Consider the following 56,879-nt stretch of genomic DNA (forward strand, 5'->3'; position numbering starts at 1 on the left):
CGCCGCCGATCACCACCACGTCGGTGACGGCCGGCGCCGCGGCGTCGCTCGCCACCGGACGCGCGCGCGCGCGGCCCGGGACCAAGGCGCCGCCGTCGCGCAGGGCCAGGGCCGCCACGCCCAGCGCCGCGCCGGCGGCCACGACGCCGCCGCCGGCCAGCGCCAGACGACGCGTCACCTGCCCCAGCCCGTTGTTGCTGTCGCCCATGTGTCTAGTCCTTCAATGTCCGTAAGGGCCACGCCCGCCCTATCGGGGGCGGCGTGATCGATTGGCAGGTCCGGCCAGGCGCCACGACGGCCGGTCGCGATCCCGTGGCCGAATTCGAGCGCTCGGTCCGGCTCAGGAGGCCGCTTCCAGGGCCGCCCGCGCGGCGGCCTCCTTCAGCGCGATGGCGGGATCGGCCAGGACCAAGGGATCGATCGTCAGCCGCCCCGCGACGAGGGGCTTGGCCTGCACGTAGTCCTTGACCGCGTTGACGCAGTCGATCGCGATGACCACGCCTTGGCGCAGGTAGATCAGGGAAAAGGACCGGGTCGCCGGATCGCCCCGCAGGACCGTCTGATCGTAGTCGGTCGACAGTCCGACCGTCTGCAGTTTGAGGTCGTACTGATTGGACCAGAACCACGGCACGGCGTGATAGGGCTCGGGCGCGCCGACGATCGCCTTGGCCGCGGTGATCGCCTGGTCCGAGGCGTTCTGGACCGACTCCAGCCGAAGGGGTTGGCCGGCCCCGAAGGCGTTGTCGTGCAGGGCGCAGTCGCCGATGGCGAAGACCGACGCCAGGCTGGTCTGGCAAAGCTCATCGACCCGCACGCCGTTGCCGCCCGCCGCGCCCGCCTCGATCAGGGGTTCGACCGCCGGTATGATGCCGACGCCGACGATCACCATGTCGGCCGCGATATGCTCACCGTCGGCCAGGCGCACGCCCGTGACCCGGCCTTGGGCCTCGGTGATGCAGTCGACGGTGACCCCCAGCCGCACATCGACGCCGTGGGCGCGGTGCTCGCCCTCGTAGAACCGCGAGATCGGCTCGGCGGCGACGCGGGCCAAGACCCGATCAAGCGACTCCAGGAGGGTGACGGGCTTGCCAAGCTTGGTCAGGACCGCCGCCGCTTCCAGGCCGATATAGCCGCCGCCGATGACCACCACGCGGGCGGCGGAGGGCAACTCCGATTGCAGGCGGTCGACATCGGCGCGATTGCGCACGGCGTGGACGCCGGCGGCGTCGTGCCCAGAACAGCTCAGGCGCCGGGGGCGACCGCCGGTCGCCCAGATCAGCGACCCGTAGGTCAGGACCGCGCCGTCATCGAGGGTCACCGACCGCGACAGCGGGTCGACCAAGACCGCCCGCCGGCCCAGACGCAGGGTCACGTCGCGCTCCCGCCAGAAGCTTTCGGGGCGGATCAGCAGGCGATCGAAAGGCTTGTCGCCGGCGAGATATTCCTTCGACAACGGTGGTCGCTCGTAGGGAAGATCCGGCTCGTCGCCCACGATCGTGATTGATCCTTCGAACCGCTGTTGGCGCAGGGCGATGGCGGCCTGGGCGCCGGCATGGCCCGCGCCGACAATCAGGACGTCGCTGGAGTTGGCCATCCTGGCGTTACCTCTTCATCAAGCCGACGCGCCGGCCGTCCACGGCCTGTCGCCGTCGGGCCATATCGAACCGGCGTGTTGAAGACCGAAATACCCTTGGGGGAGGACGTCGCCGAGGCGACGGGAGCCTGTACCCGCAGGAGGGTATCGCGCCGTGCGCGTCGCGAGCGCTTTCTGGTCGGCGATGGCGAACGTGACCCTAGACGAGCGCGACGCCCGTTCGACCTAGTTCTCCGGGGAGATGCTTGCGATGACCTACCTCTACAATGCTTGGTATGCGGCGGCGTGGAGCCACGAGATCAGCGAGACGCTCTTTTCCCGGACGTTCCTGGACATTCCGGTGGTTCTCTACCGCAACGCCGAAGCCAAGGTCATCGCGCTGCACGACCGGTGTCCCCATCGGTTCGCGCCGCTGTCGATGGGCCAGATCGTCGAGGGGCGGCTGCGCTGCGGCTACCACGGCCTGTCCTTCGACGAGGCCGGCGCCTGCGTCCACAGCCTGATGTCGACGGTGGCGCCCAAGGCGGCCAAGGTGCGGGCCTTCGCCGTTCACGAGCAGGACAAGATGGTCTGGATCTGGATGGGCGACGCCGCGCCGGGCGACACCGCCGCCATTCCCCGTCTGCCCCACCACACCGACGAGGTCATGAGCTGCAACTTTGGCCTGACGACCGCCAAGGCCGACTACCGTCTCCTGTCCGACAACCTGATGGATCTGACCCACACCGCCCTGCTCCATCCGGCGTTCGGCGGGCTGGACTACATCGCCAAGACCAAGAGCTGGGAGGAGGACGGCCAGGTGGTTTCCGACCACGTGGTCGAGGATATGCCGGCCTTCTTCGCGCCCGGCACCGACTTGAAGGTGCACAACCGCGACACCATCCGCTGGATCGCGCCCGCGACCCATATCCTCGAGAGCCGCATCACCCCGATGGATGACGCCAATTGGGAGACCTATATTCCCTCGGCGCACATCCTGACGCCGGAGTCGCGCAAGACCACGCACTACTTCTGGAGCTCGGCCAGCCACAAGGATTCGGGGGTTTCGGATGAGGCGATGATGGCCACCCTGATCCAGGCCTTCGACTTCGAGGACAAGCCGATGGTCGAGGCCGTCCAGCAGCGCATGGGCGATGCGGACCTTTGGGATCTCAATCCCGTCCTGCTGCCGGCCGACGCCGGCGGCGTGCGCGTGCGTCGGCGACTGGCGGCTCTGATCGAGTCCGAGCAGGCCGCCCGCGCCGCCGAAGCCGTTGCGACGCCCGCGGGCTGAGCTGGCGACGACCGCCATCGCCACCACTCCTCGACCGCGTCCGGGCCTGAAGGCGTCCCCCTATAGGGTGATATTTCGGCTTGGCGAAAAGGGCGAGGTTCCGATCGCAGTTTCGACCGCGCGCTGCATGCCGGTCGCCTATGTCGAGGATCACAGATGAAGACCCGCGCCGCCGTCGCCTTCGCCGCCAAGCAGCCGCTGGAGATCGTCGAGGTCGACCTGGAAGGCCCCAAGGCGGGCGAGGTTCTGATCGAGATCAAGGCCACCGGCGTCTGCCACACCGACGCCTACACCCTGGACGGCCTGGACTCAGAGGGCCTGTTCCCCTCGATCCTGGGCCACGAGGGCGCGGGCGTGGTGGTCGAGGTCGGGCCGGGCGTCACCAGCCTGGCGGTCGGCGACCACGTGATCCCGCTCTACACGCCCGAGTGCCGGCAGTGCAAAAGCTGCCTCAGCGGCAAGACCAACCTCTGCACGGCGATCCGCGCCACCCAGGGCAAGGGGCTGATGCCGGACGGCACCAGTCGGTTCTCCTACAAGGGCCAGACCATCCACCACTACATGGGCTGCTCGACCTTCTCGAACTACACCGTGCTGCCCGAGATCGCCGTGGCCCGGATCCGCAAGGACGCGCCGTTCAAGTCGGCCTGCTACTGCGGTTGCGGCGTGACCACCGGCGTGGGGGCGGTGGTCAACACCGCCAAGGTCAGGCCTGGCGACAATGTCATCGTGTTCGGCCTGGGCGGCATCGGCCTGAACGTGTTGCAGGGCGCGCGCCTGGCCGGCGCCAACATGATCGTCGGGGTGGACCTGAACCCGGACCGCGAGTCTTGGGGCCGCCAGTTCGGCATGACCCATTTCGTCAATCCCAAGACCGTCGACGGCGACCTCGTCGCCCACCTGGTGGCCCTGACCGACGGCGGCGCCGACTACACCTTCGACGCCACGGGCAACACCACGGTGATGCGCCAGGCGCTGGAGGCCTGCCACCGCGGCTGGGGCGAAAGCATCGTCATCGGCGTGGCCGAGGCCGGCAAGGAGATCGCCACCCGGCCGTTCCAGCTGGTCACCGGCCGGGTCTGGAAGGGCACGGCCTTCGGCGGCGCGCGCGGCCGCACCGACACCCCGAAGATCGTCGACTGGTACATGGACGGCAAGATCCAGATCGACCCGATGATCACCCACGTCCTGCCGCTGGAACGCATCAACGAGGCGTTCGACCTGATGCACCGGGGCGAGAGCATCCGGACGGTGGTGACGTTCTGAGGACGCGGCCGGTGACCATCAAACCAGAACTTGAGCTGCTCGAGCAGCACGTCAGCTTCGGCGGCACCCAATCGGTGTTTCGCCATCAGTCGCAGACGGTGGGCGGACCCATGACGTTTGCGGTGTTCGTGCCGCCCCAGACGGGCCCGCTGCCGGTGGTGACCTATCTGTCGGGCCTGACCTGCACGCACGCCAATGTCATGGACAAGGGCGAGTACCGGCGCGTGGCGGCTCAACTGGGCCTGATCGTCGTCTGCCCCGACACCAGCCCGCGCGGCGAAGGCGTGCCCGACGACGAGGCCTATGATCTTGGCCAGGGCGCGGGTTTCTACATCGACGCCGACGAGCGGCCGTACAAGCAGCACTATCGGATGTGGAGCTACATCACGCGCGAGCTGCCTGCCCTGATCCAGCGTCACTTCGACGTCGACCGCGCCCGCCAGGGCATTTTTGGACATTCGATGGGCGGGCACGGCGCCTTGACCATCGGCCTGACCTTTCCCGAGGTCTACCGGTCGGTCTCGGCCTTCTCGCCCATCGTCGCGCCCAGCCAGGTCCCCTGGGGACAAAAGGCCTTCACGGCCTATCTGGGCGGAGATCCGGCTCGCTGGCGCGCGCACGACGCGGTGGCGCTTATCGAGGACGGCAAACGGGTCGAGGCGCTGTTGGTGGACGTGGGTCTGGCCGATCCGTTCCTGGAGCGCGAGCTCAAACCCGAACTCCTTGAGGCCGCCTGCGCGGGGGCCGGCGTCGATCTCACGCTTCGTCGCCATCCCGGCTACGACCACTCCTACCTGTTCATCTCGACGCTGATGGAAGACCACCTGCGTTGGCATGCCGAGCGTCTCAAGCGCGCCAGCCCCGCGGGCTCGGCCGAGACCCGCCCCCTCACCTCACTCCCGGAGACCGCCAATGTCTGACACCGTAGAACTGCACCCGTCGATCGACGGCGGGCTGACGCAAGGATCGGCGAGTTTCGCCGGCGGCGTCCTGGCCTGCAAATGCGCCGAACGCACCGTCAAGGTGCGCATCGACAGCCAGGTGGCCCACAACCACGCCTGCGGTTGCAGCAAGTGCTGGAAGCCCGAAGGCGCGGTGTTCTCGGTCGTCGCGGTCGTGCCGCGCGACAGCGTCCAGGTCGCCGAGAACGGCGACAAGCTGAAGATCGTCGACGAGAGCGCCGCGATCCAGCGCCACGCTTGCGAGGCCTGTGGAACCCACCTCTTCGGCCGCATCGAGAACAAGAACCACCCGTTCTACGGCCTGGATTTCATCCACGCCGAACTGTTCGAGGAGCCGGGCGCCGCGGCCCCGCAATTCGCCGCCTTCGTCTCGTCGATTATCGAGGCGGGTTACGATCCGGCGAAGATGGACGCCGTGCGCGCGACCCTCAAGTCGCTCGGACTTGAGCCCTATGACTGCCTGTCGCCGCCCTTGATGGACGCCATCGCCACCCATCTGGGCAAGGCCAGCGGCAAGCTGGCCGCCTAGTCGATCGGCGGAGCGGGCGCTCAAGGCCCCAGGGCCCAAGCCTCCGCTCCGCCCCCTCTTCCCGCGCGCCCCGCCCGTCCGGCGCGCCTTTCTCGAAGGAGCGCCTGATGGATGCGACAGAGACGACCAAGGCCGCGATCGCCGCGCGCTCGCGACTGTTTGAACAGGCCTATGGGGCCGGCGACGCCGAGAAACTGGTCTCCGACTATTTCGTCGAGGATGGGTTGGAGCCCATCGCCTGCCCGCCTGGCGGGACGCCCCCGATCGGCGGCCGCGGGAACCTGGTGGCGATGTTCACCGGCATGTTCGCCGATGCGCCGAAGATTCGGCTTGAAACCGAAACCCTGAGGGTCTCGCCGGTCCAGGCCTTCGAAGTGGGGCGCGCGTTCCTGACCCTGGCCGACGGCTCCGGCGCCATCGGCCGCTACACCGTCTGCTGGGTCAAGTCCGGTGAGGATTGGCGCGCGGCGGTCGATTTCTTCGCCCAGGACGGCTGGGCCAACCTCTAGCCCCGCCTGGCTCGTCCAGGGCGACCCGCCCAGGCGAGCCAGGATCAGGAGATCTGCGATGGGCGAGTTGCGAACCCTCGGCGCGAGGCGGCCGCTGCGGCCCAGCAGCGCTCCACATCCCTGTCTTGCCGGTTTGGTCTTGGTCGGACTGGTCGCTCTTCTGCTGTTCGCGCTGGCGGCGACGCTCGACCTGGCCTGTCATGGGCTGAGCGCGGCGGGCGACCATGTTTGGACAAGGCTGCGCTGAGCGCGGCGGGCGCGGCGAAGGCCGGCTGGGCGCTGGCCGCCCCGCCGGCGGCGCCTTCAGGCGTCGCGCCGAGCGGCCTGTCAGGCGAGGGGCCGATCCTGCGCCGGCTTCAATCCAGGCCGCCGACGCAGACATATTTGATGTTCTGATAGTCGGCCAGGCCATAGCGCGAACCCTCGCGCCCATAGCCCGACTCCTTGACCCCGCCGAACGGGGCGACCTCGGTGGACACCGCGCCCTCGTTGATCCCGACGATCCCTACGTCCAGTCGGGCGGCGACGCGATGGGTCCGGCGCGCATCGGTCGAAAAGATGTAGGCGGCCAGACCAAACGGCGTGTCGTTGGCCAGGTCCACCGCCTGGTCCTCGTCGGAAAAGCGCCCCAGGGCCACGATCGGGCCGAAAATTTCCTGGTGGCAGAGATCCATGTCCGGGCTGACGTCGGTCAGCACCGTGGGTTGGAAAAAGGCCCCGCCGAGAGGATGGCGCTGACCGCCGGTCAGGACGCGCGCGCCCTTGGCGAGCGCGTCTTGCACCAAGCGCTCCATGGCGTTGGCCGCCGCGTCGTGGATCAACGGCCCGATATCGCGCGGACCTTCTCCCGCGGGTCCGACCGTCAGCGCCGCCACGGCGTCCACCAGCCGGGCGACGAACGGCTCGTAGATCGCGTCTTGCAGATAGATGCGGTTGGCGGCCACGCAGGCCTGGCCGCCGTTGCGAAACTTGGCTTTCATCAAGCCGTCCAGCGCAACCTCAAGATCAGCGTCGTCGAAGACGATCAGGGGCGCGTCGCCGCCAAGTTCGAGCGACAGGCGCTTGAGCGTGTCGGCGCTCTGGCGGGCCAGCGTCTTGCCCACCGCCGTCGATCCGGTGAACGACAGCTTGCGCACGCGGCTGTCGTCCATCCAGACCTGCGAGATCTCCGCGGCGCGGCGGGTCGGGACCAGGTTGATCACGCCCGGCGGGACGCCCGCCTCCTGCGCCAGGGCGCACAGGGCCAGCGCCGACAGGGGCGTTTCGGCGGCGGGCTTGGCCACCACCGTGCAGCCGGCCGCCAGGGCCGGGGCGATCTTGCGGGCGATCATCGCCACCGGAAAATTCCACGGCGTGATCACCGCGGTGACCCCGACCGGCTCCTTGACGACCTTCAACTCGCGTCCCCGGACCGGCGAGGGGATCAGGTCGCCATAGGCGCGTCGCGCCTCTTCGGCGAACCATTCCAGATAGCCGGCGCCGTAGGCGACCTCGCCCCGGGCTTCGGCCAAGGGCTTACCCTGCTCGCGCGAGACCAGACGGGCCAGGTCCTCGGCGTTGGCGCGCACCAGGTCGAACCAGCGTCGCAGGATGGCGGCGCGAGCGGCGGCCGTCGTCTCGCGCCAAGCGACAAAGGCCGCGCTCGCCGCCTCGACGGCGGCCAAGGCCATCGCCGCGTCGCAATCGGCGACCGCGGCGATCGTCGAGCCGTCGGCCGGATCGAGGACAAGGAACTGCTCGGCGGCCGATCGCCACTCGCCCCCGACCAGGGCCTGGGCGCGCAACAGGTCCGGGCGCGAAAGGGACAGGGCTTGGGGCCAGGCGCTCACGGCGATCTCCTCGAAAAGTGGGCCATCGACAACGGCGATTTCGGTTATCATGTTAAGTGATGCTCCGGAAGGCGTCTTGATGGCGCGCCACAGAACAGCGAGCAAGACGCATCCGAACCGCTTTGTTCGATGTGGTTGCATTAGTTATCATAATAAGTTTCTATGGTCGGAAAGGAGTTTTTCATGACCCCATCGACCCGCCGGGACAGCGCGCTCGCCGCGACCGCCCAATTTCGCGCCGACGGCCTGGGCCATTTCATCGCCGGCCGATCGGTCGCCGGGGAAGGGGCGCTCGTCGACGTCCATGAACCGGCCACCGGCCAGGTGCTGGGCCAGATCCGGGACGCGACGCCCGGCGAACTGGCGGCGGCCGTCGCCGCCGCCTCGACGGCGTTCCCCGCCTGGGCGGCCATGCCCGGAGAGCGGCGCAAGGCCATCCTCCACAAGCTGGCCGATCTGATCGAGGCTCGGGCCGAGGAGATCGCCGCCGTCGAGTGCCTGGACGCGGGCCAATGCTGGCGCTTCATGTCCAAGGCGGCCCTTCGCGGCGCCGAGAACTTCCGCTTCTTCGCCGACCGCGCGCCGGCCGCGGCCGATGGTCATGCGCTTCCGGCCAAGGATCACCTCAACTTCAGCACCCGTCAGCCTATCGGTCCCGTGGCGGTGATCACCCCCTGGAACACGCCGTTCATGCTGTCGACGTGGAAGATCGCCCCGGCCCTGGCGGCCGGTTGCACGGTCGTTCACAAGCCGGCGGAATGGTCGCCCTATTCGGCCCGGATCCTGGTGGAGATCGCCCACGAAGCCGGCCTGCCGCCGGGTGTGTTCAACGCCGTCAACGGACTGGGCGAGACCACCGGCAAGGCGCTGACCGAGCATCCCGACATCAAGGCCATCGCCTTCGTCGGGGAGTCCAAGACCGGCTCGGCGATCATGCGGCAAGGCTCCGAAACGCTCAAGCGCGCCCATTTCGAACTGGGCGGCAAGAACCCGGTCGTGGTCTTCGAGGACGCCGACCTGGAGCGTGCGCTCGATGCGGCGATCTTCATGATCTATTCGCTCAACGGTCAGCGCTGCACGTCGTCGTCGCGCCTGTTGGTGCAGCGGTCCATCTACCCGCAGTTCATCGCCCGGGTGGCCGAGCGGGTGAAGGCCCTGAAGGTCGGCGATCCCTTTGATCCGACGACCGAGGTGGGACCGCTGATCCACGCGCGCCATCTGGAGAAGGTCAGCGGCTACATGCCGATCGCCCGGCAGGACGGGGCCAGCATCCTGGCGGGCGGCGCGCCGCCGGCTTCGGCCGGGGGCGGGTACTTCTTCCAGCCGACCCTGCTGGCGGACGCCGAGCAGTCGATGCGCATCGCCCAGGAGGAAATCTTCGGCCCGGTTCTGACCGCCATCGCCTTCGAGGACGAGGCCGACGCCGTCGCCAAGGCCAACGACACCCAGTATGGCCTGGCCGCCTATGTCTGGACGCGGGACCTGTCGCGCGGCCTTCGGGTGTCCAAGGCGCTCGACGCCGGCATGGTCTGGGTCAACAGCGACAACGTGCGCCACCTGCCCACGCCGTTCGGCGGCATGAAGTCCAGCGGGATCGGCCGTGACGGCGGCGACTGGAGCTTCGATTTCTACATGGAGACCAAGAATGTCGCCCTGGCCTATGGGACGCACGACATCCAGCGGCTGGGCGTCTAGTGATCCTCGTCCACGCCCGTGGCCGCGCCGATCGCCGTGGTGAAGTCGGCCAGTTCCGTCCTCAGCCTGGCCAGGCGCTCGCGCCCGAAGCGCTCGGCATAGAGGTCGAGCAGGGCCAGGGTGTGGATGGCGGTCAGCTTCACCAGGGTCAGGCCCTCGGGCCGCAACGCCAGGATGATGCGCCGACGGTCATCGACGTCGGCGCGCCGCTCGATCAGGCCGCGCTCGGCCAGTTCGCGCACGATGCGGGTGACGCTGGGTGGATAGAGCAGCGCCGCCTGGGCCAGACGGGTCGGATCCAGATCGCCCTCGTCGGCCAAGACCCGCAGAACGCGCCACTGCTGATCGGTCAGGCCCGCTTCGCGCAAATAGGGCCGGATCGGCGCCATCACCGCCTCGCGGGCGGCCAGCAAGGTCCCGGCCAGGGACAGGTTGTACGGCAGAAGACGACGTTCGGACATGCGCCGGCCTAACACGGAAACTGCGGACAAGAAATTATCATGATAATCTCTTTTGTGAGATCGGCAGGACGAGCGGCATGATCGCGGGAACAGTCTATGGCGTCGTGCTCAACGACGCGGTCGAGCGCGAGCGGCTGGGCGAGGCCTTGGCGGCCGCGCCCTATGGCGCCCCGCCCGTCGCGCCGGTGGTCTACATCAAGCCGCGCAACTGCGTGTCGGTGGGCGGGGCGGCCGTGCCGACCCCCGGCGACGCGCCGCGACTGACCCTGGCGGCGACCCTGGGCCTGTTGTTCGAGCGGGACCTGGTCGGTGACGATCCCGCAAGCGCCGCCATCGGCGGCGCCTGCCTGGCCCTCGACGTGTTCGAACCCCATGACAGCTATTACCGGCCCGCCATCCGGCAGCGTTGCCGCGACGGCTTCCTGCCCGTGGGCGGGCTGGCGACCCGCCCCGCCGATCCGGCGCTGGAGATCGTCACCCTGTTCGACGGCCAGGAGGTCCATCGCTGGTCGCTGTCGCGCCTGGTCCGGCCGGTGGACCAATTGATCGCCGACCTGTCGGCCTTCATGACCTTTAGGGCCGGCGATCTGCTGCTGGTGGGGGTGGCCGGCGATGCGCCGCAAGCGCAGGTCGGGACGCAGGTCACGGTGCGGGCGGCCGGCCTGCCCTCCTTGGCCACCCGCCTGGTCGCGGAGGTTTCGGCATGAAGCGCGCGCGTATTGTCCACCAGGGCCGCGAAACCTGGGCGAAGGTCGTTGAAGAGGCCGGCGGCGAGGCTCTGCTGCTGACGCCCGACGGGGCCAGGATCGGCGCCGGCGAGGCGCGGTGGCTGGCCCCGGTGACCCCGGGCGCGACGATTTTCGCGCTCGGCCTCAACTACGCCGATCACAACAAGGAACTGGGCTTCGCCGCCAAGCAGACCACCCCGCTGATCTTTCTGAAGGGAGCTTCGACCTTGACCGGCCACCTTGGCGCCACGCCGCGGGCCGCCGACGCCAACCAGATGCACCCCGAATGCGAACTGGTGGCGGTGATCGGGCGTCCGGCCCGGCGCGTGAGCGCGGCTCAGGCGCTGGACCATGTCGGGGGCTACACGATCGCCAACGACTACGCCGTTCGCGAATACCTCGAAAACTACTACCGCCCCAACGCCCGGGTGAAGAACCGCGACGCCTGCACGCCTCTGGGGCCGTGGATCGTCGACGCCGCCGAGGTCGGCGATCCCCAGGCCCTGGCCCTGTCGACCCACGTGGACGGCAAGCGCGTACAGCAAGGCTCCACGGCGGACATGGTGATGTCGGTGGCGGACCTGATCGCCTATCTGTCGGAGTTCATGACCCTGCTTCCCGGGGACATGATCCTGACCGGCACGCCCCACGGCCTGCATTTCGTCGCGCCGGGCGAGACGGTGACCTGCGAGATCGAACGGGTCGGGCGGTTGGTCAATCCGGTGGTGGCCGCGCCATGAGCCTCTACGCTCTCAGCAAGCTCCTGTTCGACCTGAACCGCAACGAGGCGGTCAAGACCGCCTTCAAGGCCGATCCGCGCGAGGTGGCGGCCGGCTACAGCCTGACCGAAGAAGAGCGCGGCGCGCTGCTGACCCCCGATATCGGGTTGCTCTATGTCCTGGGGGTCAACGGCCAGATCCTCATGCACTTCGCCGCCCTGTGCGGCATCGAGTGGTCCGACTACCTGCAGCGGATGCGCGACGGGGTGAAGACCCACGGTCCGGTTCGCGCCGGCATCTATGCCCTGACAACGTCCCCAGATGAAAAGGTCGCCGGATGAGCCTCGTCTTCGCAGGCGTCTGCAGCCACGCGCCCGGGATCACCGGCCGCGAGGAGCGCGCGCCCAAGGACCTGCACGATGGCTTCTACGCGGCCCTTGACGGCCTGCGCCAGGCCCTCGACGCCGCGCGCCCCGACGCGGTGATCGTCGTCGCCGCCGAGCATTTCGCCAATTTCTTCATGAACAACATGCCCGCCTTCGCGGTGGGCATGGCCGAGACCTATGTCGGCCCGATCGAAGACCCGGCCTGGCTGCGGATCCCTCGGCGCGAGGTCAAGGGCGCCCCCGACCTGTCCAAGCGGCTGGTCGAAGAGATGATGCAGACGGTCGACGTCGCCTATTGCGAGGAGTGGCAGTTCGACCACGGCATCATGGTGCCGCTGCATTTCCTCGACCCCGACAACCAGCGCGTCATCATCCCGGCCAACATCAACTGCCAGGGTCCGCCGCTGACGCCCCTGCATCGCGCCTGGGCGTTCGGCGAGGCCATCCGCCGCGCGGCCGACAAGGTTCCCGAGCGTATCGCCCTGGTCGCCACCGGCGGTATCTCCCATTGGCCGGCCACGCCCGACAGCGGCCGGATCAACGAGGCGTGGGATCGCCAGTTCCTCACCCATTGGGCGGCCCAGGATCGCGAGGCGATGCTCTCCTACACCGACGCCCAGACCTATGTCGACGCCGGCCAGGGCGGCTTTGAGATCCGCACCTTCATCGCCGCCGCCGCCGCCGCCCGCGGCTCTGGGACCCTTCACTACTACGCGCCGATCCCGATCTGGGCGGTCGGCTGCACCGTGGCGACGCTGGAGATAGCCTGATGCCCCACGCCATCGTCGAATGGACCAGCAACCTGAAGGGCGAGGCCGACATTCACGGCCTGCTGCAACTGATCGCCAAGCGTATGGGCCAGACAAATGGCGTGTTCCCGCTGGGCGGGATCCGGGTGCGGGGGATCGAGCTGACCGACTATGTGATCGCCGACGACAGCGGCCAGGACGCCTTCGTCAACATCACCTTCAAGATCGGGGCCGGACGGCCCGCGGACTTCAAGACGCAATTCTTCGGCGCGTTGTTCGAGGATGTCGCGGCGCATTTCGGCGACCTCTTCGAGCGGCGCTATCTGGCGCTGTCGATGTACGTCGAGGAATTCGAGGACGGCGCCAGTTTCAAGAAGAACAACCTCCACAAGCGCTTTCAGAAAGCCTCCTGATGCCCCTGGACCTTCAGACCATCGAGCGCCTGGCCCAACGGCTGGACACCTCGGAGCGCGAGCGCGCCCAGATCGGGCAGTTCTCGCTGGAGCACCCCGAGATGACGCTCGAGGACGGCTACGCCGTCAGCCGGGCCTGGGTGAAGCAAAAGCTGGCCTCGGGTCGCAAGGTGATCGGGCACAAGATCGGCCTGACGAGTCGGGCGATGCAGCGCTCGTCCAATGTCGACGAGCCCGACTTCGGGACGCTGCTGGACGACATGTTGTTTGGCGACGGCACGGACATCCCGATCGCTCGGTTCATCGAACCGCGGGTGGAGGTCGAGCTGGCCTTCATTCTCAAGGCGCCGCTCAAGGGCCCCAACTGCACGCTCTATGACGTGCTGAACGCCACGGACTATGTGACGCCGGCGATCGAGATCATCGACGCGCGCATCGAGCGCATCGACAAGGCCAGTGGCAAGACCCGCAAGGTGTTCGACACCATTTCCGACAACGCGGCCAACGCCGGGATCGTCCTGGGCGGGCGCCCGGTCAAGCCGGACGCGGTCGACCTGCGCTGGGTCAGCGCCCTGCTCTATCGCAACGGCGTCATCGAGGAGTCGGGCGTGGCCGCGGCGGTTCTCAACCACCCGGCCAATGGCCCGGCCTGGCTGGCCAACAAGCTGCACCCGCACGGCGAATGGCTGGAGCCAGGCCAGATCATCCTGGGCGGCAGCTTCACCGCCCCGGTGTTTGCTCGGCCGGGCGACAGCTTCCACGTCGACTACGGCCCGCTGGGCGCGATCTCGGTGCGATTCACATGAACCTGTTCAAGCAAGGCCTGGCCGAAGGCCGCCCGCTTCTGGGCCTATGGCAGGCCCTGGCCACGCCCTATACGGCCGAGATCTGCGCGGGCGCCGGCTATGACTGGCTGTTGTTCGATGGCGAGCACGCGCCCAACACGCTGCAGACCCTGCTGGGCCAACTGCAGGCCGTGTCGGCCTATCCGGTCGCGCCGGTGGCCCGCGTTCCGGTCGGCGATCCCAGCATCATCAAGCAGTATCTCGACATCGGCTGCGCGACCCTGCTCGTGCCCATGGTCGAGACCGCCGACCAGGCGCGTCGCCTGGTCGCCGCGACCCGGTTTCCGCCCCACGGCGTTCGCGGGGTGGCCAGCTCCACCAGCCGGGCCTCGCGGTTCGGGGCCGACGTCAACTACGTCAAGACCGCGCGCGAGGCGGTCTGCCTGCTGGTCCAGATCGAAAGCGCCGCGGCGCTGGGGGTCATCGAAGAGATCGCCGCGGTCGAGGGTGTCGATGGCCTGTTCATTGGCCCGGCGGACCTGGCGGCGTCCCTGGGACACCTGGGCGATCCTCGCCACCCCGATGTCCAGGCGGCGATCAACGACGCCATCGGCCGGATTCTGGCGACGGGCAAGGCGGCGGGGATCTTCGCGCTCGATGCGGCCGACGCCAGGGCGCGCCTGGCCGCCGGGGTGGCCTTCGTCTCCCTGGGCACCGACATCGGCTTGCTGGCGGCCGGGGCCAGGCGGTTGCTGGCCGACAGCCTGCAGGGGGCGTGAGGCCAGGGGCGGGCGTGTCGCGGCTGTCTGCTCGAGCCGCCAGGCTTGCGAAGGCGACGCCGTCCCCTCAGGGGGTGATGGTCGTGATGTCCAAGTCGCGCGAGGTTGGGATGCAACCCCAACGAAGCGGCCGCCGATGCCCTATTTCTTCTCCGCCTCCCTGCAACAGGTGCAACGGGTCATCACCGAACGCAATGAGAGGTTTGAGCGAAACTACGAGGCGCGCGACGCCGTGGCGGTCGTTCGGGACTATTTTGTCGAGGATGTCCATCGGCCGTTACTCTGCCCGCCAGGGCGGCGTCCTCTCAAGGGCCGCGCTGAACTTGCAGTGCACTTCGCCGCCATGCTGATCGCCGCGCCCTATATCCGATTTGGTCTCTTCCAGACGGCGGTGTTGAGCGACAGCGTCCAGGAGACCGGCGAACTGGAACTGATCGACCACGGGGGCATGCGAGTCGTCCATCAGCGGACCGTGCTCTGGCGCCCGATCAACGATCAATTGCGCGCCCAGGTCAGCTTTCTGGAGGCTGGCCCGGATCGGCGCGCGCCGATCCGGCTCCAGAGCTAGGCGACCGACGTCCCCGTCGAAGCGGCGTTCGCCGGCGCGAGCTTGTCGTGCCGGACCTAGTGGCGCCGGCGTTGTTGGCCGTTGGACGGCCGTTCCGGAGCCCATGATGCAGCCTTCCCGCCCCCGACCAGATCCGATCCGGCAGGTCCGAGACCTCGTCCAACTCGCCGCGACGGGCGGCCTCGACGTCCTCAAGGGCCTGCTCTCCGGCCGGGATGGCGGCGCCATCGTGCCGGGGCGATCGCGCGCCCGGTCCATCGACAGCGACCAGACCTGCCCCGCCCAGGTCGATGTCGTCGTCATCGGCGGCGGCTATGTCGGCTGTCTGACGGCGCTGACCCTGGCCGAGCGCGGGGTCAGCGTCGCGCTTTGCGAAAAGGGCGTGGTGGCGGGCGAGGCCTCCGGCCGGTCCCTGGGCGTGGTGGAAGGACAGTTCCTCGACGCCTCGAAGGTCGAGATCGTCAATCGCGCCAAGACGCTTTGGGGCCAGATGAACGCGCGCGTCGGCGGGGAGACCGGCTATCGGCGCGACGGGATGGCGGCGCTGTTTGGCGAGGAAGGCTTGATGGCCTATGCCGAGGGGTGGCTGGACTCGGTCCGCGATCTTCCGGGCGTCGACGCCAAGCTGCTTTCGGCGCGACAGGCCGACCGGCTCGCCGTGGGCGGGGCTCGCCCATATCTGGGCGGCCTTTTCCAAGCCAGCGACGCCAGCGTCGAGCCCCAACTGGCGGCGCCGGCCATCGCCGAGGCCGTCCGCAAGGCCGGCGGGATCGTCCTGCAAAACTGCGCCGTACGCGGCGTGGAGACCAGCGCCGGCGCGATCTCGGCCGTTGTCACCGAGCTCGGGCGCATCGCCTGCCAGGGCGTGGTGGTGGCCGGCGGCGCCTGGTCGCCGGTCCTGCTTCGCAGCCTGGGACTGGACCTGCCGCAATTCATGGCGTTCTCGTCCGTCGTCCGGCTCGGCCGCGCCAAGGGCCCCGCCACGCCGTTCATGGACGGCCACACCGGCCTGGTCGTCCGCCGCACCATCCATGGCGAGTTCGACGTCTGCAGAGCGATCGGATCGGTGCCCGTCACGCCCGACATTCTCGGCAATCTGGGTCGTTTGTCCCCGGCTATGCGGCACATGGGCAACCAGTTGGAACCGGTCTGGAACCTGTCCACCTTCCTCGGCCAGTGGCGTCTTCCCAAGACCTGGTCCCTGGAGCGTCCCTCCCCGTTCGAACAGAACCGCATCCTGACGCCCGAGGTCCGCAATCGCCTGCTCGACGATGTCGTCGGCACGATCGCCGGGACCTTTCCGGCGCTGGGCGCGGGGCCCGTCGTCGACCGGTGGGCCGGGGCGATGACCAGCACCATCGACAACATGCCGGTCATTTCCGCCGTCGAAGGCCGCCCGGGCCTGTTCATCGGTTCAGGGTTCTATTTTGGCCTGACCATGGCGCCGGCGGCGGGCGAAGCCCTGGCCGATCTGGTCATGGGGCGTACGCCCGCCATCGACCTGTCGCTCTATCGCTATTCGCGTTTCAGCGACGGCTCGCCGCTGGTCTTCAGGCCCTGACCGCCTGAGATGGCGCGTTCATCGTCGCCAGCCGAGCGGGGGCTTGGCGACGACGGGGCCGCTGTATCGGCGGGGCCGGTCCAGGCCGGGGGCCAAGACGATGAAAGATCTTCGCCAGGGCGCCTTGCGACGCGCCGGCGAAGGTTCTGGAGAGTCGGTGCGAGGCCGGCCCGATCGCGATCGTCGCGAGCGAGCCGGCCAGCACGATCACCCGGCCGGAAGGGCCGCGCCTTCGGCTCGCCCCAGGCCAAGCTGGCGCAGGCGGCGGCGATAGGCCGAGCTGACATTGTCCACCGGCAGATGGATTTCGAGTTTTTCGCTGATCGGCAGATCCTGGATGCGCAGGTGGCTCAGGATGTCGATGTCCTGCTGGTTGATGACGCCCGGTCCGTCGGAGGGGGAGCCAAACACTGGCGGCGCGTCGAAGATGTCACCCGGCTTACCCACCGGTATGACCTGGAAGACGCGACAGGTATGGGCCGTGGTCGGCGAGGCGATATTGACCGATGCGAAGCCCTGACCGCCGTCAGGCCGGCTTTGGAAGTTGATCCCGAACGGCAGCAACAGCTCATAGCTCAAGAAGCATTCGGTCGGCTTCTCGAACGGCACCGTCTCCACGAAGCTGGCGGTGAACAGCAGCGACTGGTCTCGCTCTTCGATGCGGGCCGGCTTGATCTTGCCGTTCGGATCCCCGCCCAGGGTGGTGGCGTGGATCAGCGGCAGGTGGGCCAGGTCGAAGAAGTTTTCGATCTGACGGGCGGCCGACATCGGCCACAAACAGACATTGCCGAACCCCAGCGCACTGATGTCGTAGCCCTCCAGGGCCTCGAAGGTCGGCAGCGGCTCCTGACTGTCGTCGTCCAGGCAAACCCAGATCATGCCGTACTTGATCGCCGTGCGGAACGTCGCCACGCGGTAGCTCGCCGGCAGTTTCGCCGTGCGGCCAAGGGCGGGAACATGGACGCATTGCCCCGTGCCGTCGAACGCCAGGCCATGGAACGGGCAAACGATATTGCCGTCGGTGACCGTTCCGGCGCTCAGACGAATCCAGCGGTGCGGGCACATGTCCAGGGCGGCGGTGACGCCGTCCTGCGCGCGGTAGAGCACCAGATCGACATCGAGGAGTTTGACCGCGAGCGGCGCCTCGGCGAGGTCCTCGGCCTTGGCGACCGGGTGCCAGAACCTCGCCAGGACCGCCCAGTCGCCGGGACGGATCTCCGAAGACGTGGGACGCACGGTCGGCGGGGCGGCGTCGATGGGCAAAAACATGCTCGGTGTCCTTGGAATTGCGCGCCTGATCGAACGGGCGCGTCTCGAATTACGATGTGACGGCGGGGTCGGCAGGCCGCCCGGCGGCCATGAAATTGCCGGACGCCGAGCCGACCAGCTCTTGGCCGGGCGACTGCGTCCACCCCTGCGGATCACCACCCTCACCGACGAGCTTGACCTGGCGGGCCAGAAGCCGGCGCAGCATGGCCACCCCTTCGTCGGTGCTGGCCAGATGCTCGACCGAGTGAAGGGTGATCGGCCCTTGGCTGGTCTGGGCTTCCCAGTCGCCCGGATAGCGTTGGCGCTCTTCGGCGGTGAGGTCGCGCCAGTCCTTGCCGGCCGGCTTGGAGCGGACGCTGTTCAAGTCGGTTCCGATCGGAACCCGCGCGACGTTGAAGACCAGGAAATGCGTCGAGTCGATCGGGACGACGAAGCCGATGCCGTTGGTCGCGCCTTCGGCGAGGCGCGGACTGGGGACGACGCGAATATTGGGCAGCAGGCATTCGGTGACGCGGCGCAGGGTCGTCCCGTCGCCGAGATCGCGCACCTGCTCCGTCCGCACCCCCTGCTCGAAATAGGAGAAGGTCACCTCGGGCTTGACGCCCATTTGCTGGACGAACTGCGTTCCGCTGAACGACTGATGCAGGACGGGGACGTGGAAGGGATCGACTACGTTTTCGAAGTGCTGAAGCCAGTTGCAAGGGGCCACGCCATAACCGCCCGAACCGAGATTGCTGTCGTCGGCCTGGAGTTCCTCGCCCTCGCCCAGGGTCTCGAGCAGCTCGAAGCGGGGCAGCAGGGGCTTCTTCTCCGGCGGCCCCATATAGGCGAAGATCAGGCCATAGCGCTCCTCGACCGGATACCAGGGCTGACGGACCTTGCCACGCACCTTCTGTCCGTTGCCGGGCTCCATGGGCATGTCGAGGCAACGCCCCTCCACATCGAAAAGCCAGCCGTGATAGCAGCAGCGAAGGCCGTCTTCCTCGCCGCGGCCGTAATAGAGGTCCGATCCGCGGTGACAGCAGCGGGCGTGCACCAGGCCCGCGCGGCCTTGGCCGTCGCGGAACAGGATCAGGTCCTCGGCCAGCACCCGCACCTTCTTCGGCGTCGCGGTGGCGTCCGCGGCCAGGCCGACCGGATGCCAGAAGCGCCGCAGATATTCGCCCATGGGCGAGCCGCGCTCGACGAGGGTCAACTCGGGTCGGAAACTCGGCGTCTTGCCGCTGTAGTCGTAGCCATTCATGCGACGTCTCAATGTCTTGACCGAAGAGCGGGCCGCCCGCCGGGGCGAGCGGCCCAAGTCACCTAGAACCTGTAGTTGGCCTGCACGCCCCAGGTCCGCCGCGGCCCGTAGATGGTCGGCGCCACATAGGTCTGGTTGAACGTGAAGACCCGTTGATCGTGATCGGTGATGTTGTCGACATAGGCGGCCAGTTCCCAGGTTCCGGTTTCCGGGCCGTAGGTGATGCGCGCATTGCCGATCGTTCGCGACGGATCTTGGGTCACCGCGACATTGAACGAGTCGAAGGCGTACTTGGAGCGGTAGCTCCAGTCGGTTCTGAGGCCGATGTCGCGGCCATTGCCGACGGGGAAGCTGTAGGACAGGGCGACGTTGCTCGTCCACGACGGGGCATAGGGCAGCGGATTGCCCGACAGGTTGACGGGGAGGCCGGCGACCAGGGTCAGATAGTCGTTGTAGACGGCCTTGTTGTAGCCCACCGAGGTCGACAGGATCAGGCGTTCGGCCAGGGCGGCCTCGACTTCCAGTTCCGCGCCCTTGATCGAGGCCGAAGAGGCGTTGGAAAAGCCCAGGCCGGAAGTGTTCTGATTGGCCGTCTGGATCTGCATGTCCTTGTAGTCGGCCTTGTAGACGTCGCCGTTGACGCGCAGGCGGCCGCCGGCCCATTCGCTCTTGAAGCCGATTTCGCGCGAGGTCACGGTTTCGGGGCTGAGCGAGACATATTCGCTGGCCGAGCCGGCCGGGGCCGGGAAGAACCCACCCGAGCGGAAGCCCGTGCCGATCTTGGCGTAGATCAGCAGGTCGTCGGTGGGCTTGTAGTTGGCCGTCGCGTCCCAGGTCAGCTTGTTCCAGGTGTCCGCGCCGTAGAAGGTTTCGAACGTGTCGCCGAGCAAGGGCTCATACCGCGCCAGGCCGTAGCCCATGTCGAAATAGCGGTCGTCGATCACCCGGCCCGGATTGGCGAAGTTGAACAGCCTCAGCGCTCGGAAGTTGGAAGCCTTCTTGCGCTCGTGGGAATAGCGCAGACCCCCGATCAACGAAAACTGCTTGCTGACGTCGAAGGTCACCGAGCCGAAGGCGGCGCTGGTGCTCGTCGCGGACGTTCCGTCGTTCATCTGCACGTATTGGTCGGGTTGCGGCGAGCGCGTCGACAGCGAGCCCTGGACGGCGCGGATCCGGTCGTATTGGTAGTAGAGACCCAGCACCGCGCGTAGCGGCTTGGTGACGGGCGTCGCCAGCCGCAGCTCCTGGCTGGCCTGGGTCTGGAAGCCGGTTTGATGGGAGTGGAAGAAGTCGCTGCCCAGCCCGTCGTCATTGGTCGCGGCCTTGTAGTGGCCCGACTGGGCGCCGGTGATCGAGGTCAGGACGTAGTCGCCCAGCGACTGCTCGATCTTCAGGGTGGCGCCGTAATTGTCCCATTTCTCATAGGTCGGGACCTCGGAATAGGTTTTCCGGCTGTCGCGGCTGATCGGCGAGGGTTGGCCGCTGGCGTTGCAGCCGAAATAGCCGGCGACGCCGGGATTGGAGCAGGGATCGCCGAAATAGCCTCGGGCGATATAGACGGGCCCATCGCCGTTGCTCTTCAGGGCATAGACCTTGAGGCTGACCTGGGTGTCGTCGGTCGGACGCCAGGCCACGATGACACGGCCGTTATAGCTGGTGTATTCGCCCAGCTTGCTGCCGTCGTAGAGGTTGTCGACATACGAGCCGCGATGGTCGATGCGGCCGCTGGCCCGCACCGCGAGCGTGTCGGAGATCGCCTTGTTGAACATGCCCTCCAGGCTGTAGCGCCGGTAGTCGCCGCCGGCGGCGTCCAGGGTGATGTAGCCTTCGTCCTTGAACTTCGGCGCGGCCGAGAAATAGTTGACCGAGCCGGCCGTGGTGTTCTTGCCAAACAGCGTGCCCTGCGGACCGCGCAGGACCTCGATGCGGTCCAGATCGAAAACCTGCGTGCCCACCCCGAACTGCGAGACCTGGTAGACGTCGTCGAGATAGAGGGCCGCGGGGCTGGAGGCTTCCAGGGCGAACGAGGTGCTGGTCTGCCCGCGGATCGAAACGTGGGTCTGGCCCCCGCCCAGGCCCTGATCGACCATCAGGTTGGGCGCCAGGTTCGACAATTGCCGAGGATCGGTGATCCCGCGGGCGGCCAGCGCCTCGCCGCCGATCGCCGAGACCGCGATCGGAACCTCCTGGACGTTGGTCGAGCGCCGCGTCGCGGTGACGATGACGTCCGGAAGCCAGGTCACATCGTCCTTCTGGCCCGCCGCCGGCGCGGCGGGCTGATCCTGGGCGGCCGCGACCGCCGGACCGGCCGCATGCGCCAGAGCGGCGTGCGAGGTGCAGAGCAGCAAAGCTAAAGCAACAGACTTGGTATGCCTTGAATAGAACATCATATTCCGTCCCCTTATTGTTGATTGTTTTAGCATTCGCCGAAGCTCTACGAAGTATTATTCGGCTGCGATCCGCTCCGAATTCTCGACCAGCATGTGGTCGAGCCACCAGTTGTGGAACTGGTGGAGCGGCTTCTCCATGTGCGACAGGCGTCCCTGCGTGACGAAGCGGGACTGAACGCCGCGACCGACCCCGGTGCAGACGCTGATGTCTTCCAGCAGCACCGGTTCGATAAAGCTGCCGAACAACTTCACATCGTCGAGGATGTCCGGCTTCTGGCTGCTGCCCTTGGGCAGCAGCACGTGCCAGACGAGCTCGTGCTCGTTCTCGTTCTTGATGTTGAAGTCCAGAAAGATCGGCGTGGCCGGATCCGTCAGGGCGTGCATGTAAGGGTAGACGTTGAACACCATCACGCGCCGCAGAAACGCGTCGGGCATGTCGGCGTGAGGCGGCGTGAAGGTCTTGATGTGCTCGCCCTTTTCCTCGGGCAGGAAGAAGGCGCTGTAGGGACCGTTCGCGTCGAGATATTCGGCCAGGGCGGCGGGAAAGCCCTTCTCGGCGGTGTTGGTGTGCACCCAGGGCTGGTGATAGGCCTCGCTGAAGTTTTCCAGCGAGATCTTCCAGTTCCACGGCACGGTGGAGCGCCGCATCTCGAAGGCTTCCATGTCTTCGTAGCGATAGGGCGCGACGAGCGGCTCGAACTCGACCATCTGCTCGGCCAGCGACTGGGCGTCGGCGTCGAAATTGACGAACACGAAGCCGTGCCAGACCTCGTGGCGAAACTCCGGCAACTTGATTTCGCGACGGGCGAAATCCTCGGCCTGGTCCATGAACGGTGCGGCCAGGAGCTGGCCGTCCAGGCCATAGGTCCAGCCGTGATACGGGCAGATGATCCGGTTGCCCTTGCACTGACCCTCGCCGTCGACCAGCGTGGTGTTGCGATGGCGGCAGACGTTGGACATCACCCGGATTTCACCTTCGCGGCCGCGCAGCGCCATGATCGCCTCGCCCGCCAGCTGACGGGAGACGAAGCTGCCCGGCTCACGGATCTGGCTGATGTGGCAGACCGGCAGCCAGGTCCTGGCGAAGATCCGTTCCTTCTCGAGGCGGAAGATTTCCGGATCGCTGTAGACGGTGGCCGGCAGGAGCGAGGCGCGGGACAGGGGCGCGCGGACCGCCGCGATCTGGGCCGCCGTCAGACCGGTGCCGTGGGACTGCGAAACTGAGGACATTTTGGGCTTCCTAACCTGCAGAGCGGGTGTTCTTGATCTGCAGCATGGGCGCCCGGCGCCGATCTCACGATACCCTTGTGAAGCGACAGCCGGGGCCTGGCGGCCCGGGTCAGGCCCGGTCGGCGGGATGTCGCTCGGCGAAGCCGAGCGCGGCGGCGAGCCGTTCGGCGACCCGAATGGCCCGATAGTCCTGCAGGTAGGGCGCGGTCACCTGCAGGCCGATCGGCAGGCCGTCATCGGTGAAGCCGGCCGGGAAAACCACGCCGGGCAGGTTGGCCAGGGCCTGGTGCGCGGCCCAGAACAGCTGATCGCGGCCCATATGGCTTTGGCCGTTGATGGTGATGGTGCGGCCAAAATAGTTCGGGCCGTGCTCGATGGCCGGCAGGCCGATGATCGGCGACAACATGATGTCGTACCGCTCGAAATATTCGGCCCATTTGACCCGGATCTCGCCGCGCAACTGGCTGTCCTGAACGAAGTCGGCGAAGGAGCAGAGGACGCCGCGCGTGCGCTGGACGTCGCTGTCGTTGACGCCCGCCTGATCGTAGGCGTCCAGGGTCTTGCGCAGCGCCTCGCGCTGGTCGGGCGGCGTGCCCGCCCCGGTGATCGCGCCGCCCATCCGGATATAGAGATCATAGGCGGCTTGAACGTCGAAATCGGGCTTGGCGGCCTGTTGCTGGGTCAGGCCGGCGACCTTCAGCGCTTCGAGCGCCCGCTCGAGCACCACGCTGACGGCCCTGTCGACCGGCGCGATCTCATCGTCCATCCAGAGCGCGACCCTGAGCGCGCCCAGGTCGGTGATCGGCGCGTCCGGCAACTCCGGCTTGGAGACCCAGCCAAAGCGCGGCTCGCCCCCGCGCACGATGTCGAACGCCAACCGCAGATCGCGGGCGCTGCGCGCCATGGGTCCGGGCGTGCCGATCTCGTCGACGGTCAGGGAGCCCGGCATGCCGGGGATATGGCCGATGCCGGAGATCGTCCCCCAACTGGGACGCATGCCAAACACGTTGTTGTAGTGGGCGGGGTTGCGGCTGGACCCGCCAAAGTCGCTGCCCAGTTCCAGGCTCGTCAGCCCGGCGGCCAGGGCGACGGCGCTACCGCCCGAAGATCCGCCGGCGATCCGGCTGGGATCCCAGGCGTTGCCGGTCACGCCATGCAACGGGTTGTCGGTCGCCAGGTCGGCGGCGAACACCGGGACGTTGGTCTTGCCGAAGATGATCGCGCCGGCGTCAAGCAGACGCTGGACGGGGGTGGCGTTCTGCGTGGGCCGGTGATCCTTCAGGAACGGCGATCCCGCCGTGCAGGGCATGCCGACCACCTCGAAGGTGTCCTTGATGGTGATCGGCACGCCGTGCAGCGGTCCCCAAAGCTCGCCGCGCGCCAGGGCCGCGTCGGCCTGGGCGGCCCGGGCCCGCGCGCCGGTCTCGTCGAGGGCGACGATGCAGTTGAGGATCGGATTGATGCGGGCGACCCGCTCCAGATAGTGCTCCAGGACCGCGGCGGCCGTGACCTGCCCCGTCCGGATGCGTTCGGCGATCTCGGTCGCGTCCAGCCAATGAAGCGCCTCGTCCATGCTTGGATCTCCCTGAAGAAAATGCGGTCCGCTCCAAGAGCGACCTGGGTGGGCGGGCGATCGTCCGCCGCCTTGGCGGTGACTGTTTCCGAGCCAGGCCTAACAAGCAGTCCCCTTGTAGAGGGACGCGCGCGGCCAGATCGCCGGACGGCGAATCCTTCCGCTCGCGGGTCAGGGGCTCCCGCAGCTTGTCATACTTGGAGGTTACGAGGCCGCTTCGACACCCGTGTTATCGGAGAGCGTTGATCCCGGAGTTCACGATGAGCCTTTCGCCCGCCGCCGTTTCACGCCTGACGCATCTTCGCTGTTTCATCGCTGCGGCGACGGGAACCTGCATCGCCAGCAGCACCTCGTGGATGCAGCCGCTGATCTTTCAGTATCTCGCCAGCGACAAGCACCTGCACGAGGCCACAGCCGGCTTGATGCTGACCGTCGAGATGGGCGCGATGGCGACGGGCGCCATGCTGGCGGCGCGCTTCGTGCCCCGCGTTCTGGCCCAAAGGTCGGCGATCATCGGTCTCGTCCTGGCCGCGGTCGGCTCCCTGGCGACCATCTACGCCGATCAGATCTGGTTGCTTTTCGTGTCGCGACTTCTGGTGGGCCTGGGCTTTGGCTCCACCGTGATGATCTCCAACATCGTTGCCGCCAATTTCAAGGATCCCGACAAGGCTCTGGCGCAGTTTGGCGTCATGAACCTGGTCTTCGGCGGGATCCTGGTCGGGCTCTACCCGCTCGTGGGCCACCTGATCCCCGCCGCGACGCCCTTCACCATGATCTTCGGCGTGATCCTGGTCTTGGGGCCGGTGCTGCTGATCCTGCCGCCGATGGCCAGCTTCGACAGGGCCGCGGAGATGAGCGTGCCTCACGCCCACGAGACCACGCGCCGCGCGGCCAAGTTCAACACCCTGTTGCTGATCCTCGTGACCGCGATCGTGGTCCTGGCCAGCGGTGCGGTCTGGGGTCTGTACGCGGTGATCGGCGAGCAGATCGGCATGGCGCCGGCCGTGGTCAACGCGGCGATTTCCTTCGCGATCTTCTCGTCCATCGTGGGCGTGGCCGCGCCGGCCCTGTTTGGCAACCGCTTCGGCCGTTCGGCGCCGTTCACCCTGGCCATGGTCGCGATCGCCGGGGCCATCTACGTCCTGACCTCCCATCCCAGCGAACTGATGTTTCGGGTCGCCGTCTGCATCAACATCAGTGCGATCTATTTCATGATGCCCTATCTGAGCGGCGCGGCGATCGTTTTGGACGGCGGTGGAAAGGCGGCGGGCTATGTCAGCAGCGCCTTCTTCTACGCCACCGCGCTGGGGCCGTTCGTCGGCGGCCTGGCCTTGTCGACGGTCGGTCTGGGGATCATCGGCGAGATCATGGTGGTGCTGACCATGCTGGTGATCGGGATCTTCATCTATGTGGACCGCTCGACCAAAATCCATCTTGCGCAGCCCTTGCCGGCCGAGTAGCGCCGGCCTTCGATCTCGGCGGCTGCCAGCGGATGCGAAGCACGATAAGGCGGACACATGCCTGTTTCCCTGCTCCTCGCCGCCGCGATCATCGCTTGCAACGCGCCCAAGGTTCATGACGGCGACACGCTGCGCTGCGGGTCTGAAAGTGTTCGGCTGTTCGGCGTCGACGCCCCGGAAGTCCGCCGCGGCGCGACGCCGGCCGAACCCCTGGCCTATGAGGCGCGTGACGAACTCGTGCGCCTGACGCGAGGACGGGCCGGCTACCGCTTCGTCGACAGGGACCGCTACGGCCGGTTCGTGGGTCGATGCTGGTCGGACGCGTCGCCTGACCTGAACGCGGCGCTGATCCGATCGGGCTACGCCACCGAGTATCGCCGCTACAGCAAAGGCCTGTATTCGGCAGCGGAGGCGAAGGCCCGCGCCGAGGGCCGGGGTGCGTGGGCCGCCCCCCAGCCCGTTCAGCCGAAACAACCCGTCACGCCCTGACCCACGAATTCGTGAGGGCGACGGCCGCCGACCAATCCGGACCCAAGGCGTTATCGACCGCGAGACTGGACGAGGACGGGAGACCCAGCATGATCGAGCGGACCTTCGAGCCCGGAGAACAGGTGCTGCGCACGGGCGCGGACCTGCCCCATCTCGGCGTTTTCAACGGCCAGGTTTACGAGGTCGAGGACTTCGCACGCCACCATGCCGAGGGTCTCTATGTCCGGGGCGTGCCCGAGGGTCTGGACCCGGCCAGTTTCCAGCCGCTCGAAATCTAGCGCTCGCGATCTGGACGGCAACGGCCGACGGATTTCGTTTTGAGAACCTGATCTACGAATATGATGCGGGAAAGATCCGCTGGGTCTGGTCCGTCATCGACCAGGCCGCGATGGATCTCAGCTTGCGCGTCGGGAGGGCTGAGCCGTTACGGCACCGCCAACACCATCGTCCTGGGAGCCACCGCCACACCGCCGTCCGGGCTGGACTGGAGGCCAGGGCGCGAGCGTCAACCTCGCCCCGCGCCTGCGATGAAGCTGGCCATCACCAAGCGGCGCAGGCTTGAAGGATCGGCGCTGCTCTCTTGGCTCAGCGTCCCGGCCGCCATCAGCAGAGCATCGTAGGTTCGCAGCAGCCAGTCGGCTCCAAGATCGTCCCGAAAGGCTCCGGTCGCCTGGCCACGACGGAAAAAGCCGATCATGCGTGCGCGATAGTCGTCCATGACCGGGTCGGCGGGCGGCATCTGTCCCGGACGAGGCCGCGGCGCGCCCTCCTCGATCCAGAAACTGTAGAGCGCCGCGTCCTCCAGGAAATCGAGGGTCAGGGCGGCCAGAACCTGTTGTGGATCGCCATCGGCCAGGCCCGCCGCGTCGAGCGCGCGCGCGGTGGCCAGATGGGCTTCCTGGCGCAGCAAGTCCAACAAGGCCTCGCGCGAGGCGGCTACCCGATAGAGGGTCCTGCGGCTGATGCCGGCGTGCGGGGCTAGGTCCTGATAGGTCGCGCCGGGATGGTCGACCAGGGCCCGGGCCAAACCACGGATCAATTCTGTTCGCTTTCGCGTCACGCCATTCCCGCCTTGCGGCCTCGCTCGCCGCGAGAGCTATCGGTTCGCCCCGCGACTGTCACTGGCCCGTTGAATATGGCACATAAATGTGCCATTTTAAGGTTCACCTTTTCACCTTCAATGGATCGGAAGCCATCCATGTCCGCCGCCTCGCGTCCCGAAACCTTCACCAACCTGTCCCGAGACGCCTACGTCTCCGAAGCGGTCTACGAGGAGGAGCTTCGAAAGGTCCTGGGTCGCCAATGGCTGCTGGCCGGTCACAGCTCGTCGCTGAAGGCCAGCGGCGACTACTATGTCCGTCAGGTCGGGCCCGAGAGCCTCATCCTGACGCGCGACGGCGAAGGCCGGGTGCGCGCCTATTTCAACGTCTGCCGCCACCGCGGGTCGCGGTTGCTCGAAGACGGCGACTGCGGCCGCGCCCAGGGTTTCGTTTGTCCCTACCACAGGTGGACCTACGACCTGGCCGGACGGCTGCGCACCGTTCCCGGCGCCAAGGACGGCTCGCCGTTCAGCTACGCCGACTATCCGCTGCATGAAGCGCGCTGCGACACCTTTCACGGCTGGATCTATGTCTGGCTCGGCGAGGACGAGCCCCCCGCCCTGGCCGACGTGCTGGGCCCGGCCAGCGACGAGGCCGCTCTGAAGACGGTCGGCTCCGAGCGGCTGAAACTGGCCCACCAGGAGACCTATGTGATCGCGGCCAACTGGAAGACGATGCTGGAGAACAACGCCGAGTGCTATCACTGCGGACACGGGGGCCACCCGTCCCTGGCGATCGCGTGCGATTTCCAAGGGTTCTTTTCCGACACGCCCTCGGACCAGGCCTTCCCGTTGCGAGACGGCATGGCGACCTTCTCCATGACCGGGCGTCGGGTCTGTCAAAAGCCCTTGGGAACCGCGCCGCCCGACGGTTTCAGCACCGGCTTCTTGCTGATGCCGATGTTCTGCGGTCCGGTCTATTTCGCCGATCACGCCGTGTCGCTCGAACTCACGCCGCTGAGCGCGACCCAGAGCCAGCTGATCTGCGAATGGTACGTCCACGAGGACGCGGTCGAGGGCGTCGACTACGAGGTGCCCGCGCTGATCGAGGTCTTCCACGTGACCAATCTGGAGGATGGCGTCTTCGCCGAGCGCAACGCGCGCGGCGTCAGTTCGCGGCGGTTCACGCCGGGGCCGCACCTGGCTCACCGCGAGGCTGGGGTTGGCGGGGCGCTGGGCCTCTACAAGACGATGATGGCCGCCGACTAGGACGGCGATGGCCGGCGCTCGCCGCGGTCCAGGCCGGGGCGAGCGCTTGTCGCTTGGCCGCCGCGCGAGCGGCCCCGGGGCCGGGCAGGGACGAAGGGCGCGATCGCGGCAAAAAAAGAGGGCCGCCCACGAGAGGCGGCCCAAGAGTTTGCCGAGAAAGCGGTTGCCTAGTCTTCCGGCGCGATCGTCACGCGCAGGCCTTCCAGGGCTTGGCTGAAACGCAGCTGGCACGATAGCCGCGACCGCTCCTGGCGGTGATCGGAGCTGTCGAGGAGGTCGTTCTCGTCCTCGCTCAGGGGCGGCAGCGAGCCCGCGGAGTCCGGATCGACATAGACGTGGCAGGTCGCGCACGAACAGCACCCCCCGCACAAGGCCAGAAGCTCGTCAAAGCCGCTGTCGCGAATGACCTCCATCACCGAGACGCCTTCGGCGCCTTCGACAACGCTTTCGACGCCCTCCCGGGTGGTCACGATCAGTTTGGGCATACGCAATGGGTCCTGTGGTCTAGCGGCCGGCGTGTTGGCCGGCGGCGTTGTCATCGAGTTTGGCGCGCTTTTCTCGGGTCCAGGCGTCGAGGTCCGTGCGCGCCCGGAGCGCGGCCTTGTCCATGTGGTCCTGATCGACCAGCCAGGTGGTCAGTTCGACCCGCAAGCCATTGGGGTCGAACATGTAGATCGACTCGATGATGTGGTGGTCGGTGATGCCCAGGACCTCGACGCCCGCGGCCTCGAGACGGGCCTTGGCCGCCAGAAGGTGGCTGCGGTCGGGCACCTGCAGCGCGATATGATTGACCCAGGCCGGGGTGTTGGGCGAGGGCTCGGCCGCGATGTCGTCGCCCAGATCGAAGAAGGCGACGAACGAGCCGTCGGCCATCTTGAAGAAGATGTGGGTGTAGGGGCAGTACTCGCCCGTCGAGGGGACATGATCGGCCCGGATGACATGGGCCAGCGGCAGGCCCAGCAGATCCTCGTAGAAGGCCCGAGTCTCCTCGGCGTCGCGACAACGCCAGGCGAAATGGTTGAGGCGCTCGATCTTAAGGTCCATCGTGATCGTCCCTACAATGAAGCCGCGAAGGCGGCGAACTCGTCGGACAGTTGATCAACCAGGTCGGGTTGACCGCTCAGATAGTGGTTGCCGCCCTTCAGCGCGAAGCTGCGCACCCGGCCTTGCGCCGCGGCGAGCCATTCGTCGCGATCGCTGGGGAAGGTCGAGGCATCGGCGGTGTGCTCGGCGTGGATGACCGGCACCGAGGTCTGCGCCAAGCGAGCCGGTCCGTCGCCGCGGCTGCACCGCGCCCATTGGCTGAGGAAAGCCGTCAGGGAGGTGTAGCGCCCCATGCTGTTGGCCGCGAAGTTCTGCTGTCGGGGCGGGCCCCAGAGCGTCACGCCGGGCGGGCGGTCGTTGGGGTCGAGCAAGGGGTCCAGGCAACGCGGATCGGCCAGGGTGCGATGGACGACGAACGCCATGTCCGTGGGGCCGTCGGGCAGGCTGCGCAGTTGGCGCAGCTTGCTGCGGGTCCACGCCTCGAGGCGATCGAGCCGCTCGTGCTGAGCGGCGCGATATCGCGCCAGGAACGCGGCCGAATAGCCCGGTCCGTTCCGCGGGTTGAACATGTCTAGCTCGGGATCCGTCGAGAGCGGATCGTGTTCGTCGATCAGCGACGGGTCGATCCACTGCGCCATCAGGCGCGATCGGCCAAGATGGGCGGCGCTCAAGGCGATCCCCTGCGCCGGCGGCAGGTCCGCCGGCGTCAGATCGATCGGGTCGCCGGCGCAGGTCTCGGTGATGTCCAGACGTTCGGCCTGGCTCTGGTACAGCGTCACCAACGCCGCGCCCCCGCTGCTGCCGATCAGCAACACGCGCTCATAGCCCTGCTCGTGCAGCCAGCGCACGCCCGCGCCGAGGTCCTGGATGGCGCGCTCGAGGATGAGCGCCACGTCGCTGCCCATGTAGCGCGTGTTCAGTCCCAGGGTGGCGACCCCGCGCCGAGCCAGGGGCTCCAGCAGGTAGTGGTGCATGAAGTTCGAGGTCGGATGAATGACGATGGCCGCCACCTTGCCCGGCGCGCGATGGAAGGCGCCCCAGATTCTGGGCCTGATGAGCTGAAGTCCGGACTGGCTCTCGTGAGCCGAGCCGGCTGCCACATCGATGAGGACGGCTTCCATTGAAGGTTCCGATTACGAACGCAATGGAACCTTCCTTGCCCCAGCTCCTCCCGCGTCCCTATCCCCTTGGAGGGTGATGGGCGCCGCGACCGCCGCGCGCCTGAGACGGCCTGAGACGGATCGTCTCACCCCGGCCGCAGCCGGGGCGCGAGTAACGCTCCAAAGCTCGGTTCGCCCAAGCTTTGATCATCCGGGATGGGGATTTGCGGTCCTGAGCGCACGCCCCGCCCGCCGCTTGACACCCCCCCCGCCGGGACTAGCATGCGTGAAAAATATATGCGCCGCTTGAGTACGGCGTGTGACGAAAGCGGGGAAACGTTGCGTATTCACGGCACCAGTGAGTTGGATCGACTGGGCGACCTGACGGCCTCGATCGGGTCCGAAAACTTCGCCATGACCTATTACGACGTGTTTCGCGATCTGCTGAACATCGAGGAATGCACGGTCTTTTCGTTCCAGCGCTCCAACAAGCCCAAGCCCCTGATCGCCGAAGGCCGCAACGAGCGCCCCTATTCGACGCGTCAGCTGGCTCAGGACTATGTCTCTGGCGGCTATCTCGAAGACCCCAACGTGATATCCCGACATGTGTCGAGCAACGGCGCCTATGTCATCCAGAGCGAAGAGATCAAGAACGAGCTTTTTCGTCGTCACTATTACGAGTTTCCGGCCATCGCGCAGGAGATGGTGATGAAGGGCGACGCCGGCGGCACGCTCTATTACGCCAGCTTCTACCGCAAGGCCGACGCCCGGCAATTTGATCTGCAGGAAATGCAGACCATCAACGCCCTGTCGGGCTTCATCACCAAGGCGCTGCATCGCCACAGCGAGCTTTTCTCGCCCTGCAACGGCGATGGCTTCAGTCTGGCCACGCACGGCGCGACCTCCGCGGAGGTTCGCGACCGCACCCTGGAGCACCTGTCCAACGTCCTGTTCAACGGGCCCCATCGCCTCAGCAAGCGCGAGGCCGAGATCTGCGCCGGCATCGTGCTGGGCTATTCCACCCTGGCCATCAGCCTCAATTGCGCGATCTCCCCCAACACCGTGGCCACGCACCGCAAGCGCGCCTACGCCAAGATGGGCATTTCCAGCCAGAACGAGCTTTTCACACGCTATTTCTCCAGCGTGCGCGAGTTTCAGTCCCGCCTGGCCCACTGAGGCCGAGCGGGCGCGACGCGCTTTTCGAACCGCCAAGACGGGTCACCTTGTAAGAGCATCGACCGTCCCCGGACGGGTCTCGATAGTCTGGCCATGACTGGTCGGGATTAGCGCATGGCCCACTCCAATGACGGCGAACTGCGCCAGGGCGCCCTGGGACCCTTGGCGATCGCCTTTTTCGTCGTCTCGGCTGCCGGGCCCCTCGTCGCCATGGCCGGCGGCATTCCGATCGCGATGATGTTTGGCAACGGCCCGGGCATACCGGCGCTGTTCGTCGCCGCGACCCTGGTCCTGCTGGCCTTTTCGGCCGGCTATACGGCCATGGCGCGCGACGTGCGCAACGCCGGCGCCTTCTACGCCTTCACCGCCTTTGGCCTGGGCCGGGCCGCCGGGGGCGCGGCGGGCCTGATCGCCCTGCTGAGCTACAACGCCATCCAGATCGGCCTCTACGGCCTGTTTGGGGCCGCGGCCCAGGGCCTCATCGAACCGGTGACCCACATCCACCTGCCCTGGTGGACCTATGCCGGGCTGGCGATGGTCTCGATCGGCCTGCTGGGCTACCGGCAGGTGGACCTTTCGGCCAAGGTTCTGGGGCTGCTGGTGGCCGGCGAATATCTGGTGGTTCTGGCGCTGGACCTGGCGATCACCCACGCGGGCGGCGATGCGGGGCTGAACCTGCGGGCGTTCGAGCCGGGAATCGTGGCGGGCGGGTCGCCCGCCACGGGCTTGATGCTGTGCTTCGCCGCCTTCGTCGGCTTCGAAGCCACGACGATCTACGGCGAGGAAGCCCGTGATCCGCAGCGCACCATCCCCCTGGCGACCTACGCCTCGGTTCTGCTGATCGGCGTCTTCTATGCGTTCTCGACCTGGGCCATCGTCAATGGCGCGGGCGTCGATAGGCTGATGCCGATGCTGACCCAGGCGAGCGATCCCACCAGCCTGCTATTTACCCTGGCCGAGCGCTATTCGGGCCAACCGCTGGTCCTGGCCATGCGCGTTCTCTATGTCACCAGCGCCTATGCGAGCCTGCTGGCCTTTCACAACGCCATCGCCCGCTACTTCTTCGCCATGGGGCGCGGGCGTCTGCTGCCCAAGGTCCTGGCCCGGACCCACGAGCGGTTCGCCAGCCCGCATATCGGCTCCATGACCCAGACGGGCCTGGCGGCCGGGGCCTTGATCCTGCTGGCCGCCAGCCGCGCCGATCCGATCCTCGTGGTCTTCACCCTGCCCTCGGCGGTCGCCACTCTGGGCATCGTCGTCCTGATGGCGCTCAGTTCGGCCGCCGCCGTCCGTCACCTCGCCGCCAAGCGTCCTCACATGCGGCTCACCATCGTGTTGAGCGCGCTGGCCTTCATCGCCTTCGCGGGCATCGCCGGCTTGGCCACGGTTCACTTCGACGTTCTGGCCGGATCGTCCAGCAAGGCGATCTATGTCCTGCCCCTGCTGATCCTGGCGGTCGGCGCGGCGGGGGCCGTCCTTGGGCAGAAGCGCGCCCTGAAGCTGGTCGAAGCGCCGGCGCTCCAGCCCTAGGATCGCTTTGGCCGATCGCCAGGCCGTCGTCCAGGTTCGGCCGTTCGGCGGCTTGATCCGCGATGACCCTGACGCCTGGGTGAGCGTCACTCCGCAGGGGTACAGCGCCAGGGGCGCGGGCTTGGCAAGGTTTGTCGCGGTTCGCCGCCCAGCGTGATCGCGGTGATCCGCATACCTGCGCCAAACCCGAGGGGATGACCTTGTCCGCACCGATCCTACCCCTGCCCGCGCCGCGGCAGACGCCCTATGGCCTGCTTCGCGGGGCGGCGTTCGTCGGCGATCAGGACCTGCCCGCCCAGAGCGAGGTGGTGATCATCGGCGGCGGAATCCTGGGGGCCGCCACGGCCTACTACCTGGCCCTGCGGAAGATCCCCGTCGTGCTCTGCGAGAAGGCCGAGATCGCCTGCGAGTCGTCCAGCCGCGCCTTTGGCTGGATCACCGAGATGGAGCTTCAGGCCTCGATCGCGCCGATCCTGAACCAGAGCAAGGCGCTGTGGGCGGGCCTGCAGTCGGAAATCGGGGAAACCGGCTACCGGCAACACGGCATCCTGCACCTGGCCGACACCGAAGAAGACCTGGCCCTGCACCAGGCGTGGCTGGACGGCGCGCGCGACTTCGCCGGGGCCGGCACGCGCATGCTCACCAGCCAGGAGGTCGCCGAACGCCTTCCGACCGCCAGCCGCCGGTTCGCCGGCGGCCTGTTGTCGCCGACCGACGGCAGCATCGAGCCGATCATCGCCACCGCCAAGGTCGCCGAGGCCGCGCGCCGGGCCGGCGCGCGCATCGTGACCGACTGCGCCGTGCGCGGTCTGGACCTGGCCGCCGGCCGCGTGACGGGCGTTTTCACCGAGAAGGGCTACATCAAGACCTCGACCGTGCTTTGCGCGGCCAACAGCTGGTCGCGGCTGTTCTGCGGCAATCTCGGCGTCGACGTTCCCCAGCTCTATGTGATCATGTCCATGGGCCGCACCAGCGTGACGCCGGGGCCGATCGGATCGGGCGGGCAGCACCTGTGGGCCTGGCGTAGCCAGATCGACGGGGGCTATTCCCTGGGTGGGGTGACGGGCGTGCGCGCTCCGGCGACGCGAGACGGCGTCAAGCTTTACAAGCGCTTCGCGCCGCTGATGAAGATGATGGGCGGGGCGAAGTTCGATTTCGGCCGCGACGCCTGGAACGATCTTCGCCTGGCGCGTCGCTGGGATCCGCGCAAGACCTCGCCGTTCGAGATGCTGCGCGTGCTTTCGGGCGTCACCGCGCCGGTGGCCCAAGGGTCCTTGGCCGACAACGCCAAGGTCTTCCCGGAAATGGCCGCCGCCACCGTCGCCGAGACCTGGTCGGGCCCGTTGACCTTGACGCCGGACGGCGCGCCGATCCTGGGCCCGGTGGACCAGATCCCCGGCTTCCACATCGCCACGGGCTGCGCCATGGGCCTGAGCTGGGGACCGGCGATCGGCAAGGCGATGGCGGCGGACATGACCGGCGAGACCGCGGACTTCGATCTCAAGGACTTCCGGCTGGGCCGGTTTTCGGACGCCGCCGCATCGACCAAGGACGGCTAGGCGCGGCGCCTTCGGCGCGGTCCCGCGACGCCGAAGGCCTCGAACCGCGTCTGGGCCTAGGCGGCGGCCGACAGCCTGACGGGCGCGGACTTGTAGGCCGGGGTGCCGCTGCGTTCGTCGCGATCGTCCAGCCCCACCAGGGCGTTGGTCTCCGGATAATAGGCCGCCACGCAGCCGCGCGGCAGGTCCATCGCCACGGCGACCATGCCGCGGACCGCTCGCTGCCCGCTCGGCGCGAACGCGGCGACCAGATCGATGAGGTCGCCGGCCTTCAGGCCGCGCGCCGCCAAGTCCGCCGGATTGACGAAGACCACGTCGCGCCGGCCGAACACGCCGCGATAGCGGTCGTCATTGCCGTAGATGGTGGTGTTGTACTGGTCGTGACTGCGCAAGGTGGTCAGGAGCAGGACGTCGCCCTGGCCGCGGCGCGGATCGGCGGCGGGCGCCAGCGGCAGGAAATGGGCCTTGCCGCTGGCCGTCTTCCAAACCCGCTCGGACGGGCCGACCGGCAGGCGAAAGCCGCCCGGTACGCGGATCCTGTCATTGTAGCCGGAAAAGAGCTCGGGCAGCACCGCTTCGATCAGCGCGCGGATGCGGTCGTAGTCGGCCACCAGGTCTTCCCAAGGCACCGGGTCGTCCGGCCCGAAGACGGCGCGCGCCATGCCGGCCACGATCGCCGGCTCCGACAACAGGGTGTCGGCGGCCGGGGTGTTGAGGCCTCGCGAGGCATGGACCATCGACATGGAGTCCTCGACGGTCACCGCCTGGCGCCCGCCGGCCTGAAGATCGATCTCGGTGCGGCCCAGGCAGGGCAGCAGCAGGCTGGCGCGCCCCTGCAGCAGATGGGTGCGATTGAGCTTGGTGGCGACATGGACGCTCAGCTCGAGTCGTCGCATGGCCGCGCAGGTCCGGCCCGGATCGGGCGCGGCGATGGCGAAATTGCCGCCCAGGCCGATGAACACCTTGGCCCGTCCCTGCTCCATCGCCTCGATGGCTTCGACGACCGTATGGCCGTGACGCCGCGGCGAGACGATGCCGAACACGCGGTCCATCGCCGCCAGGAACGCCTCGGTGGGCTTTTCCCAGACCCCGACGGTCCGATCGCCCTGCACGTTCGAATGGCCTCTGAGCGGACAGATCCCCGCGCCCGGCCGGCCGATATTGCCGCGCAGCAGCAGCAGGTTGGCCAACTGATGGATCGACGAGGAGGCGTTGCGGTGCTGGGTCAGGCCCATGCCATAACAGAGGATGGCGGCCTTGGACCGCGCATAGATCGTGGCGATCTCCTCGATGCGGGCGCGCTCGAGCCCGCATCTCTGCTCGATCGCCGGCCATTCCAGACCCGCCAGATGGGCAGCCAGCGCCTCCAGGCCCAGGGTGTGCTCGGCGATGAAGCCATGGTCGAGCACGGGCTCGGCCCCGGATCGGCGCGCTTCCTCGTCCCGGGTCACCAGGCATTTCATGACGCCCTCGACCAGGGCCGCGTCGCCGCCGATCGCGACCTGGTAGTAGTGCGAGGCGATCGGCGTGGCGGTCAGGGTCGCCATCTCCTTGGGATCCTGGGGCGAGGCGAAGCGCTCCAGCGCCCGTTCCCGCAGGGGATTGAACACCAGGATCGCCGCGCCGCGCCGGGCGGCCTCGCGCAGGGTCGCCATCATCCTGGGATGGTTGGTCCCGGGATTGTGGCCAAAGCACAGGATCAGGTCGGCGTGGTCGAAATCCTCCAGGGTGACCGACCCCTTGCCCAATCCGATGGAGTCGGGCAGCGCCACGCTGGTCGGCTCGTGGCACATGTTGGAGCAATCGGGGAAGTTGTTGGTCCCGAACTTGCGGCCCAGCAGCTGGTAGAGAAAGGCCGCCTCGTTGGACGCCCGGCCCGAGGCGTAGAACTCGGCCTGGTCGGGGCTCTCCAGAGCGCGCAGCGCGCCGCCGATCTGATCGAAGGCGTCGGCCCACGAAATCGGCAGATAGCGGTCGCTGGCGTGATCATAGGCCATGGGATGGGTCAGGCGCCCGACGTCCTCCAGGTCGTGATCGTTCCAGCTCAGCAGTTCGGTGACGCTATGACGGGCGAAGAAGTCCGGTCTCGCGCGCTTGCTGGTGGCCTCCCACGCCACGGCCTTGGCGCCGTTCTCGCAAAATTCGAACGAGGCGGTGTGCTTGGGATCGGGCCAGGCGCAGCCGGGACAGTCAAAGCCGTCGGGCTTGTTGGCGTGCAGAAGACTGCGTCCGCCTTCGACGACGGCCTTCTGGTCGGCCAGGGCTCGTCCCACCGCCTTGAGCGCGCCCCAGCCGCCGGCGGGACCATGATAGGGCCGAACCCCTTCTATGGTGTCATCGGACATGTCAGAGCTCCGTGCAGAGGGCGGCGGCCGGATCGAACCGTTCGGCGCCGCTGAAAACCGTGTGGCCATCGGCCCGGGCCAGGGCCACCAAGGTGACGCCGGCGGCTTGCGCCTTGCTGATGGCCAGATCCGTGGGCGCCGAGATGGCGACGATCATCGGGCAGTCGAGACGAGCGACCTTCTCGACCATCTCGAACGAGCAGCGGCTGGTGACGACGATGAAGCCCAGGCTCGGGTCAATCGCCGCCCTCATCAGCGCGCCGCCAAGCTTATCCAGGGCGTTGTGGCGGCCGACGTCTTCGCGCACCGGCCCCAGGGCCCCGTCGGCGAAGGCGAACGCCGCCGCATGGGTCGCACGGGTCAGGGCGCCCAAGGGCTGTCGGCGCTCCAAGGCTTCCAGCGCGCGTTGGATCGCCTGATGGGTGAAGACCTGGCCCGCTGTGACGAAGGGCAGCGGCCGGATGGCGTCGGCTAGGCGCTGCACGCCGCAAAGACCGCAACTGGAGCGCCCTTCGAGCCCCCGCGGCCGCGCCTTGGTCCGCGGGGCGGCCGCATGCAGACGGATATCGACCATCAGGCCGTCCGGATGGACAGAGATCTCGGCGCCGGCGATGGCCCCATAGGACGCCACGCCCTCGGTGATGGTGAACCCGATCGCCAGGTCCTCGACATCGGCCGGCGAGGCCATCAGCACCGTGTGAGGGCGACGGTCGAACGACAGGGCGATCGCCGTTTCTTGGGGCGTGGCCCGATCAATGGTCGCCGGCGACCCGGCGACCCGCCACAACTGGCCCGAACGACGTGTCGACAGATCCTGGTGCACGAGGACGCGTTTCCCTTCTGGACCGCGGGGCGGTCCGCCTTATGGCCCCGGCCGCCGCGTCGCGGCCGGCCGGGGCCGGTCAGATTTCCACCGGCCGGCGACACCCTCAGAGGGGCAAGCACATCGCCGGATCGGCCGTGCGATCCGCGCCGTCCTGGCGCAGGTGGACCAGCGCGTTGGCCCGCGTCAGGGCCGCGTGTCCCGAGGCCTCCTGCTTGTCGATGATCACCGTGCCGTCCGCCCGGCGCTCGGCCAGCAGAAAGAGATCGCGGTCCGCGGCGGCGGCTGGGACCAGCACGCTGTCGTCCTCGCTCCAGTCCAGGGCCGCCCGGGCGTCCCGCCCGGCCAGCGCCGCGATGGCCGGGGCGAGCAGCACGCGGGCGGCGACCAGGGCGGCCGTGGGATTGCCGGGAAGCCCCACGATCAGGCGGTCGGCGAGCACGGCGGCCCAGACCGGCTTGCCCGGCCGCATGCGCACGCCTTCGAACAAGAGGGTCGCGCCGGCCTGGCCCGCCGCCGATCGGCCCAGGTCCCGCTCGCTGCGCGAGGCGCCGCCGACGATCACCAGGACATCGGCGTGGGTCGCTTGACGCCGGACGGCGTCCAGCAGGATCTCGCCGACGTCCTTGCAATAGGTCCGGTCGACGACCTCTCCGCCCCAGGCCTGGATCAGGGCGGCCACCCCGTACGAGACGCTGTCGGGCGTCCGCCGGGCGGCATCGGACGGCGGGGCAATCTCGTCGCCGGTGACCAGGAGGCGAACGCGAGGCCGGCGCACGACCGTCAAGGTCGTCGCCTCGGCGGCGGCGGCGGCCATCATCGCCCCGGGACCGAGAACGGATCCGACCGGCAACAACGGCGCGCCGGCGGAGAAGTCCGAACCGGCCGGTCGCACATGCGCCTTGTCGCCCGGCCAGGCCACCAGGCGCACCTCGCCGCCGGCGGCGGAGGTCGCCTCATCGACGATGACCCGGTCGGCGCGATCGGGCAGGGTCGCGCCCGTCGTGACGCGCACGGCCTGCCCCGGCTGGAGGCGCCCGACGAAGGGCGCGCCCGGATAGGCCGCGCCAACGAGCTTTAGCCCGTCACGCATGGCCAAGAGATCCGACGAGGCGATGGCGTATCCGTCCATGGCCGAGAGCGCCGCGGCCGGCCGCGCCCGCGCGGCGAAGACCGGCTGCGCCAAGACGCGCCCATGGCCGGCCTCCAGGCCGACGGCCTCTGCCTCCAGCGGCGAGACGGCGCCCAGCAGGCGCCCAAGCGCCTCGTCGTAGCTGGGCAAGCCCGGCGCGGCGCAGGTCAGAGGCTCGCCGGCCAAGTCGCGCCGAACGGCTCCCCCGGTCACGAGGGATGTCTTCGCGCCGACCGCGTGATTCTGTTTAGGCTTCACGTCGCCAAGGGATCTGAAGGTCGGGTTCACGATGGGCGAAGCGCTGGATGTGATCGGCGACGATGGTTTCAAGACCCTCGAAGCCCTCGGCCGCGCCCGTGACCTTGACGATCAGCGCATCGTCTTCGGCGTCCAGGCGGCAGTTGCTGTCCCCAAAATCGATGTCGGCGCGCTGGGGCGTGAAGTCGACCTTGAAATGATGGCCCCAGTGCTTGGCCAGTTGCTGGAGGTAGCGCGAGCCGTTGACCGTCGGGATGCGGGCGATGGAACTGGGCATGTCAAACCTGTGGACGGGACCTGGGGGCGGACCGTGCGGGAGTGCCATGCCGCGGTCGAGCCGCCCATACCCCTGACGAGGGACCCGCGCGGCCGGGGCCGCAGGCTCACCCTTGGGGGTGATGGACGTCGCGGCGGTCGCGACGGAGACTCGCCGCTCTTGGACGCCGTGGGCGGTGAGGCGACCTTTTCGAACGGGCGAGGACGGGGCGTGCATACCGCGTTTGATCTCAACAAGTCGATGTTCGCCCTGACGGTCGATGGTCAGGCGGCCGATCGCGACGTCCTGCTCGATTGGGAAGCGCGCGATCGTCTGGGCGTGATCATCGACCGGCCGGTCGGCGCGCTCGGGGCGGGGCTGCTGACCCTGATGACGATCACCGCCTTCTACGACGTTCGCGGCAAGAAGCGCCGCCAACGCCCCCTGTACCCCGATATCTTTCTCATCCACGCGGGCGGCCCCTGGGGCCCGTTCGTGTCGTTCGATTTTTGGCCCGACCACAAGGAAGTGTTCGTCGAGGCCGAGCCCCGCGAACTCCTGCGCGGCATCAACCATCTCGGCCTCACCCATCTGGCCCTGCCCGACCGTCCGCGGGCCGCCGTCGTTCATCGTTTCAAGGAGCCGGAGGCGGCGCGCGACCGGTTGAAGATGTGTTTCGCCTACGGCCCCGACGGCCGGGTAGAGGGGGGCGACATCGCTATCCGGTCCGACCACCCGGCGGTGTTCGACAATTTCGACGCCGTCTTGAACATCAAGCGACAACTGGCGGATTTGGCGTCGGCGCCGCGGTCCTCGATCCCCCGGCGCTTGCAATCGACGTCGAGCGACGAGAACAAGCGCGCCTTCGCCTATATTTCCGCGCGGGCGCAGGCCGAGGCCAGGCCCGACCACCCCGATCACCTGGCGGCCGCCGCGCGATTGGCCAAGGCCCGCGGGGGAGCGGGCCTGACCGAGACCCTGCGCAGGGTCTCGGTGGATTGCGCGCTGGAAATGCTGGGCTGACGTGGCCCCGACCCAATGGGCCGCGGGAAAACGCGGCTCAATGCCCCCTCAACCCGCGCTTGCGCGAAAATGCCGCAGAACCTGGAAGGCGCGTCTTAACCGGAGCGCGAACAAGATCGAGGCCATGACCGTCACGACCCAAGCCACACCCGATCGCTTTGGCGCCAGGATCGTGCGTCCCGTGGCCGTGGTGATCGTCATCACCCTGCTCACGCTGCTGGCCTCGGCGTTCTGGGCCGCCAAGCGCAGCGACGACCTGGCGATGGATCGCCAGCGCGCCATCGTTCAACGGGCCGTGGACACCGCCCAGCAGGACCTGTTGGCCGAACAGCAGATCGTCGCGATCTGGGACGATCCGGTCAAACGGCTCGCCGCGCCGAGCCCGGCGGACCTGCAATGGGCCAACGACAATATCGGCATGTGGCTCAACACGCGCTTTGGCCAGGACGAGGTCTATCTGCTGTCGGGGACCAACGCGCCTCTCTACGCCATGCAACTGGGCGAGCGGCGGCCGGCGACGGCGTTCGCCAGCGCCGGGCCGGACTTGGCGGCGATGGTGCGGCGCCTGCGCCAGGTGAGCGACGACGCCATCACCGGCCTGGTGCAAGTCAACGGCAAGCCGTCCTTCGTCAGCCTCTCGAAGATGATCCCGTTGACCGGCGCGGCGCGGCGCACGCCCGGCGCGGAGCCGGTGGTCGTCAGCGTCGTCCATCTCGAGGGTGGTTTCGCCGAGCGCCTCGATCGCCGAAACCTGTTGGCCGGCGCTCGGTTCGGGCCCTCGCCGACGACCGCTCGCGGCGAGATTTCCGAGGAGTTGAAGGACAGAGGGGGGCGAACGATCGGCTATGTGTCCTGGCGCCCCGCCCTGCCCGGCCGATCGGTGTTGCAGGTGATCTTACCCTTTTCGATCTTCGCGTTCGTGATCGTCGCCGCCGCCCTGGGGCTTCTGGTGCGCAATCTCAAGCGGTCCGGCCGCCGGCTGCAGGCCAGCGAGGCCCATGCGCAGCATCTGGCCTATCACGACGTCCTGACCGGCCTGCCCAACCGCGCGCTGTTCGCCGATCGCCTCGATCAGGCCCTGGCCCGGGTGCGGCGCGGCGACGAAATGGTCGCCCTGCTCTATCTGGATCTGGACCGTTTCAAGGCCGTCAACGATCGCCTGGGACACGCGGCCGGCGACGCCCTGATCCGGGAATTCGCGAGCCGGGTGGGTTTGCTGCTCCGCGCCGGCGACACCTTGGCGCGCTTTGGCGGCGACGAATTCGCCGTCATTCAGGGCGGCGTGCGCGATCACGACAGCGTCGAGGCGCTGTGCGCCCGCATTCGCCAAGCCGTGGCCGAGCCGTTCGAGATCCTTGGCGCACAGGCCTTCGTAGGGGTCAGTATCGGCGTGGCCTTCGCCCCCGAACACGCCGGCGATCGTGTCGAACTGGCCCGCAAGGCCGATATCGCCCTCTACCGCGCCAAGGCCCTGGGGCGTGACCGCTTCGAGGTCTTCGCCGAACATCTCGACGAAAGCGTCAACCATCGCGCGCGGATCGAGGCGGCTCTGCGCACGGCGATGACCAGCGGACAGGGGCTGGCGGTTCACTACCAGCCCCAGTACGCCAACAGCGGCGCGACGCTCGTCGGCTTCGAAGCCCTGGTGCGCTGGACAGACCCGACGTCCGGCGTGATGAGCCCCGACCATTTCATCCCCATCGCCGAGGAGACCGGCCTGATCGTCGAACTGGGCGAGTGGGTGTTGGCTCAGGCGTGTCTGGTGTCTGCCCGGCAACCGGCTCTGACCATGTCGGTGAACGTCTCGGCCGTGCAGTTGCGCGCCGCCGACGCCGCCGAACGCCTCCTGGCCGTGATCGCCGCCAGCGGCGCCAATCCGCGGGCCATCGAGCTGGAGATCACCGAGACGGCTTTCCTCGACGATGTGGAAAGCCTGAGCGAGGCGATCGGCAAGCTGCGCGCAGCCGGGGTGCGGCTGGCGCTCGACGACTTTGGGACCGGCTATTCAAGTTTGGCGCGCCTGCAGCGTTTCGCGGTCGATCGCATCAAGATCGATGGCTCCTTCGTCCGCAACCTGGGCTCGGCGGGGGACTCGCGGGCGATCGTGGCGGCGGTGATCAATCTGGCCGCCGCCCTGCGTATCGAGGTGACGGCCGAGGGTGTCGAGACCGCCGAGCAGATGCGTCTGCTCGGCGACCTGGGCTGTCGTGAAATGCAGGGCTTTCTGTTTTCGAAAGCGGTGCCGGAGAGCCAGCTTCGCCGCATGTTGGCGCGGGCGGCCTCCTAGAGCCTGTTGGCGAGCTCACGAAAATGCAGCAGGACCGCCGGCTTGGACGCGTCGCCCGCCGTCTTCTAGGACGCCTGGTTCGCGGAATATCCGAACGAGGCCGCCGCGCTGAGCCGTCTGCGCGTGGCGCCCAACGCTCTCTGGGCGCGGGGGGCAAGGCGAGCATCAACCGCAGTTCAGCCCGTTGACGGCAGGGAGCACTTCTTGACCAACGCTGTTGTTTCCAAGCCGGCGGCTTCCTGCCTTAGCCTTGCGGGACGGATCAACGACGATATTTTCTGCGGTCGCTGGCAAGGCAGCCCTGTGCGCGAAAGACGGCCGCGCGGAAGCTCTCGCTGTCCAGGGCGAAGTTGCGCTCCCACCCTAAGCGTTTGACCTCGATATTTGCTTCCTCGTCCGCTTGGTCGATCCATGCATTCAGGTCGTCATTCGAAAAGACGAACGATGTCATGAAATACAAGGTTGAGGTTTTCATCTCCATCTTTGGAGCCGACCCGATCTTGATCGAGAAATCCCGCGCCGGCGCCGAATAGGGAAGCTTCGGCGAGCGGATCGTGAGAACGTTGTAGTCGCCTCCTGGTGCACGGTCGTGGCGCAGCGTGAGGGTGATGGCGTCCCCCTCCTCGCCGCCCTTCGTCACCAAGCATTCGTAGTAGTAGTCCAGCGGCCCGCGGCACTCGCTGCGCCAGTCGCCGATCGGCAATACGGTCTGGCAGTCCGCCGGCCGCGCGGCGGTCGCCGAGGCTGTCGCCAAGACGCCGCACACAACCGCCGCCGCCGCCAATATCCATCTGGCCTGGACCAGCAAGTGCACGGGCTTCTGGGAGGCTGGGTCCAGCGAACCGCTTCGTCGATGTCTGCGAACGTCCAGAACCCTTGATTTTACGGGGGAGCTTGGGCTTGAATCTGCCGTCGCATCATTGGATGAGCGGGTCTTGGAGCGAGCCGCGCACCAACCTGTTGCAATCGAGCGGACCATAATCCATCTCCGATGGCTGTGACGCAGCCCTTCCATCGCAAAGCCTAGGCAACCTAGCGCTGACAGATAGGGCAAGAAATCAAGTTTGGACGGACATCCAGACACCCCTGGGCGCCGGCATGAATAGCTCTGTATCTCGCGGTGCTTGAAAGCGAAGAACGGTCTCGTCAGCGATAGGCCGATGGCGCCGGAGCCGGGTTGCGCAGAGAGGCCTCACGGGAGCAAGCCTCCTCGGGCCCGTCGATCGTTCCCCAGTAGAAGGTGTCGCCGGCGTATTGCAGGGCCGTGGACGAGGCCAGCTTCACCGTTTCGTTGTGTTTGAGTACGCGGATCTTGCACCCGTAGTCGGTCCCTCGGTCGCCAGGGGTTGGGAGGCCGCGCCGCACATAGACCGGGGTCGAAACCGTGACCGTGCGGGAGAACGAACCGCGCTTGCCGCCGTCCTTGAAGCCCTCGGCGACCTGTTTCAGCACGCTGCAGCCGAACGGATAGAGATCGCTAACGCTTTGGGGCTTGCAATCGGCCGCCGACAGCTTGCCTAGAAACACCGCTGGCCTGGCTCCGCCGATATTGGTGGCCGCTTGGTTCGCCAACAGCGCCTTCGGCGAGATCAGCTTTGTCGCTGTTTCCACGAAGGGGTTGGGCTTCTTGAAGGATTCGACCGACACCTGCTGCACGCCGGCGCTGCAGGTGTCGAAACACCACTGGTCGAGGACGGCGTTTTCAAACGTCGGAAACTGAGGGTTGGGCTTCACCAAGTCGACGACCTGACGGCGCAGTTCGAGGGCGAAGAGGTTGATGTCCTGCCCCTTCCAGCTGTCGAACAGGGTGACGAATTTTCGCGAGAACGGAGAGCCGAGTTTGGCCTTTGCGTCCTCGCCAGACAGCTTGTCCGCCGAGGTTTGGGTATATTTGGCCGAGTAGAGAATGAAAGAGTTGGTCGGCGTGTAGTCCTGCCGCCGCAGACCGCCTGTCGAGGCATAGGGCCGCCCCCCGGCATAGGGGTTCTCGCGACAGGCATCGACGATCCAGACCTGAATCGTCGCGGCGCGGGCCTCGATCGCCTCCATCCAGTCGCGGATGGGGATCATCCTTTCCTTCATGGCGTATTCGCCGCCGAGGGCCTGACTGCTCGGGCTGTCGTAGGGAACGAACATGTTCTCCCCACGAATATCCAGGCCGTGTCCCGAATAGTAGACGAGCACCTCGTCGTGCTCGTCGATGGTATCGAGAAACTTGTCGAAAGCGGTGATGAGCTTGTCCTTCGATGCCTGCTCCTCAAGCACGGTGGTGACGATGTATCCGGCGTTGGTGAGCTTGGGCGCGATGGCCTCGATATCCACGACGGGATTGTCCAGCGGCTTGCCAAGCTGTGGATACGTCGCGATCCCCACAAGGAAGGCTCGTCTGGCGGCGAACGCCGGCGAAGCGAAACAGGTCAGCAGAACGGCGATGAGAAGCAGGCTGCGGCAACGGTTCATCGCGCGCATCCTCAGGCCTTGAGGCCTTGCTTGAAGAGCGCCGCTTCGAGATCGCGGCGCAGGAGCAGGCCCTTCATGTCGGGATCGTCGGCCCACAAACGCTTCATGCTGATGAGCTGATCAGGGATCTTCGCGAATTCCTTCCTGACCATGGCGAGCTTGATCGCCCGCATCTCGGCGTAGCGATCGGTTGTCTTCTTGAAGCTGGCGCCACGGTTGTAGACCAGCGACACCAGCGCTCCCAAACTGTCGTCGGAGAGCAGGTTGGTATTTGGCAAGGTTCCAATCGTTTCGGCGACAAACCGCGGTAGCGTCGTGGTGGTGAACTGGCCGTAGGCGGCGTCCCAGCCGATGCGCAGGCTCGCCAGTTGGGGCAGCAAGGCCTTGGCGGCGGGACCGGTGACTTCGCAGGCGGACTCAAGCCTCGCCAAGTCCGTGGCGCCGAGGACTTTGCCCCAATCCTCCCGCAGATAGGCGGCGGTCACATAGCCCAGGTCATAGCCGATCCCCAGCGTGACGCCTGACTGGCCCTTGGGCCAGATCGGTTGTTGGTACTTGGCTTCGTAGCGTTTGCGATCGCTGACCTCGAGCGTGACAATCATCTTCACGGCGTCAGGAGAGATCGCTCGCTTCGACGGGGCTCTACGCGGGGCGATCGCCTTGGTGACCGTCTCCTCGTAGAGCGTCTGAAGGCCTTCCCGGTCACCGTGCGTGGCTTCGAGCACCTCAGGTTCGGCCAACGCGGTGTTCAGGAGATTTTCGAAGGGCGTGACGGCTGGTTGCGCCGTCAATGCACTTGGCGTGGCCAGCGCCGCGCCCATGCCAAATAGCGCCGCTCGTCGCGCAATCATCCCCAATGTCCCCATGAGCCTAGGTTACGTGGAACGCACCGCCCAGGCGAACATCGGACGTCTCTCCGACGTGACTGATGCTGAAAACTTGAACAACCCGCCCCGGCTGTAATTGGCAGTGCAACATCTATAGATGGTGGAGTCAAGTCAGGCCAAGCTTGACGGCTTGCCCTTGCTCGCGCTTCCAAATCGGCGCGCTCTTGGGGCTGACGGAGTGACTGGTCCTCGAAACGTCAACGTCCTGGAAGGGAGCCAAGGACCGTTCCTGGGACGCAGCGATCCTCGGTCATGCGGCTTCCAACGCCTACCGGCTACCCGTCTCAGGCACTAGCCAGATCGACTTTTGAACCTCGGTCCGGTCGCTCCCAATACCAAGGAGATGATCCGTTTTCCTGATTGGCGGCCGCGCGCCGTCGCCGCGTGTATTTCTGGGGCCTCGCGCGGACGATCTCCACCGGCCCGGCGCCTTCGACAGGCGTCGTGCCGGCGGAGACCCCGAGTTCCTAGGCTTGGGCGGTGTAGCGCTCGGCCAGCCACGTGTGAAACTGATGGACCGACTTTTCCATCCAGGAATAGTTGCCCTGCTCGGCGAACCGAGACGACTGGCCCTGGCGCACCGTCTCACAGGCCAACTCGTCCTCGTCCCAGGTGGGGACCAGGGCGGCGGTGTAGGCGTCGCGAACCGCCGCGAAGTCTGGCCGGTCGTACGAGGCCTCCGTCACCAGGATGTCCCAGCGCGCCGTCAGGCGGTCGACGCTGTGAACGTCCATGTCGAGGATGACCACCGAGCAGGGATCGATCAGCATGTGGAACATCGGAAAGACGTTCACGACGATGAACGCGTTGGCGTGGCGCTCCGGAAGACCCGGAACCGGATCGAAGAAGGTGTCGATCGACCCGCCGTCCGGGGCCGGCAGCCAGAACAGGTTGTAGGGTCCGTCGACGTCCTCGTAGATCCCCTTGCGCGCCGGGGCCATGGGCTCGAACGTCGTGGGATGGACATAGGGCTGGTGATAGGCCTCGGTGAAATTGTCGAGCGTGGCCTTCCAATTGCCGGGCCAGGCCTTCTCCCGCATGGTCGAGCACTTCATCGACGCCAGCCCGAACGGCTCAAGAACCGCGTCGAGGGTCTTCAGACGCGGCGACAGCGGCTCGGCGTCCCTGTCAAAATTGAAGAAGACGAACCCCTGCCAGACATCGACGGCGAACTCCGGCAGGCTCTCGCCTTCCGGCGAATAGCCTTCCTGCATGTAGGGCGCGGCGGCCAGGGTTCCGTCGGTTCGATAGCGCCACCCGTGATAGGGACAGACGAACCCCTTCTTGCCGCAGTTGCCCGCGCCGGAGGCGACCGGATAGCCGCGGTGGCGACAGGCGGCGGAGAAGGCTTTGATGCCGCCCTTGTGGTCGCGCATGATGATCACCGTCTCGTCGAACCGACGCAGGGTGAAATAGTCGCCGGGGTTGGCGACCTGATCGACGCGACCGGCGTAGATCCATTCGCGGGTCAGCACCTTTTCGACTTCGAAGCGGTGAAAGTCGGGGTCGGTATAGCAACGCGGCGGCAGAACCCGGGCGATCTCGAAGGGCTTCATCACCGCGTCGAAGGCCGCCCGAGCAACGCCGCCCAGGCTATTGTGATGGGAAGCAGCGTCCGTCGCCGGACGTTGTTGTTGGATCAAGGTCGTCATGGTTCCGCCTCTGCCTCGGCACGTTGGCCAAAGCATCCCGCGCCCGGCTTCGGCTCGCCATACCCTCGCTGGGGTAGCGCTGGGCCTTGTCAGGCCCGGACCAGGCCGGGTCGGTGGTCTGCGAAGTCGCGGGGCCCGACACAGGACGCCAAGAGCGTTCTGAGGGACGAGGCTGCGCGATCCTAGCCGATCTCGCCCTAGGTTTCCCAACCGGCGAAGAAGATCCCGAAAAGTTCGGTCTGGCTGGAGATGTTGAGCTTGGCGTAGGCGCGCTTGCGGTGCGTGGCCACGGTGTTGGCGGCGATGCCGAGCAGTTCGGCGACCGCCTCGGCGCGATAACCGACGACGATCGCGGCGCAGACGTCCGCCTCGCGCGGCGTGAGGCCGGCCTGGTGCTGGAGCAGGATCCGGCGCAGCGCCCCCAGTTTTCGCTCGCGCATGAGGCGCAGGTTGGAACCGCCCGCATCGACCGTGGCGGCATGTCTGCGCACCAGGCTGACCAGGAGCGGCGAGATCGACAGCAAGGCCTGGACCTCCTCGGGACGATAGCCGGCGGCGGTCGAGGAGAGGCCGACATAGAGCGTGCTGGAGGCCTGCCGCCGGAAAATGGAGATCTCCTCGGCCGCGTCCATGTCGTCGAAATATTTCAGGCGGATCTTGCCCTCGCGGTCGCCCGCGTGCTGCAGGAGCCAGTCGACCGAACCCAGCGCGCCGCGGCTGTGAAGTTTGAACACGTCGTCGTCGGCGTAGTCCTCCAGCGCATAGTCGCGCGAGATCTTCCGCGCCCGCGCGGTCAGGTCGTCGTCGAGACCCTCGGTCAGCAGGACCCTTCCGCCGCCCTTGTCCTCGAGCTCGATGGCGAAGAGCACGGAGAGGGAGGCGTAGTGGCCGCAGAACGCATAGAGCCGTCGCTCGAACGTCTCGGAGCCGAGGGTGTCGATCAGACCCGCCAGGCGCACAAGGGCGTCCTCGCCGGCCGGTGATTGATCGACGAGATCGGGGCGCATCTACCCCCCCGACCCGCAGGGGCCAGGGCGCGCCGTCTCCGCCCTGCCCCCTGCGTCAAGATCGGTCTTGTCCATGTGTCGCGCCTGCGGCCCAAGGACCATAGATGGGTCCAAGGCCCCAGCCTCCCGGTTCAACACGATGACGCCGCCGATCCCGTCACGCCTAGAACTTGACTCCGGCCTGGAGGCCAAAGAGGCGGCGGTCGCTGTAGACCCGAGAGTACCACGCGGTTCCCGTAAAGAAACCGAACACGTGGTACTTCTGGTCGGTTAGATTGTTGACGTAGGCGTCCAGGTGCCACTGCCTTGGCCCCGCCGGCGCGGTCAGGGAGATGCGCGCGTTGCCGAGCACGAGGCTGCCGTCGCCGGTGTAGCTGAAGTTATAGGCGTCGAAATAGACCTTACTGCGATAGTTCCAGTCGGTGCTCAGGCGGATGTTGTATCCGTTGCTCAGGTCGAAATCGTAGGCGGCCGACGTCGAGGCGGTCCATTTGGGCGCATAGGCCAAGCGGTGGCCGGCCAAACTGATGGGCTGACCCGCAAAGAGCGTGTGATACTCGTCGAAACGCGCGTCCGTGTAGCCGAGCGAGCCCGACAGGCGCAGATGCGCCACAACGGCCGCCTCGGCCTCGACCTCGAAACCCTTGACCGTGGAGGATCCGGCGTTGCTGAGCTTGACCCCGGCCCCGCTGGCGCCCGTCGACAGGATCTGCTGGTCCGACAACTCGTAATAGAACCCCGAGGAGTTGAGGCGAAGCCGGTTGTCGAAGAACTCCAGCTTCGCGCCCGCCTCATAGGAGCGAAGAATTTCGGGACGAACCGTGGCGATGGCGTCGGGCGTGGAGGCAAACAGGTTGTAGCCCCCGGACCGGAAGCCCTCGGCGGCCTTGACGTAAAGCAGGGCGTCGTCGGACGGCTTGTAGTTCAGCGTCAGGTCCCAGGTCGCCCGGTTCCAGGTGTTGGTCTCGTGTTGGCCGAACCGCACGTCGACCGCCGGATCGACGACGAATGGCGGATGGGCGATGTCAAAGCCGATCAGGGTGTCGTCGGTGAAGTCATAGCCACCGCTGAAGACATCGAGGCCGACGATGTCGACTTTCTTGCGCTCGGAGGAATAGCGAAGGCCGCCGATGACGGAAAACCGCTCGTCGATCTTGAACGTCACGTTGGTGAAGGCCGCCAAGGTCTGGGTCTTCTGGTCGGCGTCGTCGCGAAGGATATTGTCTCGCGGCGGCCCAAACAGCACGCTGCCGGTGGAGGTCGGAGCCTTGGCGCGGTCATACTGAGCGAAAAGGCCGAAGACGCCGCTCAGGCGGCGTCCGGCGGGGCTGGCGGCGCGCACTTCCTGACTGATCTGCCAGGCGTGCAGGTCCTGCCGCGTACCGAAGAAGTCGGTCGCGTTGCCATCGTCGTTGGTGCGGATCTTGTAGTCGATCTTTTGGTAGCCGGTGATCGCCGTCAGGCTCCAGTCGCCGGCGTCCTGGTCGATGCGCAGATTGAGCCCGGAATTGCTGTATTTCTCGAAGCTCTGGGTCTCGTCGTTGACCTCGCCGGGCGCCTCGTAGGTCTTGGGGAGGCTGGAGCCGTTGCAGTTGGCGTAGGGCGTGTTGGTCGGGTCGAAGCGGGCCGGATCGCAAATGTTCTGGACGAAGCCGCCATGGTACAGGGTCGCGTCGCCATTGCTGCGCATCCCAAACAGCTTCAGGTTGACGCGGGTGGCGTCGCTCGGGGTCCATTCGAATTGGGCGCGGCCGGCGAGCATCCGGTTCTCGCCGAGGTCCTGACCGTTGAAGACGTTGCGGACGTAGGCGTCGCGGTTCTCGTAGCGAAGGTCGAACCGCGCGGCGAGCGTGTCCGAAATGGGCGTGTTGAGGACCCCCTCGAGGGTGCGCTTGTTGTATTCACCGGTGATCAGGTCGGCGTTGACGTAGCCGCCCAATTGCTTTTGAGGACGGGCCGAATAATAGGCCACGGCGCCGCCCGTGGTGTTCTTGCCAAACAGCGTGCCTTGCGGACCGCGCAGCACCTCGACGCGATCCAGGTCGAACAGCTGAGAGCCGATGCCGAAGCTGTAGGGCTGATAGACGTCGTCGATATAGATCGCCACCGGACTGGCGCCGGCCTGCGAAAAGTCGGTCGCGCCCAGGCCGCGGATCGCAAAACGGGTGTTGCCGCCGGCATAGCCGCTCGTGGCGAAGAGATTGGGCGTGATGCGGGCCAGTTGCACCGCGTCGGTGATGCCCTGCCGGGCCAACTGCTCGCCGGCGACCGCGGTGACGGCGGTCGAGACGTCCTGGACATTGGTCGCGCGTCGCGTCGCGGTGACGATGATTTCGTCCAGGGCGATCTTGTCCCCGTCGCGCGCCGCCGCCGCGGGCTGGGCGACCTCCTTGGTCTCTTGCGCGTGGGCGCCGCTACAGGCGAGCACCAGCGCCGTTGTCGACAATAGCGTGGTGGTGAAGCTCATCGGTCGCATTGAAGTCTCTCCCCTTGAGCGCCGCCACGACCTGGACCTAATGCCCGACCTGGTTTTTTGGCGAACGCCGATACGCAGTTCACTGGTAGGAGAGGAGACGGCCCATACCCTCAACGGGTTACGGCTCAACCGCCTCTTGGCAATAGAATAGGCGCCCGTCGCCGCGCCCGCTTCCGATCAGGCACGACGCCTTCTCCGCAAGACCTTTGGTCGACGACCCGTTTGGCGCTCAAACCGTATTGGCGCGACCTAATCATCGGCCTGATGATTTAGCGACGTGGCATAGTGTCAGGGTCAATACCTGCCTAGTCTGGCGGAGGGCCAGTCTTGGTCAGGTCGCGGCGCCCCGGTCCGAACGCGCCGAACGCTCGGCCTGCAGCGCGCACGCCAGGCAGAGAACCGCGCAGGCGGCCGCGACCAGGGCGGTGGACATCGACACATTGGAGCCGAGGCTCGAAAGCGGCGGGGTCAGGGCGCTGAGCGCGAATTCCGCCACGCCGATGACCGCCGAAGCAGCTCCCGCCTGGGCGGGATCGGCCCGCTGCATGGCCACGGATACCGAATTGCCCAGGGTCAGCCCCAGCAGGCCGATCCAGAGGACCAGGAGCGACGACAGCAGGATGTCGCTTTCCAGGTGAAGGCCGACAACGGTCAACAGGCCCAAGGCGCAGATCACCTGGCCCCAGAGACCCAGCGCCAGCAACCGGCCCGCCGAAGCGCGCGCCAGCGCCCAGACATTGATCTGGCAAAAGGCGATGAACGCCGCCGACGACAGCGCATAGAGCGCCGTATAGGCGCCGGTGGACCAACCGCGCTGCTGGATGAACATGAACGCGCTGCCGGCCAACAGGGCGAACATGCCGCCCATGGCGAAGGCCGTGACCAAGGTCCCCCACAGAAAAGGCGCGACGTTCAGCAGCGCCCCATAGGCCCTCAGAGACATCCAGAACCTTGTCTTGATCCGTCGGCTGGCCGGAAGGCTCTCGCGCAGGTCGACCCAGGCCCAGGCCAGGCAGACCCCGCCCGCGCCGGCCAGCAGGAGAAAGATCGCGCGCCACGAGGTGACGCTCAACAGGCCCCCGCCCACCAGCGGGGCGACCATCGCCGTCACGCCCAGCACCAGCATCAGGACCGAATAGATGCGGGCCGAAGCGTCCGGCGGCCACAGATCGCTGACCACGGCGCGGGCCAGAACCATGCCGGCCGAAGCGCCGACGGCCTGCAGAAGCCGCGCCAACAGCAGCAACTGCAGGCTCGGCGCGGCCGCCGCCATCAAGGCGCCGATGATGTAGACGACAAGCCCCATCAGCATCGGACCGCGACGACCCAGCCGGTCGCTCAGCGGACCCCAGAACGCCTGGCCGACCGCCGCCCCGACCATGAACAGGCCGAGCGTCCATTGCGCCGCCGTGGCGTCGACCTGGAAATCGCGCTGCACGGCCGGAAGCGCGGGGACATAGCTGTCGATGGCCATGGCGCCGGTGGCGGTCAACAGGCCAAGCAGCGCCACGCGGGGGCGGGCCATGCGCGCGGCGTCGGACCCCAGAGCGAGGTCCGAGGTCACGAGGCGGGCATGGCGGCGGCCAGATCCTCTGGCGGCGCGGGCGCCTCGCCGCGCTGCTCGGCGTGGAGCTTTCGCCGCATGAGGCGGCGCGCCCGAACCCCGGCGGCGTCGTAGGCCAGGATGGCCGGACGCAGATCCCAGAAGTCCTTGCCTTCCATGCCCTCCTGGACCGCTTCCAGCATCGGCGCGTCCTCCAGGTCGAAGGCGAACTTCATCGCCTCCACATGCTCTTCGTCGGTGATCGGCGCGTCGCGTTCGGCGCCGGAGGCCCAGAAATAGTGGGTCGTGGTCGCCGTTTCCGGGCAGAGAATATGCGACGACGGCTGCAACGCCCGGGCGTCGTCGGGGGCGTCGGCCAGCCGCAGCTCGATGTGCAGGTACATCGAGGCCGGCGCGTTCCAGCGGATATAGTCCGTCTCGCGGATCTGGCGCCCGTTGGCCGGCAGATAGCCCTCGCTGAACGGCGAGGGCGGATACTGCGCGATCGTGTAGTGCGCGTAGAGGGTCTCCTCCTCCTGCGAGAACGCCACCTCCGGAACCCAGTCGTCGCCGCCGAAGGCGGGGTGGAGATAGCGCGTATGGGTCAGGTCCATCAGATTGTCGGTGATGACCTCGAAATGGGCCCCCACCGCCGAATAGCCCTTCACCACGCGGTAGGCCGGATCGAGGTGGTAGCCGAAATCGGGGATCGACCCCGGATCGGCCAGTTCGGGTTGGCCCGGCCACAACCACAGGCAGGCGTCGCGTTCGACGACGGGAAAACTGCGGACCTCGGCCCCGGGCGGAACCGCGAGGCCAAAGGGGCTGTCGACGCACTTGCCCGCGGCCGAGAAGCCCAGGCCGTGATAGCCGCAGCGGATCATCTCGCCCTGCACCTGACCCCTGGAGAGCGGGGCGAAGCGGTGCGGGCACCGGTTGATCAGGGCCGCGGCCTGACCCGTCGCGGTCCGGAACAAGACGATCGGCATGTCGAGCACCCGGCGTGCCAACGGCGCGGCCGTCAGTTCGTCGGTCCAGGCGACCATGTACCAGGCGTTCAGGACAAAGTTCGTCATCACGTTCTCCAAGGCCTAGGCCAGGTCCAACCGTCCGGACTCAAACGTTCTCAAGAGGTTCGGTCCGCGCCTCCGTCAGCGCCCAGTCTCGGTCCTGGACCGGCGCGCCGCCAAGCCCCAGTCCCCGCAGCCGCTCGCGATAGGCGTGGGCGATGTTGTCGACCTGAAGATGGATTTCGTGACGGGCGTTGAGCGGAATGTCATCCTGGGTCATCCCGGCCAGGATGCCGATGTCCTCCAGGTTGACGTGGTCAAGCCCTTCGATCAGGGCGCGGTGATGCTCGTCGACGTGCCGGGTGTCCTTCATGAACTGGAACACCCGGCAGGCATGCGCGCTCGTGGGGCTGGCGATGTCGTAGAGCCTCATGTCGTGGCCGGTGCCGTCGCGGACCGTGAAGTCGATCGCGAACGGCAGGACGATGCGATAGGTATATTCGCACGGGCGCGGCGCGCCGCCGAAGGGCGTTTCGACATAGACCGCAACCAGGGTGACGCTGTCTTTCTGATGGGTCACCTTGCCGGCCGCGACCGGGTCGGAGGGCTTGCCGCCCAAGGTCGCGCCATGCACCACCGGCAGGTGGCCGATGTCGAAGAAGTTCTCCACCTGGCGCGCCGAGGAGACCGGCCAATCCCGGGTCTTGATGAAGACCACGTCCTCGGGACGGGAATCGACCAGGTCCGGGAAGACCGGCAGGTCGCGGTCGGGGTCGGGAACCAGGCAGGTCCACACCAGGCCGTATCGCACCTGGACCGGAAAGGTCTCGACCCGATAGTTGCGCGGAATCCGCGCGTCCGGCCCGACGGCGGGAATGCGGGTGCATTGCCCCGTCTCGTCGAAGGCGAGCGCATGATAGGGGCAGATGATCTGTCCGTCCTCGACCTGGCCGCCGCTCAGCCGCACGTGGCGGTGGGGACAACGGTCGCGCGCGACGGCCAGGCCGTTGGCGCCGCGGAAGACCACCAGGTCGACGTCGAGCAGGCGCGCCTTGAACGGCGCGGCGCCGACTTCGACCACCTCGGCGATCGGAAACCAGAAGCGCGAGAGCACGTCCCAGTCGCCCGGAGAAATCCCCGAACCGTCCGGCCGAAGCGAAGGGCCAGGGGTAGAATCGTGTTGCAGAAACAAGGGAAACCTCCAACCCAGTGCGCTCGGCGCCCCTTTCCAAAATGCCCTCGCGCCACCGCTCGGCGCCGCAAAGGCTTGGCGGCAGAGCGGCTCGGCGCACGGTGATCGGAGCTGTGGCGATTTTGGGTTCTGGGGTCGCCCGGGCCTATACCCGCAAAGGGGGAGACGCCCTCGCCGGTCGCGTCCCCGCCTGAGGTTATGGTCCGCGGCGTCCGCGGCCGCCTAGGGTTCAGGCATGACGGTCGTCATGGCGCTCGGCCCGCGCGGGCGGGTCTTGGTCGACATGCGCGCCGACCCGGGCAAGCCGGTGGGCCAGGATTTGAGAGGCGTCGATGCGACACCAGAGGACCCCAGCACGAGAAGTGACCGACGCCGCCCAACTGTCCGCGGCGGTGCACGGCGGGGCCGCGGACATCGTGATCCGAGGGGTGATCGGCTGTCGCGGGCCCCTCGGCCTTGGTCCCGGTCAAAGCTTGCGCGGCGCCGACGACGAGGCGGCCCTGATGTTCCGACGCGGCGGCCTGGTTCTGACGCGCAACAACCGCATCGCCAACTTGAGCCTGCGCAGCGGCCCGCACGATCTGGCCGTGTCCCTCGAAGCGGGACCGGAGGACCGCGGGACCTTGGATCTGGCCGATCTCAGGATCGAAGGGCGCGTCCAACTGATCTTCGGGCTGCGCGCCAACCAAGGCCGCGTGCGCATCACCCGCGTGGCGCTGACCGCGGCCGACGCCACCGGTGAAGCCGATCGCCCCTGGGGCAATGGCGTGGAGGTGGTGCTCGGCGCCATGACGATCTGGAACCGCGCCACGGCGCGCTCCTGCATCGACCTGGAGATCGACGGCCTGGCGCTGGGCGCCCCTCAAGCGCCGGTCCGGGGCACGGGACTGTTCATCGCCGGGGCCGGCGACGGCGCCGGCGGCGTGGTCAGGGCGGGAGCCTTGTCCGTCGGCCCCGTCTACGCCGACAGCGGGCTGCCGCCGGGCACGACCCATGCCGCCGCCGGCGGCGTCTTCATCCTGACCGACGCAGAGGTCGATCACCTGGCCTGCGCCGGGCCGTTGGTGACCCACGGCGCCAACGCCGTGCCGGTGGACAACTGGGGGCGCACGCGCCTGTGGACGGTGACCGGCGACGTGATCTCGCATGGCCCCAGCGCGATCGGGGTGATCAACGCCGGACACCTGGGGCGCCTGGAGATCCAGGGTCGGGTCGAGACCTTCGGCCAGGGCGCGCGCGGATGCTCCATCTATGGACCGACGGGCGCGCTGCGGCTGGGGGCGCTGCGCACCCACGGCGCCGCCGCGACTGGGGTGCAGATCGTCGATCGGCTCGAGAGTTTGGAGATCCT

Annotated in this window: 50 protein-coding genes and 1 pseudogene (1 of these 51 running past the window's edge); 25 read left to right on the forward strand and 26 right to left on the reverse strand. The window is 67.4% G+C overall.

Annotated elements, in window-relative coordinates; all coding sequences use genetic code 11:
• Positions 1–208, reverse strand: a pseudogene (locus PMI01_RS14310) (hypothetical protein); the annotation flags it as partial.
• Positions 209–340: 132 nt separating this feature from the next.
• A complete protein-coding gene (locus PMI01_RS14315) occupies positions 341–1,594 on the reverse strand; it encodes an NAD(P)/FAD-dependent oxidoreductase (RefSeq protein ID WP_007669935.1) in 1,254 nt (417 codons plus the stop codon).
• Between the two features lie 250 nt (positions 1,595–1,844).
• Here PMI01_RS14315 and PMI01_RS14320 point away from each other — a divergent pair, with 250 nt between their 5' ends.
• The 5 genes from PMI01_RS14320 to PMI01_RS14340 all read left to right on the forward strand — a co-directional run bounded on the left by PMI01_RS14320 (position 1,845) and on the right by PMI01_RS14340 (position 6,133).
• Entirely contained in the window at positions 1,845–2,867 is a 1,023-nt protein-coding gene (locus tag PMI01_RS14320; protein WP_007669938.1) for an aromatic ring-hydroxylating dioxygenase subunit alpha, read from the forward strand.
• Positions 2,868–3,023: 156 nt separating this feature from the next.
• The gene (locus PMI01_RS14325) at positions 3,024–4,133 is read left to right on the forward strand and encodes an S-(hydroxymethyl)glutathione dehydrogenase/class III alcohol dehydrogenase (protein ID WP_007669941.1); all 1,110 of its coding nucleotides are present in this window, start codon (positions 3,024–3,026) and stop codon (positions 4,131–4,133) included.
• Positions 4,134–4,144: 11 nt separating this feature from the next.
• The gene (gene fghA, locus PMI01_RS14330) at positions 4,145–5,053 is read left to right on the forward strand and encodes an S-formylglutathione hydrolase (protein ID WP_007669942.1); all 909 of its coding nucleotides are present in this window, start codon (positions 4,145–4,147) and stop codon (positions 5,051–5,053) included.
• The gene (gene gfa / locus PMI01_RS14335; RefSeq protein WP_007669945.1) at positions 5,046–5,624 is read left to right on the forward strand and encodes an S-(hydroxymethyl)glutathione synthase; all 579 of its coding nucleotides are present in this window, start codon (positions 5,046–5,048) and stop codon (positions 5,622–5,624) included. The genes fghA and gfa overlap by 8 nt, the downstream gene beginning before the upstream one ends.
• 107 nt (positions 5,625–5,731) lie before the next feature.
• Positions 5,732–6,133 (forward strand): YybH family protein, encoded by a 402-nt coding sequence (locus tag PMI01_RS14340; RefSeq protein ID WP_007669948.1) that lies wholly within the window; start codon positions 5,732–5,734, stop codon positions 6,131–6,133.
• A gap of 356 nt (positions 6,134–6,489) precedes the next feature.
• Here PMI01_RS14340 and PMI01_RS14350 read toward each other — a convergent pair whose 3' ends face one another.
• Positions 6,490–8,013 (reverse strand): NAD-dependent succinate-semialdehyde dehydrogenase, encoded by a 1,524-nt coding sequence (locus PMI01_RS14350; protein WP_007669953.1) that lies wholly within the window; start codon positions 8,011–8,013, stop codon positions 6,490–6,492.
• Between the two features lie 132 nt (positions 8,014–8,145).
• Between PMI01_RS14350 and hpaE the strand changes: the two genes are divergently transcribed.
• Positions 8,146–9,657 carry a 5-carboxymethyl-2-hydroxymuconate semialdehyde dehydrogenase gene (hpaE, locus tag PMI01_RS14355; protein WP_007669954.1) on the forward strand — a complete coding sequence of 504 codons (1,512 nt, stop codon included), beginning with the start codon at positions 8,146–8,148 and terminating at the stop codon, positions 9,655–9,657.
• Here hpaE and PMI01_RS14360 read toward each other — a convergent pair.
• Positions 9,654–10,118: a MarR family transcriptional regulator gene (locus PMI01_RS14360; protein WP_007669956.1), complete on the reverse strand. Its 465-nt coding sequence runs from the start codon at positions 10,116–10,118 to the stop codon at positions 9,654–9,656. The two genes, hpaE and PMI01_RS14360, sit on opposite strands and share 4 nt — an antisense overlap.
• A gap of 77 nt (positions 10,119–10,195) precedes the next feature.
• On the opposite strand from PMI01_RS14360, the gene PMI01_RS14365 reads away from it, so the two are divergent.
• From PMI01_RS14365 to PMI01_RS14405, 9 genes are all read left to right on the forward strand, one after another.
• On the forward strand, positions 10,196–10,825 hold the full coding sequence (locus tag PMI01_RS14365) for a fumarylacetoacetate hydrolase family protein (RefSeq protein ID WP_007669957.1): 630 nt from the start codon (positions 10,196–10,198) through the stop codon (positions 10,823–10,825).
• Positions 10,822–11,586: a fumarylacetoacetate hydrolase family protein gene (locus PMI01_RS14370; protein WP_007669958.1), complete on the forward strand. Its 765-nt coding sequence runs from the start codon at positions 10,822–10,824 to the stop codon at positions 11,584–11,586. The genes PMI01_RS14365 and PMI01_RS14370 overlap by 4 nt, the downstream gene beginning before the upstream one ends.
• Positions 11,583–11,906 carry an aromatic ring-opening dioxygenase subunit LigA gene (locus PMI01_RS14375; RefSeq protein WP_007669959.1) on the forward strand — a complete coding sequence of 108 codons (324 nt, stop codon included), beginning with the start codon at positions 11,583–11,585 and terminating at the stop codon, positions 11,904–11,906. Before PMI01_RS14370 ends, PMI01_RS14375 begins: the two co-directional genes overlap by 4 nt.
• Entirely contained in the window at positions 11,903–12,721 is an 819-nt protein-coding gene (locus PMI01_RS14380) for an extradiol ring-cleavage dioxygenase (protein WP_007669962.1), read from the forward strand. The genes PMI01_RS14375 and PMI01_RS14380 overlap by 4 nt, the downstream gene beginning before the upstream one ends.
• On the forward strand, positions 12,721–13,113 hold the full coding sequence (locus tag PMI01_RS14385) for a 5-carboxymethyl-2-hydroxymuconate Delta-isomerase (protein ID WP_007669964.1): 393 nt from the start codon (positions 12,721–12,723) through the stop codon (positions 13,111–13,113). Before PMI01_RS14380 ends, PMI01_RS14385 begins: the two co-directional genes overlap by 1 nt.
• Positions 13,113–13,919 (forward strand): 2-oxo-hept-4-ene-1,7-dioate hydratase, encoded by an 807-nt coding sequence (gene hpaH, locus PMI01_RS14390; protein ID WP_007669966.1) that lies wholly within the window; start codon positions 13,113–13,115, stop codon positions 13,917–13,919. Before PMI01_RS14385 ends, hpaH begins: the two co-directional genes overlap by 1 nt.
• Entirely contained in the window at positions 13,916–14,677 is a 762-nt protein-coding gene (locus PMI01_RS14395) for an aldolase/citrate lyase family protein (protein ID WP_007669968.1), read from the forward strand. The genes hpaH and PMI01_RS14395 overlap by 4 nt, the downstream gene beginning before the upstream one ends.
• 136 nt (positions 14,678–14,813) lie before the next feature.
• Positions 14,814–15,245: a hypothetical protein gene (locus PMI01_RS14400; RefSeq protein ID WP_007669970.1), complete on the forward strand. Its 432-nt coding sequence runs from the start codon at positions 14,814–14,816 to the stop codon at positions 15,243–15,245.
• A gap of 106 nt (positions 15,246–15,351) precedes the next feature.
• Positions 15,352–16,806: an NAD(P)/FAD-dependent oxidoreductase gene (locus PMI01_RS14405; RefSeq protein ID WP_007669972.1), complete on the forward strand. Its 1,455-nt coding sequence runs from the start codon at positions 15,352–15,354 to the stop codon at positions 16,804–16,806.
• 207 nt (positions 16,807–17,013) lie between these two features.
• Here PMI01_RS14405 and PMI01_RS14410 read toward each other — a convergent pair whose 3' ends face one another.
• From PMI01_RS14410 to PMI01_RS14430, 5 genes are all read right to left on the reverse strand, one after another.
• Positions 17,014–18,075, reverse strand: a complete 1,062-nt coding sequence (locus PMI01_RS14410) for a Rieske 2Fe-2S domain-containing protein (protein WP_007669974.1) — start codon at positions 18,073–18,075, stop codon at positions 17,014–17,016.
• Between the two features lie 49 nt (positions 18,076–18,124).
• Entirely contained in the window at positions 18,125–19,318 is a 1,194-nt protein-coding gene (locus PMI01_RS14415) for an aromatic ring-hydroxylating dioxygenase subunit alpha (RefSeq protein WP_007669977.1), read from the reverse strand.
• A 62-nt stretch (positions 19,319–19,380) separates the two neighbouring features.
• Complete coding sequence (locus tag PMI01_RS14420; RefSeq protein WP_035036284.1) at positions 19,381–21,666, reverse strand: TonB-dependent receptor; 2,286 nt, start codon at positions 21,664–21,666, stop codon at positions 19,381–19,383.
• A 96-nt stretch (positions 21,667–21,762) separates the two neighbouring features.
• Entirely contained in the window at positions 21,763–22,938 is a 1,176-nt protein-coding gene (locus tag PMI01_RS14425) for an aromatic ring-hydroxylating oxygenase subunit alpha (protein ID WP_007669982.1), read from the reverse strand.
• 109 nt (positions 22,939–23,047) lie between these two features.
• On the reverse strand, positions 23,048–24,511 hold the full coding sequence (locus PMI01_RS14430; RefSeq protein WP_007669984.1) for an amidase: 1,464 nt from the start codon (positions 24,509–24,511) through the stop codon (positions 23,048–23,050).
• 260 nt (positions 24,512–24,771) lie between these two features.
• On the opposite strand from PMI01_RS14430, the gene PMI01_RS14435 reads away from it, so the two are divergent.
• The 3 genes from PMI01_RS14435 (at position 24,772) to PMI01_RS14445 (ending at position 26,738) form a co-directional block, all read left to right on the forward strand.
• Positions 24,772–25,971, forward strand: a complete 1,200-nt coding sequence (locus PMI01_RS14435) for an MFS transporter (protein WP_007669990.1) — start codon at positions 24,772–24,774, stop codon at positions 25,969–25,971.
• Between the two features lie 57 nt (positions 25,972–26,028).
• Positions 26,029–26,460, forward strand: coding sequence for a thermonuclease family protein (locus PMI01_RS14440; RefSeq protein WP_007669992.1), 432 nt, complete (start codon positions 26,029–26,031; stop codon positions 26,458–26,460).
• A gap of 89 nt (positions 26,461–26,549) precedes the next feature.
• Positions 26,550–26,738 (forward strand): hypothetical protein, encoded by a 189-nt coding sequence (locus PMI01_RS14445; protein WP_007669993.1) that lies wholly within the window; start codon positions 26,550–26,552, stop codon positions 26,736–26,738.
• 227 nt (positions 26,739–26,965) lie between these two features.
• On the opposite strand, the gene PMI01_RS26090 is transcribed toward PMI01_RS14445, so the two are convergent.
• A complete protein-coding gene (locus tag PMI01_RS26090; RefSeq protein WP_051989966.1) occupies positions 26,966–27,487 on the reverse strand; it encodes a TetR/AcrR family transcriptional regulator in 522 nt (173 codons plus the stop codon).
• Positions 27,488–27,658: 171 nt separating this feature from the next.
• On the opposite strand from PMI01_RS26090, the gene PMI01_RS14455 reads away from it, so the two are divergent.
• Positions 27,659–28,768 carry an aromatic ring-hydroxylating oxygenase subunit alpha gene (locus PMI01_RS14455; RefSeq protein WP_007669999.1) on the forward strand — a complete coding sequence of 370 codons (1,110 nt, stop codon included), beginning with the start codon at positions 27,659–27,661 and terminating at the stop codon, positions 28,766–28,768.
• Positions 28,769–28,935: 167 nt separating this feature from the next.
• On the opposite strand, the gene PMI01_RS14460 is transcribed toward PMI01_RS14455, so the two are convergent.
• Genes PMI01_RS14460 through PMI01_RS14470 form a run of 3 tightly spaced genes read right to left on the reverse strand, consistent with a single transcriptional unit; the run spans position 28,936 to position 30,933 of the window.
• Positions 28,936–29,253 (reverse strand): 2Fe-2S iron-sulfur cluster-binding protein, encoded by a 318-nt coding sequence (locus tag PMI01_RS14460; RefSeq protein WP_007670002.1) that lies wholly within the window; start codon positions 29,251–29,253, stop codon positions 28,936–28,938.
• 19 nt (positions 29,254–29,272) lie between these two features.
• The gene (locus PMI01_RS14465; protein WP_007670004.1) at positions 29,273–29,812 is read right to left on the reverse strand and encodes a VOC family protein; all 540 of its coding nucleotides are present in this window, start codon (positions 29,810–29,812) and stop codon (positions 29,273–29,275) included.
• Positions 29,813–29,823: 11 nt separating this feature from the next.
• Positions 29,824–30,933 carry an alpha/beta hydrolase family protein gene (locus tag PMI01_RS14470; protein ID WP_007670007.1) on the reverse strand — a complete coding sequence of 370 codons (1,110 nt, stop codon included), beginning with the start codon at positions 30,931–30,933 and terminating at the stop codon, positions 29,824–29,826.
• Between the two features lie 318 nt (positions 30,934–31,251).
• Here PMI01_RS14470 and PMI01_RS14475 point away from each other — a divergent pair, with 318 nt between their 5' ends.
• From PMI01_RS14475 to PMI01_RS14485, 3 genes are all read left to right on the forward strand, one after another.
• Entirely contained in the window at positions 31,252–32,088 is an 837-nt protein-coding gene (locus PMI01_RS14475; protein WP_157223782.1) for a helix-turn-helix transcriptional regulator, read from the forward strand.
• 114 nt (positions 32,089–32,202) lie between these two features.
• Positions 32,203–33,618, forward strand: a complete 1,416-nt coding sequence (locus PMI01_RS14480; protein WP_007670009.1) for an APC family permease — start codon at positions 32,203–32,205, stop codon at positions 33,616–33,618.
• Between the two features lie 200 nt (positions 33,619–33,818).
• On the forward strand, positions 33,819–35,177 hold the full coding sequence (locus PMI01_RS14485) for an NAD(P)/FAD-dependent oxidoreductase (RefSeq protein ID WP_007670010.1): 1,359 nt from the start codon (positions 33,819–33,821) through the stop codon (positions 35,175–35,177).
• A gap of 56 nt (positions 35,178–35,233) precedes the next feature.
• Here the strand turns inward: PMI01_RS14485 and PMI01_RS14490 are convergent, their stop codons facing one another.
• From PMI01_RS14490 to PMI01_RS27155, 4 genes are all read right to left on the reverse strand, one after another.
• Positions 35,234–37,522 carry an FdhF/YdeP family oxidoreductase gene (locus tag PMI01_RS14490; RefSeq protein WP_007670011.1) on the reverse strand — a complete coding sequence of 763 codons (2,289 nt, stop codon included), beginning with the start codon at positions 37,520–37,522 and terminating at the stop codon, positions 35,234–35,236.
• 1 nt (position 37,523) lies between these two features.
• Positions 37,524–38,345 carry a formate dehydrogenase accessory sulfurtransferase FdhD gene (fdhD, locus tag PMI01_RS14495; RefSeq protein WP_007670012.1) on the reverse strand — a complete coding sequence of 274 codons (822 nt, stop codon included), beginning with the start codon at positions 38,343–38,345 and terminating at the stop codon, positions 37,524–37,526.
• A gap of 106 nt (positions 38,346–38,451) precedes the next feature.
• Positions 38,452–39,663, reverse strand: a complete 1,212-nt coding sequence (locus tag PMI01_RS14500; RefSeq protein WP_051989967.1) for a molybdopterin molybdotransferase MoeA — start codon at positions 39,661–39,663, stop codon at positions 38,452–38,454.
• 61 nt (positions 39,664–39,724) lie between these two features.
• Positions 39,725–40,012 (reverse strand): DUF2218 domain-containing protein, encoded by a 288-nt coding sequence (locus PMI01_RS27155; RefSeq protein WP_007670020.1) that lies wholly within the window; start codon positions 40,010–40,012, stop codon positions 39,725–39,727.
• 159 nt (positions 40,013–40,171) lie between these two features.
• Here PMI01_RS27155 and PMI01_RS27160 point away from each other — a divergent pair, with 159 nt between their 5' ends.
• A complete protein-coding gene (locus PMI01_RS27160; protein ID WP_157223783.1) occupies positions 40,172–41,014 on the forward strand; it encodes a hypothetical protein in 843 nt (280 codons plus the stop codon).
• Between the two features lie 124 nt (positions 41,015–41,138).
• Positions 41,139–43,301 (forward strand): putative bifunctional diguanylate cyclase/phosphodiesterase, encoded by a 2,163-nt coding sequence (locus tag PMI01_RS14515; RefSeq protein WP_007670022.1) that lies wholly within the window; start codon positions 41,139–41,141, stop codon positions 43,299–43,301.
• Between the two features lie 262 nt (positions 43,302–43,563).
• On the opposite strand, the gene PMI01_RS14520 is transcribed toward PMI01_RS14515, so the two are convergent.
• The 9 genes from PMI01_RS14520 to PMI01_RS27390 all read right to left on the reverse strand — a co-directional run bounded on the left by PMI01_RS14520 (position 43,564) and on the right by PMI01_RS27390 (position 55,450).
• Positions 43,564–44,109, reverse strand: a complete 546-nt coding sequence (locus tag PMI01_RS14520; protein WP_157223784.1) for a hypothetical protein — start codon at positions 44,107–44,109, stop codon at positions 43,564–43,566.
• 338 nt (positions 44,110–44,447) lie between these two features.
• Positions 44,448–45,761, reverse strand: coding sequence for a caspase family protein (locus tag PMI01_RS14525; RefSeq protein WP_007670032.1), 1,314 nt, complete (start codon positions 45,759–45,761; stop codon positions 44,448–44,450).
• A gap of 11 nt (positions 45,762–45,772) precedes the next feature.
• Positions 45,773–46,582, reverse strand: a complete 810-nt coding sequence (locus PMI01_RS14530; protein ID WP_007670034.1) for a hypothetical protein — start codon at positions 46,580–46,582, stop codon at positions 45,773–45,775.
• Positions 46,583–47,115: 533 nt separating this feature from the next.
• Positions 47,116–48,300, reverse strand: a complete 1,185-nt coding sequence (locus tag PMI01_RS14535; protein WP_007670042.1) for an aromatic ring-hydroxylating oxygenase subunit alpha — start codon at positions 48,298–48,300, stop codon at positions 47,116–47,118.
• A gap of 197 nt (positions 48,301–48,497) precedes the next feature.
• Positions 48,498–49,307, reverse strand: a complete 810-nt coding sequence (locus tag PMI01_RS26095; protein ID WP_081497688.1) for a helix-turn-helix transcriptional regulator — start codon at positions 49,305–49,307, stop codon at positions 48,498–48,500.
• A 163-nt stretch (positions 49,308–49,470) separates the two neighbouring features.
• Positions 49,471–51,783: a TonB-dependent receptor gene (locus PMI01_RS14545; protein WP_007670048.1), complete on the reverse strand. Its 2,313-nt coding sequence runs from the start codon at positions 51,781–51,783 to the stop codon at positions 49,471–49,473.
• 331 nt (positions 51,784–52,114) lie between these two features.
• Positions 52,115–53,308, reverse strand: a complete 1,194-nt coding sequence (locus PMI01_RS14550; protein WP_157223785.1) for a Bcr/CflA family efflux MFS transporter — start codon at positions 53,306–53,308, stop codon at positions 52,115–52,117.
• A gap of 35 nt (positions 53,309–53,343) precedes the next feature.
• Positions 53,344–54,402, reverse strand: a complete 1,059-nt coding sequence (locus tag PMI01_RS14555) for an aromatic ring-hydroxylating dioxygenase subunit alpha (RefSeq protein ID WP_007670050.1) — start codon at positions 54,400–54,402, stop codon at positions 53,344–53,346.
• Positions 54,403–54,442: 40 nt separating this feature from the next.
• Entirely contained in the window at positions 54,443–55,450 is a 1,008-nt protein-coding gene (locus tag PMI01_RS27390; RefSeq protein ID WP_051989969.1) for a Rieske 2Fe-2S domain-containing protein, read from the reverse strand.
• Positions 55,451–55,890: 440 nt separating this feature from the next.
• Here PMI01_RS27390 and PMI01_RS14565 point away from each other — a divergent pair, with 440 nt between their 5' ends.
• Positions 55,891–56,879, forward strand: the 5' portion of a protein-coding gene (locus PMI01_RS14565) for a hypothetical protein (RefSeq protein WP_035036308.1). 196 nt of this gene lie beyond the right edge of the window; only the first 989 of its 1,185 coding nucleotides appear in the window; the start codon lies at positions 55,891–55,893; its stop codon lies beyond the right edge, outside the window.

This window comes from Caulobacter sp. AP07 (genome assembly GCF_000281955.1).
Classification (GTDB): Bacteria; Pseudomonadota; Alphaproteobacteria; order Caulobacterales; family Caulobacteraceae; genus Caulobacter.

Bases quoted from the DNA above. Each gene is read 5' to 3' on its own strand.
- PMI01_RS14460 (WP_007670002.1), bottom strand. From the start codon at position 29,253: ATGCCCAAACTGATCGTGACCACCCGGGAGGGCGTCGAAAGCGTTGTC.
- PMI01_RS14340 (WP_007669948.1), top strand. From the start codon at position 5,732: ATGGATGCGACAGAGACGACCAAGGCCGCGATCGCCGCGCGCTCGCGA.
- PMI01_RS27155 (WP_007670020.1), bottom strand. From the start codon at position 40,012: ATGCCCAGTTCCATCGCCCGCATCCCGACGGTCAACGGCTCGCGCTAC.
- PMI01_RS14410 (WP_007669974.1), bottom strand. From the start codon at position 18,075: ATGTTTTTGCCCATCGACGCCGCCCCGCCGACCGTGCGTCCCACGTCT.
- PMI01_RS14360 (WP_007669956.1), bottom strand. From the start codon at position 10,118: ATGTCCGAACGTCGTCTTCTGCCGTACAACCTGTCCCTGGCCGGGACC.
- PMI01_RS14465 (WP_007670004.1), bottom strand. From the start codon at position 29,812: ATGGACCTTAAGATCGAGCGCCTCAACCATTTCGCCTGGCGTTGTCGC.
- PMI01_RS14375 (WP_007669959.1), top strand. From the start codon at position 11,583: ATGAGCCTCTACGCTCTCAGCAAGCTCCTGTTCGACCTGAACCGCAAC.
- PMI01_RS14370 (WP_007669958.1), top strand. From the start codon at position 10,822: ATGAAGCGCGCGCGTATTGTCCACCAGGGCCGCGAAACCTGGGCGAAG.
- PMI01_RS14530 (WP_007670034.1), bottom strand. From the start codon at position 46,582: ATGGGCGCGGCGCTGGCCACGCCAAGTGCATTGACGGCGCAACCAGCC.
- PMI01_RS14435 (WP_007669990.1), top strand. From the start codon at position 24,772: ATGAGCCTTTCGCCCGCCGCCGTTTCACGCCTGACGCATCTTCGCTGT.
- PMI01_RS14480 (WP_007670009.1), top strand. From the start codon at position 32,203: ATGGCCCACTCCAATGACGGCGAACTGCGCCAGGGCGCCCTGGGACCC.
- PMI01_RS14455 (WP_007669999.1), top strand. From the start codon at position 27,659: ATGTCCGCCGCCTCGCGTCCCGAAACCTTCACCAACCTGTCCCGAGAC.
- PMI01_RS14405 (WP_007669972.1), top strand. From the start codon at position 15,352: ATGCAGCCTTCCCGCCCCCGACCAGATCCGATCCGGCAGGTCCGAGAC.
- PMI01_RS14555 (WP_007670050.1), bottom strand. From the start codon at position 54,402: ATGACGAACTTTGTCCTGAACGCCTGGTACATGGTCGCCTGGACCGAC.
- PMI01_RS14315 (WP_007669935.1), bottom strand. From the start codon at position 1,594: ATGGCCAACTCCAGCGACGTCCTGATTGTCGGCGCGGGCCATGCCGGC.
- PMI01_RS14425 (WP_007669982.1), bottom strand. From the start codon at position 22,938: ATGTCCTCAGTTTCGCAGTCCCACGGCACCGGTCTGACGGCGGCCCAG.
- PMI01_RS14440 (WP_007669992.1), top strand. From the start codon at position 26,029: ATGCCTGTTTCCCTGCTCCTCGCCGCCGCGATCATCGCTTGCAACGCG.
- PMI01_RS14430 (WP_007669984.1), bottom strand. From the start codon at position 24,511: ATGGACGAGGCGCTTCATTGGCTGGACGCGACCGAGATCGCCGAACGC.
- PMI01_RS26095 (WP_081497688.1), bottom strand. From the start codon at position 49,307: ATGCGCCCCGATCTCGTCGATCAATCACCGGCCGGCGAGGACGCCCTT.
- PMI01_RS14325 (WP_007669941.1), top strand. From the start codon at position 3,024: ATGAAGACCCGCGCCGCCGTCGCCTTCGCCGCCAAGCAGCCGCTGGAG.
- PMI01_RS14400 (WP_007669970.1), top strand. From the start codon at position 14,814: ATGCCCTATTTCTTCTCCGCCTCCCTGCAACAGGTGCAACGGGTCATC.
- PMI01_RS14535 (WP_007670042.1), bottom strand. From the start codon at position 48,300: ATGACGACCTTGATCCAACAACAACGTCCGGCGACGGACGCTGCTTCC.
- PMI01_RS14385 (WP_007669964.1), top strand. From the start codon at position 12,721: ATGCCCCACGCCATCGTCGAATGGACCAGCAACCTGAAGGGCGAGGCC.
- hpaE (WP_007669954.1), top strand. From the start codon at position 8,146: ATGACCCCATCGACCCGCCGGGACAGCGCGCTCGCCGCGACCGCCCAA.
- PMI01_RS14350 (WP_007669953.1), bottom strand. From the start codon at position 8,013: ATGATAACCGAAATCGCCGTTGTCGATGGCCCACTTTTCGAGGAGATC.
- hpaH (WP_007669966.1), top strand. From the start codon at position 13,113: ATGCCCCTGGACCTTCAGACCATCGAGCGCCTGGCCCAACGGCTGGAC.
- PMI01_RS14490 (WP_007670011.1), bottom strand. From the start codon at position 37,522: ATGTCCGATGACACCATAGAAGGGGTTCGGCCCTATCATGGTCCCGCC.
- PMI01_RS14320 (WP_007669938.1), top strand. From the start codon at position 1,845: ATGACCTACCTCTACAATGCTTGGTATGCGGCGGCGTGGAGCCACGAG.
- PMI01_RS14380 (WP_007669962.1), top strand. From the start codon at position 11,903: ATGAGCCTCGTCTTCGCAGGCGTCTGCAGCCACGCGCCCGGGATCACC.
- gfa (WP_007669945.1), top strand. From the start codon at position 5,046: ATGTCTGACACCGTAGAACTGCACCCGTCGATCGACGGCGGGCTGACG.
- PMI01_RS14365 (WP_007669957.1), top strand. From the start codon at position 10,196: ATGATCGCGGGAACAGTCTATGGCGTCGTGCTCAACGACGCGGTCGAG.
- PMI01_RS14545 (WP_007670048.1), bottom strand. From the start codon at position 51,783: ATGCGACCGATGAGCTTCACCACCACGCTATTGTCGACAACGGCGCTG.
- PMI01_RS14525 (WP_007670032.1), bottom strand. From the start codon at position 45,761: ATGAACCGTTGCCGCAGCCTGCTTCTCATCGCCGTTCTGCTGACCTGT.
- PMI01_RS14445 (WP_007669993.1), top strand. From the start codon at position 26,550: ATGATCGAGCGGACCTTCGAGCCCGGAGAACAGGTGCTGCGCACGGGC.
- PMI01_RS14395 (WP_007669968.1), top strand. From the start codon at position 13,916: ATGAACCTGTTCAAGCAAGGCCTGGCCGAAGGCCGCCCGCTTCTGGGC.
- PMI01_RS14550 (WP_157223785.1), bottom strand. From the start codon at position 53,308: ATGGCCCGCCCCCGCGTGGCGCTGCTTGGCCTGTTGACCGCCACCGGC.
- PMI01_RS14470 (WP_007670007.1), bottom strand. From the start codon at position 30,933: ATGGAAGCCGTCCTCATCGATGTGGCAGCCGGCTCGGCTCACGAGAGC.
- PMI01_RS14415 (WP_007669977.1), bottom strand. From the start codon at position 19,318: ATGAATGGCTACGACTACAGCGGCAAGACGCCGAGTTTCCGACCCGAG.
- PMI01_RS14515 (WP_007670022.1), top strand. From the start codon at position 41,139: ATGACCGTCACGACCCAAGCCACACCCGATCGCTTTGGCGCCAGGATC.